Annotated in this window: 56 protein-coding genes and 1 pseudogene (2 of these 57 only partly in view); 34 read left to right on the forward strand and 23 right to left on the reverse strand. The window is 71.7% G+C overall.

Going from position 1 to position 55644, the window contains the following annotated elements; translation table 11 throughout:
• The 6 genes in view from AB0N03_RS35495 to AB0N03_RS35520 are tightly spaced (at most 1 nt apart) and all read left to right on the forward strand, a layout consistent with a single transcriptional unit that may run on beyond the window.
• Nucleotides 1–992 carry the 3' end of a hypothetical protein gene (locus AB0N03_RS35495; RefSeq protein WP_364381227.1) on the forward strand. Its footprint begins 1027 nt before the window's first position, so the window shows 992 of its 2019 coding nt (coding positions 1028–2019); the start codon falls outside the window, past its left edge; it ends in the stop codon at nucleotides 990–992.
• The gene (locus AB0N03_RS35500) at nucleotides 989–2122 is read left to right on the forward strand and encodes a hypothetical protein (RefSeq protein WP_364381230.1); all 1134 of its coding nucleotides are present in this window, start codon (nucleotides 989–991) and stop codon (nucleotides 2120–2122) included. Before AB0N03_RS35495 ends, AB0N03_RS35500 begins: the two co-directional genes overlap by 4 nt.
• Nucleotides 2119–2625: a hypothetical protein gene (locus AB0N03_RS35505; protein WP_364381233.1), complete on the forward strand. Its 507-nt coding sequence runs from the start codon at nucleotides 2119–2121 to the stop codon at nucleotides 2623–2625. Before AB0N03_RS35500 ends, AB0N03_RS35505 begins: the two co-directional genes overlap by 4 nt.
• Nucleotides 2622–4235: a hypothetical protein gene (locus tag AB0N03_RS35510; protein ID WP_364381236.1), complete on the forward strand. Its 1614-nt coding sequence runs from the start codon at nucleotides 2622–2624 to the stop codon at nucleotides 4233–4235. The genes AB0N03_RS35505 and AB0N03_RS35510 overlap by 4 nt, the downstream gene beginning before the upstream one ends.
• A gap of 1 nt (nucleotide 4236) precedes the next feature.
• Entirely contained in the window at nucleotides 4237–6321 is a 2085-nt protein-coding gene (locus AB0N03_RS35515; protein WP_364381239.1) for an AAA family ATPase, read from the forward strand.
• A complete protein-coding gene (locus AB0N03_RS35520) occupies nucleotides 6314–6610 on the forward strand; it encodes a hypothetical protein (protein WP_364381242.1) in 297 nt (98 codons plus the stop codon). The genes AB0N03_RS35515 and AB0N03_RS35520 overlap by 8 nt, the downstream gene beginning before the upstream one ends.
• A gap of 2 nt (nucleotides 6611–6612) precedes the next feature.
• On the opposite strand, the gene AB0N03_RS35525 is transcribed toward AB0N03_RS35520, so the two are convergent.
• Entirely contained in the window at nucleotides 6613–7287 is a 675-nt protein-coding gene (locus AB0N03_RS35525) for a HEAT repeat domain-containing protein (RefSeq protein WP_364381245.1), read from the reverse strand.
• Between the two features lie 76 nt (nucleotides 7288–7363).
• Complete coding sequence (locus AB0N03_RS35530) at nucleotides 7364–10885, reverse strand: hypothetical protein (RefSeq protein ID WP_364381247.1); 3522 nt, start codon at nucleotides 10883–10885, stop codon at nucleotides 7364–7366.
• 118 nt (nucleotides 10886–11003) lie between these two features.
• Here AB0N03_RS35530 and AB0N03_RS35535 point away from each other — a divergent pair, with 118 nt between their 5' ends.
• Complete coding sequence (locus AB0N03_RS35535) at nucleotides 11004–11180, forward strand: acyl carrier protein (RefSeq protein WP_364381250.1); 177 nt, start codon at nucleotides 11004–11006, stop codon at nucleotides 11178–11180.
• Here AB0N03_RS35535 and AB0N03_RS35540 read toward each other — a convergent pair.
• From AB0N03_RS35540 to AB0N03_RS35550, 3 genes are all read right to left on the reverse strand, one after another.
• Nucleotides 11177–11989: a SigB/SigF/SigG family RNA polymerase sigma factor gene (locus AB0N03_RS35540; protein ID WP_364381253.1), complete on the reverse strand. Its 813-nt coding sequence runs from the start codon at nucleotides 11987–11989 to the stop codon at nucleotides 11177–11179. The two genes, AB0N03_RS35535 and AB0N03_RS35540, sit on opposite strands and share 4 nt — an antisense overlap.
• Nucleotides 11990–12084: 95 nt before the next feature.
• Entirely contained in the window at nucleotides 12085–12693 is a 609-nt protein-coding gene (locus tag AB0N03_RS35545) for a hypothetical protein (protein WP_364381256.1), read from the reverse strand.
• Between the two features lie 408 nt (nucleotides 12694–13101).
• Nucleotides 13102–13227 carry a hypothetical protein gene (locus AB0N03_RS35550; RefSeq protein ID WP_364381258.1) on the reverse strand — a complete coding sequence of 42 codons (126 nt, stop codon included), beginning with the start codon at nucleotides 13225–13227 and terminating at the stop codon, nucleotides 13102–13104.
• A 164-nt stretch (nucleotides 13228–13391) separates the two neighbouring features.
• On the opposite strand from AB0N03_RS35550, the gene AB0N03_RS35555 reads away from it, so the two are divergent.
• The 5 genes from AB0N03_RS35555 (at nucleotide 13392) to AB0N03_RS35575 (ending at nucleotide 21741) form a co-directional block, all read left to right on the forward strand.
• Nucleotides 13392–15653, forward strand: coding sequence for a cellulase family glycosylhydrolase (locus AB0N03_RS35555; RefSeq protein ID WP_364381261.1), 2262 nt, complete (start codon nucleotides 13392–13394; stop codon nucleotides 15651–15653).
• A gap of 28 nt (nucleotides 15654–15681) precedes the next feature.
• A complete protein-coding gene (locus tag AB0N03_RS35560; RefSeq protein ID WP_364381264.1) occupies nucleotides 15682–17496 on the forward strand; it encodes a rhamnogalacturonan lyase in 1815 nt (604 codons plus the stop codon).
• A gap of 63 nt (nucleotides 17497–17559) precedes the next feature.
• Entirely contained in the window at nucleotides 17560–18771 is a 1212-nt protein-coding gene (locus AB0N03_RS35565; RefSeq protein WP_364381267.1) for a helix-turn-helix domain-containing protein, read from the forward strand.
• A gap of 204 nt (nucleotides 18772–18975) precedes the next feature.
• A complete protein-coding gene (locus tag AB0N03_RS35570) occupies nucleotides 18976–21255 on the forward strand; it encodes a molybdopterin cofactor-binding domain-containing protein (protein WP_364381270.1) in 2280 nt (759 codons plus the stop codon).
• A 9-nt stretch (nucleotides 21256–21264) separates the two neighbouring features.
• Entirely contained in the window at nucleotides 21265–21741 is a 477-nt protein-coding gene (locus AB0N03_RS35575; protein ID WP_364381273.1) for a (2Fe-2S)-binding protein, read from the forward strand.
• A gap of 84 nt (nucleotides 21742–21825) precedes the next feature.
• Here AB0N03_RS35575 and AB0N03_RS35580 read toward each other — a convergent pair whose 3' ends face one another.
• Both AB0N03_RS35580 and AB0N03_RS35585 read right to left on the reverse strand, forming a co-directional pair.
• Nucleotides 21826–22275, reverse strand: a complete 450-nt coding sequence (locus tag AB0N03_RS35580; RefSeq protein WP_364381275.1) for a hypothetical protein — start codon at nucleotides 22273–22275, stop codon at nucleotides 21826–21828.
• A 132-nt stretch (nucleotides 22276–22407) separates the two neighbouring features.
• Nucleotides 22408–23427 carry an ABC transporter substrate-binding protein gene (locus AB0N03_RS35585; protein WP_364381278.1) on the reverse strand — a complete coding sequence of 340 codons (1020 nt, stop codon included), beginning with the start codon at nucleotides 23425–23427 and terminating at the stop codon, nucleotides 22408–22410.
• Between the two features lie 995 nt (nucleotides 23428–24422).
• Between AB0N03_RS35585 and AB0N03_RS35590 the strand changes: the two genes are divergently transcribed.
• Nucleotides 24423–27254: an AAA family ATPase gene (locus AB0N03_RS35590; RefSeq protein ID WP_364381281.1), complete on the forward strand. Its 2832-nt coding sequence runs from the start codon at nucleotides 24423–24425 to the stop codon at nucleotides 27252–27254.
• 15 nt (nucleotides 27255–27269) lie between these two features.
• On the opposite strand, the gene AB0N03_RS35595 is transcribed toward AB0N03_RS35590, so the two are convergent.
• A complete protein-coding gene (locus AB0N03_RS35595; RefSeq protein WP_364381284.1) occupies nucleotides 27270–28418 on the reverse strand; it encodes an MFS transporter in 1149 nt (382 codons plus the stop codon).
• Nucleotides 28419–28713: 295 nt separating this feature from the next.
• On the opposite strand from AB0N03_RS35595, the gene AB0N03_RS35600 reads away from it, so the two are divergent.
• A complete protein-coding gene (locus AB0N03_RS35600; RefSeq protein WP_364381287.1) occupies nucleotides 28714–29010 on the forward strand; it encodes a hypothetical protein in 297 nt (98 codons plus the stop codon).
• 49 nt (nucleotides 29011–29059) lie between these two features.
• On the opposite strand, the gene AB0N03_RS35605 is transcribed toward AB0N03_RS35600, so the two are convergent.
• Nucleotides 29060–30082 (reverse strand): RNA polymerase subunit sigma-70, encoded by a 1023-nt coding sequence (locus AB0N03_RS35605; protein WP_364381289.1) that lies wholly within the window; start codon nucleotides 30080–30082, stop codon nucleotides 29060–29062.
• Nucleotides 30083–30123: 41 nt separating this feature from the next.
• On the opposite strand from AB0N03_RS35605, the gene AB0N03_RS35610 reads away from it, so the two are divergent.
• The 11 genes from AB0N03_RS35610 (at nucleotide 30124) to AB0N03_RS35660 (ending at nucleotide 39170) form a co-directional block, all read left to right on the forward strand.
• Nucleotides 30124–30597, forward strand: a complete 474-nt coding sequence (locus AB0N03_RS35610) for a DUF5134 domain-containing protein (protein ID WP_364381292.1) — start codon at nucleotides 30124–30126, stop codon at nucleotides 30595–30597.
• An 82-nt stretch (nucleotides 30598–30679) separates the two neighbouring features.
• A complete protein-coding gene (locus AB0N03_RS35615) occupies nucleotides 30680–31387 on the forward strand; it encodes a DUF899 domain-containing protein (protein WP_364381295.1) in 708 nt (235 codons plus the stop codon).
• A 295-nt stretch (nucleotides 31388–31682) separates the two neighbouring features.
• Nucleotides 31683–32549 (forward strand): amidohydrolase family protein, encoded by an 867-nt coding sequence (locus AB0N03_RS35620; RefSeq protein WP_364381298.1) that lies wholly within the window; start codon nucleotides 31683–31685, stop codon nucleotides 32547–32549.
• On the forward strand, nucleotides 32542–33429 hold the full coding sequence (locus AB0N03_RS35625) for a hypothetical protein (protein WP_364381301.1): 888 nt from the start codon (nucleotides 32542–32544) through the stop codon (nucleotides 33427–33429). The genes AB0N03_RS35620 and AB0N03_RS35625 overlap by 8 nt, the downstream gene beginning before the upstream one ends.
• 37 nt (nucleotides 33430–33466) lie before the next feature.
• Nucleotides 33467–34762: a C4-dicarboxylate transporter DctA gene (gene dctA, locus AB0N03_RS35630; RefSeq protein WP_364381303.1), complete on the forward strand. Its 1296-nt coding sequence runs from the start codon at nucleotides 33467–33469 to the stop codon at nucleotides 34760–34762.
• Between the two features lie 390 nt (nucleotides 34763–35152).
• Entirely contained in the window at nucleotides 35153–35521 is a 369-nt protein-coding gene (locus tag AB0N03_RS35635; protein ID WP_364381306.1) for a roadblock/LC7 domain-containing protein, read from the forward strand.
• A 34-nt stretch (nucleotides 35522–35555) separates the two neighbouring features.
• Nucleotides 35556–35921, forward strand: a complete 366-nt coding sequence (locus AB0N03_RS35640; protein WP_364381382.1) for a hypothetical protein — start codon at nucleotides 35556–35558, stop codon at nucleotides 35919–35921.
• 19 nt (nucleotides 35922–35940) lie between these two features.
• The gene (locus AB0N03_RS35645) at nucleotides 35941–36609 is read left to right on the forward strand and encodes a hypothetical protein (protein WP_364381309.1); all 669 of its coding nucleotides are present in this window, start codon (nucleotides 35941–35943) and stop codon (nucleotides 36607–36609) included.
• A gap of 629 nt (nucleotides 36610–37238) precedes the next feature.
• Nucleotides 37239–37673: a DinB family protein gene (locus AB0N03_RS35650; RefSeq protein WP_364381312.1), complete on the forward strand. Its 435-nt coding sequence runs from the start codon at nucleotides 37239–37241 to the stop codon at nucleotides 37671–37673.
• Between the two features lie 145 nt (nucleotides 37674–37818).
• A complete protein-coding gene (locus AB0N03_RS35655; protein WP_364381315.1) occupies nucleotides 37819–38178 on the forward strand; it encodes a hypothetical protein in 360 nt (119 codons plus the stop codon).
• The gene (locus tag AB0N03_RS35660) at nucleotides 38175–39170 is read left to right on the forward strand and encodes a sensor histidine kinase (protein WP_364381317.1); all 996 of its coding nucleotides are present in this window, start codon (nucleotides 38175–38177) and stop codon (nucleotides 39168–39170) included. Before AB0N03_RS35655 ends, AB0N03_RS35660 begins: the two co-directional genes overlap by 4 nt.
• Here AB0N03_RS35660 and AB0N03_RS35665 read toward each other — a convergent pair.
• Together AB0N03_RS35665 and AB0N03_RS35670 are read right to left on the reverse strand one after the other, a co-directional pair.
• Nucleotides 39154–40101 carry a GNAT family N-acetyltransferase gene (locus tag AB0N03_RS35665; protein ID WP_364381320.1) on the reverse strand — a complete coding sequence of 316 codons (948 nt, stop codon included), beginning with the start codon at nucleotides 40099–40101 and terminating at the stop codon, nucleotides 39154–39156. The two genes, AB0N03_RS35660 and AB0N03_RS35665, sit on opposite strands and share 17 nt — an antisense overlap.
• A 55-nt stretch (nucleotides 40102–40156) precedes the next feature.
• Nucleotides 40157–40624 carry a glycogen operon protein GlgX gene (locus AB0N03_RS35670; RefSeq protein ID WP_364381323.1) on the reverse strand — a complete coding sequence of 156 codons (468 nt, stop codon included), beginning with the start codon at nucleotides 40622–40624 and terminating at the stop codon, nucleotides 40157–40159.
• A gap of 86 nt (nucleotides 40625–40710) precedes the next feature.
• Here AB0N03_RS35670 and AB0N03_RS35675 point away from each other — a divergent pair, with 86 nt between their 5' ends.
• The gene (locus AB0N03_RS35675) at nucleotides 40711–41430 is read left to right on the forward strand and encodes a TetR family transcriptional regulator (RefSeq protein WP_364381326.1); all 720 of its coding nucleotides are present in this window, start codon (nucleotides 40711–40713) and stop codon (nucleotides 41428–41430) included.
• Nucleotides 41431–41784: 354 nt separating this feature from the next.
• Here the strand turns inward: AB0N03_RS35675 and AB0N03_RS35680 are convergent, their stop codons facing one another.
• Nucleotides 41785–42465, reverse strand: coding sequence for a TetR/AcrR family transcriptional regulator (locus AB0N03_RS35680; RefSeq protein ID WP_364381329.1), 681 nt, complete (start codon nucleotides 42463–42465; stop codon nucleotides 41785–41787).
• A 63-nt stretch (nucleotides 42466–42528) separates the two neighbouring features.
• Here AB0N03_RS35680 and AB0N03_RS35685 point away from each other — a divergent pair, with 63 nt between their 5' ends.
• Nucleotides 42529–43635: an NAD(P)/FAD-dependent oxidoreductase gene (locus AB0N03_RS35685; protein WP_364381332.1), complete on the forward strand. Its 1107-nt coding sequence runs from the start codon at nucleotides 42529–42531 to the stop codon at nucleotides 43633–43635.
• Nucleotides 43636–43645: 10 nt separating this feature from the next.
• Here AB0N03_RS35685 and AB0N03_RS35690 read toward each other — a convergent pair whose 3' ends face one another.
• From AB0N03_RS35690 to AB0N03_RS35705, 4 genes are read right to left on the reverse strand one after another with little or no spacing between them, the layout of a single operon-like run.
• Nucleotides 43646–44566, reverse strand: a complete 921-nt coding sequence (locus AB0N03_RS35690; RefSeq protein ID WP_364381335.1) for a VOC family protein — start codon at nucleotides 44564–44566, stop codon at nucleotides 43646–43648.
• Nucleotides 44567–44581: 15 nt separating this feature from the next.
• Complete coding sequence (locus AB0N03_RS35695; RefSeq protein ID WP_364381337.1) at nucleotides 44582–45769, reverse strand: acyl-CoA dehydrogenase family protein; 1188 nt, start codon at nucleotides 45767–45769, stop codon at nucleotides 44582–44584.
• A 25-nt stretch (nucleotides 45770–45794) separates the two neighbouring features.
• Complete coding sequence (locus AB0N03_RS35700) at nucleotides 45795–46328, reverse strand: flavin reductase family protein (RefSeq protein WP_364381340.1); 534 nt, start codon at nucleotides 46326–46328, stop codon at nucleotides 45795–45797.
• Nucleotides 46325–47167 (reverse strand): fumarylacetoacetate hydrolase family protein, encoded by an 843-nt coding sequence (locus tag AB0N03_RS35705; protein ID WP_364381343.1) that lies wholly within the window; start codon nucleotides 47165–47167, stop codon nucleotides 46325–46327. The genes AB0N03_RS35700 and AB0N03_RS35705 overlap by 4 nt, the downstream gene beginning before the upstream one ends.
• Before the next feature lie 167 nt (nucleotides 47168–47334).
• On the opposite strand from AB0N03_RS35705, the gene AB0N03_RS35710 reads away from it, so the two are divergent.
• The 4 genes and pseudogenes from AB0N03_RS35710 to AB0N03_RS35725 all read left to right on the forward strand — a co-directional run bounded on the left by AB0N03_RS35710 (nucleotide 47335) and on the right by AB0N03_RS35725 (nucleotide 50022).
• Nucleotides 47335–48024, forward strand: a complete 690-nt coding sequence (locus AB0N03_RS35710) for a GntR family transcriptional regulator (protein ID WP_364381346.1) — start codon at nucleotides 47335–47337, stop codon at nucleotides 48022–48024.
• Nucleotides 48021–49064: an amidohydrolase family protein gene (locus tag AB0N03_RS35715; RefSeq protein ID WP_364381349.1), complete on the forward strand. Its 1044-nt coding sequence runs from the start codon at nucleotides 48021–48023 to the stop codon at nucleotides 49062–49064. The genes AB0N03_RS35710 and AB0N03_RS35715 overlap by 4 nt, the downstream gene beginning before the upstream one ends.
• Nucleotides 49061–49206, forward strand: a pseudogene (locus AB0N03_RS35720) (amidohydrolase); the annotation flags it as partial. The gene AB0N03_RS35715 and the pseudogene AB0N03_RS35720, both read left to right, overlap by 4 nt.
• Nucleotides 49204–50022 (forward strand): amidohydrolase family protein, encoded by an 819-nt coding sequence (locus AB0N03_RS35725; RefSeq protein ID WP_364381385.1) that lies wholly within the window; start codon nucleotides 49204–49206, stop codon nucleotides 50020–50022. The pseudogene AB0N03_RS35720 and the gene AB0N03_RS35725, both read left to right, overlap by 3 nt.
• A gap of 82 nt (nucleotides 50023–50104) precedes the next feature.
• On the opposite strand, the gene AB0N03_RS35730 is transcribed toward AB0N03_RS35725, so the two are convergent.
• Nucleotides 50105–50245, reverse strand: coding sequence for a hypothetical protein (locus AB0N03_RS35730; RefSeq protein ID WP_364381352.1), 141 nt, complete (start codon nucleotides 50243–50245; stop codon nucleotides 50105–50107).
• Nucleotides 50246–50411: 166 nt separating this feature from the next.
• Nucleotides 50412–50837, reverse strand: a complete 426-nt coding sequence (locus tag AB0N03_RS35735; RefSeq protein ID WP_364381354.1) for a DUF6069 family protein — start codon at nucleotides 50835–50837, stop codon at nucleotides 50412–50414.
• Nucleotides 50838–50899: 62 nt separating this feature from the next.
• On the opposite strand from AB0N03_RS35735, the gene AB0N03_RS35740 reads away from it, so the two are divergent.
• On the forward strand, nucleotides 50900–51400 hold the full coding sequence (locus AB0N03_RS35740) for a MarR family transcriptional regulator (protein ID WP_364381357.1): 501 nt from the start codon (nucleotides 50900–50902) through the stop codon (nucleotides 51398–51400).
• A 34-nt stretch (nucleotides 51401–51434) separates the two neighbouring features.
• Nucleotides 51435–51686: a Rieske 2Fe-2S domain-containing protein gene (locus AB0N03_RS35745; RefSeq protein ID WP_364381359.1), complete on the forward strand. Its 252-nt coding sequence runs from the start codon at nucleotides 51435–51437 to the stop codon at nucleotides 51684–51686.
• 4 nt (nucleotides 51687–51690) lie between these two features.
• Here AB0N03_RS35745 and AB0N03_RS35750 read toward each other — a convergent pair whose 3' ends face one another.
• Nucleotides 51691–52458 carry an SDR family oxidoreductase gene (locus AB0N03_RS35750; RefSeq protein ID WP_364381362.1) on the reverse strand — a complete coding sequence of 256 codons (768 nt, stop codon included), beginning with the start codon at nucleotides 52456–52458 and terminating at the stop codon, nucleotides 51691–51693.
• The gene (locus tag AB0N03_RS35755; RefSeq protein ID WP_364381365.1) at nucleotides 52455–53024 is read right to left on the reverse strand and encodes a TetR family transcriptional regulator; all 570 of its coding nucleotides are present in this window, start codon (nucleotides 53022–53024) and stop codon (nucleotides 52455–52457) included. The genes AB0N03_RS35750 and AB0N03_RS35755 overlap by 4 nt, the downstream gene beginning before the upstream one ends.
• A gap of 122 nt (nucleotides 53025–53146) precedes the next feature.
• Between AB0N03_RS35755 and AB0N03_RS35760 the strand changes: the two genes are divergently transcribed.
• The gene (locus AB0N03_RS35760; protein WP_364381367.1) at nucleotides 53147–54031 is read left to right on the forward strand and encodes an SDR family oxidoreductase; all 885 of its coding nucleotides are present in this window, start codon (nucleotides 53147–53149) and stop codon (nucleotides 54029–54031) included.
• Here AB0N03_RS35760 and AB0N03_RS35765 read toward each other — a convergent pair.
• From AB0N03_RS35765 to AB0N03_RS35775, 3 genes are all read right to left on the reverse strand, one after another.
• A complete protein-coding gene (locus tag AB0N03_RS35765; RefSeq protein ID WP_364381370.1) occupies nucleotides 54028–54762 on the reverse strand; it encodes a cupin domain-containing protein in 735 nt (244 codons plus the stop codon). The two genes, AB0N03_RS35760 and AB0N03_RS35765, sit on opposite strands and share 4 nt — an antisense overlap.
• Nucleotides 54763–54772: 10 nt before the next feature.
• The gene (locus tag AB0N03_RS35770; protein WP_364381373.1) at nucleotides 54773–55336 is read right to left on the reverse strand and encodes a helix-turn-helix domain-containing protein; all 564 of its coding nucleotides are present in this window, start codon (nucleotides 55334–55336) and stop codon (nucleotides 54773–54775) included.
• A 70-nt stretch (nucleotides 55337–55406) separates the two neighbouring features.
• Nucleotides 55407–55644 carry the 3' end of a helix-turn-helix domain-containing protein gene (locus AB0N03_RS35775; RefSeq protein ID WP_364381376.1) on the reverse strand. Its footprint extends 281 nt past the window's final position, so 238 of the gene's 519 nt are visible here — the last part of the coding sequence; its start codon lies beyond the right edge, outside the window; it ends in the stop codon at nucleotides 55407–55409.

Below are 55644 nucleotides of genomic sequence, written 5' to 3' on the forward strand. Positions count from 1 at the left end.
TCCGCCTGCTGGCTCAGGGGACTCCGCTGGACAACGTGCTGGAGGCGGAGTTCCGGGCCGACCTCGTGCGGATCCGGGAGTGGCTGCTCGGCCGGCTGGACCGGGTGTCCGGCGTCGCGGACTGCGTGCTGCACGACGACGTGCGCCAGGTCGCCGTCCCCCAGCCGGTGCCCGTACCGGAGCCGGATCCTGCTCAGCGGCTGACGATCGCCGACCTGGGGCTGCTCGCGGACGCGGCCGGGAAGCTGACGACGTGCGTGCGCCGGTTCGTCACCGACGCGGCCTGCTCGACGCTGAACCCGCCGTGCGTGGACTGCGCCGACGACGACGTGCTGCTCGCGCACCTGGAGCTGGACGGTTGCGACGTCGTGCGCGTGTGCTCGGCGACGCGGGAGCAGGTCCTGCCGGGTGGCTCGGCGTACGGCGAGTGGCTGCCGAAGCTCTACCAGCTGCGGCACCTCGCCGAGCAGGTGTGCTGTCAGCCGACGCCGGTGTACCAGCCGCCCGGCGTACCGGAGTCGGGCCCGGTCGCGCGGCCGTACGTCTCCGGGCTGCTCGAACCGTGGCGGCAGCGAGGCCCGCTGGAGCACATGTGGGATCTCCTCGTGACCCCGGCGCCGGGCGAGACCGTGCCCAAGCCTGTGCGCGAGCAGGTGTACACCGTGCCGGCCGAGGTGACCGACAGCCTGCAGGAGATGAACGCGCTGCGGGGGCAGGTGAGCGACCTGATCGCGACCGTGGAGGCGTTGCGGGACCAGCTGGACACCGCTCGAGCACAGGTCTCGCAGGTGCGGGAGGAACTACCGGACCGGCTTTCCGACCGGCTGTCGGAGCTGGAGAGCGCGCCCGTCGCGGAACCGGAACCGGAACCGGAGCCGGAGCCGGAGGCCGAGTCCGAGCCCGAGCCGAAGCCGCCCGCCCGGCGGTCCCGGTCGTCGTCGAGCCGGAGCGGCGGGACCGCCCGCAAGCCGCGGTCGGGTGAGTCGTCGTGACCGGTCCGCTGCGCCCGGAGTTCCACGAAGGGCAGGTGCTCGCCGCCGCGGACCTGGCGGCGACCGTCTCCTACGCCCGCTCGGCGGCCGTCCGGCACGCGCGCCTGTCCCACGACTGGGGCATCGCCGACGGGCTCGCCCTGACGACCGAGAACCGGACCGACCCGGCGACGGGTGCCCGCTTCGCCGAGGTGAGCGTCCAGGCCGGGCTGGCGGTCGACGGGACCGGCCGGGAGATCGTGGTGCCGGCCCCGGTCGTGCTGTCGGAGGCCGACTTCGAGGCCGTCAACGGCGCCGACCGGCCGACGACCGAGCCGTACCCGGTGTTCCTGACCGCCGTGGACCGGGCCCAACCGGCGACCGGGCCCACGTCGTGCGCCGGCGCCGCCGGCCCGGCTCGCGTGGAGGAGTCCTACCAGATCCTCTTCCGGCGGCTGGGCGACGAGCGGCTGGTGGCCGACCAGCAGCCGCCCGCGGTGAACGCCGCGCCGGCCGCCCCACCCGTGCAGTGGCTGGTGCTGCTGGGTTTCGTCCAGTGGACCGATGGTCACTTCACGCGGGCCGTCCCGGCGGCCCGGGGCGTCGAACCTCGGTACGCCGGGGTGCGCGCGGACACCGTGTCGGCCCGGTCGGGTGAGCTGTCACTGCGGAGCCGGCCCGCGGCCGGCGAGGGCGAGCCGGCGCTGGTGCTGTCCGGTTCGGACGCACCGACGCTGGTCTACGGGCTGTACAAGGGCACCGGTGCGGTCGACCCGCTGATGACGGTGGAGTCCAACGGAAACCTCACCATCGCGGGGAGCTTCTCCGGCCGGATCTCCGCCGGCAGCGTGCTGGCGACGTCCGGCAGCGCGACGGACGGGATGCTGCTGCCGCTGCCGTCGGGGGTGACGCCGGAGGAGGTCGCCGACGGCCGGGTGTCGCTGCACGTCTACGTGACGCCGCGGATCCCCGCGTCCGGCTCCGGGCTCACCGTCGCGGCCGAGGCCAGGGTGGACGAGCGGCGGCGCGTCCGGTGCCGGCTGCGGTCCTACGACCCCGGCGCGGGCCCGGCGGTCACCGAACGCCCGGGCGCGGTCGACTTCCTGGTCCTGGCAACGGTTTCGGCGACGAGCGGGGGTGGCGGAGGATGAGCGTCTTCGCGGTGTACGAGTCGAGCACCGGAGTGGTGGTGGGCGGAGTCAAGGTGATCGGCACCGCCGCGCCGACGGTGGCCACGCTCGTCGGCGACGCGCTGCCCGTGCGCGTGTCGCTCGACGCGGGGGTGGCCACCTTGTCCTTGCCGGGCACGGAACTGGCCGTGCACGAAGCCGACGACCAGCCGGAGGTGTTCACCGACCCGCTGGCCTACGGGGTCACCCGGCCGCCCAAGCCCGCGCTGGCGAAGCTGCCGTCGATCGACGCGCCCACGTTCGACGGCACCGGGCTGGTCGTCACGCTGAAGGGGGACGCCGCTCAGGACACCGCCGTGTTCGCGTTGGTTTCCGAGGGCACGGAGACGCTGCCCGTCACCGGGACCGTCGCGAAAGGCGCGAACGACGTGACGATCCCGGTCACGGTGAGCGCGGGCGCGCACGCCGTGCTGCTGCTGGTGGCGGGCCGGGCGGGCCGGCTGGACGAGGTCGAGAAGCCGTGAGCGCGCCCACCGCCGGCGAGATCACCGTGCACCGCTGCGCGGTGCGCGTGGTCCGGCGCGGGGGGTGGAGCTGGGGGCCCGACCCCCGGGGCCTCGTCCAGCGGGTGCTCGACGCGCTGCCGGACCTGCTGGCCGCGGAGTTCGACGAGTACCTCACCGGCGACGGCCCGGACCTGGAGATCACCGAGCCGGTGCGCCTGTCCGTCCGGCTGTCCGCACGCGGGGGCGGCGGGCTGGTGCCGGCGGGTCTTCTCCTCGAACGAGCGGCGGCCGGCGACCCGCGGCCCGAACCGCTCCCGGTTCCGGCGCCCGCGGATCCGGCCGCGCCGGACGCCGGCGGCGAGTCGTCCGTCGTCGGGGACGTGCCGGAGACCACGGTGGCCGCGCTGTTCGAGGAGCTGGCGGCGCGGGACGAGCTGGCCGCGTTGCTCGCCCTGCTCCCCGAAGAGACGATGCGGGTGTACCTCTCCGCACTGCTCACCGGCGAACCGGCCGGCCAGCTCACCTCGGGACCGGTGGCCGAGCTGGCGGCGGAACTGGCCCGCCGGTCGTCTCGGCCGCGGCCGCCCACGACGCACGCCGGACTCGCCGAGCTGGTGGGTTCCGGGCCGGAGGAGCGGTCCGCGCCCGCCGCGAGGCCGGCGGGGGAGACACGGGTCGGCTCGGTGCTCCCGTTCCTGCTGGCCGGTCCGCTGGCGAGAACCGGCTACCTGGACGCGCTCGGCCCGGCACTGTCCGGAGTGGACCTGCTCGGCGACGCCCCGCTGTTCGCCGCCGCCCTGGCGTACAAGGTCCTGGGCGCGCCGCAGCGGGGCTGGCGGCGGACGCCGGAGGACGACGTGGCCGCCGTGACATTTGCCGGCCTGGATTCGGTGCCCGGCCTGGCCGCCTTCGCCCGGCGGGTCCGCCCCGCGCTGCCGGTGCTGGACGGGGTGCTGGCGCTTTCCCTGTGCCGCGGGCACGATCCCGCCGGCCCGCTGCTGGTCACGGGCGTGGACGACGGCCTGCTGCTGGTCGACCCCCAGGGCCTGTTCCCGGTCGCGTGGGCGGCCACGGCGGACGGTCTGGTGCCGCACTGGGCCGCCTGCGGCCGGCCACCGGTGCTGGTCCGCGCCGGCCGGCTCCCGCCGACGTGCCTGCGCGACCTCGCGGCGGCGGGCGTCCGGTTCATCACCGACGCGCGCCCGCTGCGCGACGATCCGCTGACCCGCCTGCGGTGGCGGACTCCACTGTGGACGACCGGCGGGGCGGAACCCCGGCTCGCGGCGCAGCTGCCCGCCGGGCACCTGGACGAGCTGGTGCGCACGTTGTTCGTCGAGCACCGGGCCGTGCCCCGGCCGGGGGATCGCGCGCTCGAGCACAGCGTCACGCTGGCGGCGTCCCTTGCGCTGGGCATGCTCGCCTGGCAGCTGTGGCAAGGACCCTCCCCGGTCCTGGCGCTGACGAGGTTCGCCGATCTCGAGGGCACGGTCCGGTTCACCCGCGACGCGGTGCGCGTCAAGATCCCCCTGGGCCGCCGGCACGCGGACCTGGGGCGGGCCGGCGCCCTGACCGACGTGCCGGACGTCGTCTGGCTGGGCGGCCGGACCCTGACCTTCTCCGGTGGCTGAGATGAGCGGACTGGCGGTCGAGCACCTCCGGGTGCGCCTGGCGGAGCTGCACCAGGCGCTGCGGATCGCCGTCGCCCGCCAGGCCGAGGCCGCGGCGCTGCTGACGCGCCCGGACCTGACCCCGTTCTGCGTGACGGACGAGCAGGTCGACGGGTTGCTGGACCGCGTGGACGCCTTCGCCGAGGCGATGACCGAGCCGGCGTCGCCGCCGTGCCGGGAGCCGGAGTCCGAGCAGCACCTCAGGCGCCTGGGCGCGGCCCGCGGGGAGACGCTACCGCTGGACGCCCTCGCGACCCGCTACGGCCTGACCCGGGTCGAGCAGGACGCGCTGCTGCTGGTGGCCGCGCCGGAGCTGGACCCGGGCTACGAGCGCGTCTACGCCTACGTGGTGGACAACCTGAACCGGCGCGCGCCCTGCGTGGAGCTGCTGGTCACCGTGGTCGCGGAGACCCCGGCGGACCGCCTGGCCGTCCGCCGCGCGCTGGGCTCCGCGGGCCGGCTGCGCCGCTACGGCCTGCTGCGGGCGTACGGCGAGGCGCCGAGCGAGCCGGCCCGCGAGCTGGCCCTCGGCGCCGGCGTGTTCGAGTACCTGATGGGCTGGGGCGGCGACGTCGGGAGCCTCGGCCACGACCCCGGTGAGGTGGTGCGGCCGGACCGGCCGGTGGCGTCGCCGTACGTCCGGGCGGAGCGGCTGAGCACGCTCGGCCGTGCGCTGGCCGCCGGTGACGTCGACGTGGTCGGCCTGTGGGGATGTCCCGCCGACAGCCAGGTCGACGTCGCGCAGGCGCTGGCGACCGCGGCCGGCCGGCCACTGCGCCGCGTGACCGCCGACGTGGCGCACGACCTGCGGACCGCGGCCGCGCTGGACGCGATCCTGTGGCTGCCGACGGTGGGCGGCGCGGCCCACGCCGACCTCGACGAGGTCCTGGTGAGATCGGGCGTGCCGCTGTGCTTGACCGGGACGAACCCGTGGCGTCCGCCCGGGTTGCTGGCCGCCCGCACGTACGCGGAGCTGACGATCCCGGTGCCGGGTTTCCCGGAGCGCCGGGAGATGTGGTCCTCGGCGTTCCCGGTGCTGGCCGACGACGTGCTGGCGGACCTGGCCGCCCGCTACCGCATGAGCGGCGGCGAGCTGCGCGCGGTGGCCGCGGTCGCCGACGCCGACGCGCGCCTGTCCGGCCACGGCCACCCGGGCACCGAGCACGTGGAGCCGGCGATCGCCACGGTGACCCGCGGGCGCGCGAGCGGCGTCGCGCAGTCGATCACCCCGCGCCGCACGCTGGACGACCTGGTGCTGCCGGAGGCCCAGCTGGGCCAGATCGGCGAGATCGCGTCGGCGTTCCGCGCGTGGCCCCGCATCGCGGAGTCCTGGGGTTTCGCCCGCAAGACGACGACCGGCGGGGTGAAGGCGCTGTTCACCGGCGAGCCGGGCACGGGCAAGACGATGTCGGCCGAGGTCGTCACCGGGATGCTGGGCCTGGAGCTGCTGAAGGTGGACCTGGCGCAGGTGGTGTCGAAGTGGGTGGGGGAGACGGAGAAGAACATGGAGGAGGTGTTCCGGCAGGCGGAGGACAGCCAGGCGGTGCTGTTGTTCGACGAGGCGGACGCGCTGTTCGGCAAGCGCGGCGAAGTCAAGCAGGGGACCGACCGGTACGCCAACCTGGAGGTCGGCTACCTGCTGCAGCGCCTGGAAGCGAGCGACGGCCTGATCATCCTGACGAGCAACCTGAAGGAGAACATCGACCCGGCGTTCACCCGGCGGTTCCACTTCGTGGTCCACTTCCCCCGCCCCGGGCCGGCCGAGCGCCGCCGCCTGTGGCAGCTGGCGTTCCCCCCGGAGGCGCCGCTGTCTCCGGACGTGGACTTGGACGTGTTGTGCCGCCTGGACATGACGGGAGCGGGCATCACCTCGGCGGCCCGCACGGCAGCATTGGCCGCGGCCGACGTTTCGAGCTCGTCGATCGCGATGCGCCACGTGGTGCGCGGTGTGTCGCGGCAGTTCCAGCGCGAGGCGCGGTTGTTCCGCCCGGCCGAGCTGGGCCGGTATGCTGGACTTCTGACCGAGAACGGGAGTGCGCATGCCTGAGCTGATGCCCCCTGCGACGAAGCCGGCCGTGCCGGTCACTGCCCACGAGCTCAGCACCGCGTCGGCCGCGGACAAGGGTAAGAAGAAGCTGGTTTTGGTGCCCGCTGTGGTCGGGAACGCCCAGGCGGCGAAGACGGCCATGGACGGGAGTTCGAAGACGGTGCCTTCGCATTTGGCTTCGACGTTCGCGGCGGGGCAGGACCGGGTGGGGAACGCCGCGATCGCCGGGGCGGCGATGCGGGTGGTCCCGATGGTGGTGCCGCACAAGGACGCCTGCTCCGGCTGTTGAGGTCAGGAGGGCGGTTCCTGGTGCAAGTCGGCGGCTGAGTTTTCGCCGAAGCCGTACGCGAGTGCGCGGCGGGCAGAGTTCCGGAGGGTCTCCGGCAGCGTCGGGTTTCCGGCCGTCTTCCGCAGAAAACGCTCGTCGGGAAACTTTTCCCAGCTGGTCAGGCTGTCGATCAACATTTCGGCGATCTGCGGTTCCTGCTCATGACGAAGCCGGTCGGCGAACAGCAGTCCGGCCTTCTCGCCGTCGTCGAAGTCGTAGAGGAACTCGATGGCAGTACCTCGCACGGCTCGCTCGGGGTGGTTCACATACTCGAGCAGGTGTGGTACCGCCTGCTCGTAGCGGAGTGAGTGCAACGCCCTGATCGTGACGGCGACGTCAGGACGGTGGGGATCTTCGGCACCATCGGCAAGAACCGCCAGCAGTCCCGCGGGTGCGTCCTCGGACCTGTCGATGTCCTCCAGCATCGAGACGTAGTCTTCCTTTTGCATGGTGTGCGGGCTCTTGAGCGCGTCGACGAGAAGGTCGCCCGCCGCTGGGTCTCGCCGTGTCGTCAATGCCTCGAGTACCGCCGTCACGGCTCCTTCGCCGCTGTGGGGAAGCTCCTTCAGTAGCCGGCGGGCCACCGTGCGCAACTCGGCAGCGCATTCGGCAGGAAGCTCGCCGAGTTCCCGGATCACCGTTTCGCGTGCTGCGCCGTGGGGGTTTTCCCGCGACTTCCGGGTGGCGACGAGACCTAGGATGCGGGTTTCGCAACTACTTGCCACTGGAACCTCCGAGCGCGCTGCGTACGAGGTCGGCCGTGACCTGTCCCTGCACGCCGCCGAGTACGGAGATTCTCCTGATCTTAGCGCTGACCTTCGTCGCGACATCCTCGGGATCATCGGGAAGCTTGGATATGATCAAGTAGTTCGCGACGGCGGGTACATCCTTCTGATGTGACCTCTCCAGCTTGAAGACCAACTTGTTCCGGCCGCCTTCGTAGACTTGGAGCTCCTTCGGGAGGTCGGAACGTTTCGTGTGGAAGACGAAGTACTTGCCCGCTCGTCCACGGTCGACGATGGCTCCTTCGTCTTCGCTCTCCAACTTGTTAGCCGTACCGCCGTCGATTGCGCCAAGGGGGCTGTGCATGATCTCGGAGAGCCCGCCGGGGGCGAACTCGATTTCCACGAGAACGGCGTAGTTGTATTTCGACACGTCCCGCTGTGGCTTCTGCTTGCGTTCGATGTAATGGGTGGCGTAAAGGGCGTCCTCGGAGATTCCAGGCTCGCCCTTTGCGGCGCCTTTGTCATCCTTCTTGATGCCGATGTTCTGGTTCTTCTGCATGCGGAGGAGCGCGCGCAAGCTCATCGCGCGGAAGGTGCCTTCAAGCTGACTGCTGTCGTCTCCTTCCTCGGTCTTGTCCACGACGGGGATCTTCTCGGCGAACTCTTCGAACGTCGGGTTGATCTCGCCGACTATTTTCGCTTTGGTCGGACCCTGGTCCTCGATGCGCAGTACCCGCAGGCCGTATCTGATCCTGATGCCGGTCAACAACGCGCGGAGGCGGATGCCCTTGATCCCCTTTTCCAGTGCGCCGTGGACTGCCTTGCGTGCTGCGGCGAGGCGTTTCCGCTGGCCTTCTGGGGTGTCGTCACCGCCCCGTAGTTTGTCCTTGACCTTCTTGCCGGCGGCCTTGAGCTTGTCCTTGACCTTCTTCGCCAAAGCCTTGACCTTGGCCCAAACCTTCTTCACTAACCCGACGATCTTGTCGATCACCCAGTCGATGGCCTTGTTCACCGGCCGAGCGAGCTTCTGGAAAACCTCCTTGACCTTCCCCGCGATCCCACCGATCCCGAGCAGTGCCGCCAACGCCCCGATCAACACCGGGATCGACCGCGCCAAAGCCTTCTCCACCAGGTCGGCCACCCCGCCGGTGCCGCCCTTCGCGATCGCGATCACCGCGTCCAGGACCGTGTTGACGAACTCGAGGATCTGCCTGCCGTTCGTCACGATGAACTTGATGATGTCGATGATCATCTTGCACGCGCGGATGAACGCCGACGCGGGATTGAACAGTGAGATGATCCACGTGACGCCGGCCATGATGATCGTCGGCAGCAGGTAGGACACCAGGTTGTCGATCAGGTTCTTCTTCAAGTCGCCGACGCGAGCCTTGAGGTCGTCCCACAGCGCCCGCACCCCGCGCGTCCGGACCTCCATGATGATCGGGAGCGCGGCCTTGCCGGCGTCGATGGCGGCCATGGCCTCCTTGGGGACCTTCCGCGCGACACGGGCGAGGAGGTTGGCCCCGGACAGCCCCAGCAGGCTGGCGATCAGCACCAGGATGCTCACGATGTCGAAGCTCTTCGGCAGCTCGATGCCGGCCGTCGCCGCCGTGCCCAGCAGCCAGGACAGGACGCCCTGCTGGAGGTGGGCCTTGGCGTGGTTCTTGAACTGCTTCAACCCGCCACCGACGGCCGACACCAGGTTGCCCAGGAAGCCGATCGGGTCCTTGAGGATGGCCAGCACGGCCTGCGCCGCCTTCGCGAGCACCCCCAGCAGGATGTCCTTCAGCTCGAGGATCGTCTTGATGACGCCCTTGACCGCGTCCAGGGCCTTGTCGACCAGCCCCTTGTTCTTCTCCTTCTCCGCGGCGATCTCGGCGTCGACCGACTTGACCGCGTCGGTGTACTTCGTGGCCAGCGTGTCGACCAGCTCGGTGCTCTTGTCGTCGACGGACTGGGTCAGCTCGTCGAACTGGTCGGCGAAACCGGCGGCCGCCTCCTTGCCCAGCGCCTTGAGGTCCTTCGGCAGGCCGTCGACGGCCTTCTGCAGCTCCGAACGACCCGTGGCGATCCGCTGCTTCGCCCTGGTCAGCTCGCGGCCGATGGTGTCCGCCACGGCCCGGATGACCCCGCGCATCCCCTTGACGTAGTGGTCCCGGGCCTCGACGAAGATCTGGTTCGCTTCCTCCGGCAGCCCGAACAGCTTGTCGTGGCCCCACTTGACCAGGCCCCAGCCGCCGCTGTAGCGACGGTCCTTGTATTCGTCCATCTTCTGCCGGTGTTCGGCGGTGAACGCGTCGCGGGCTTCCTTCTCGCCCTTCGTGAACTGGTCGTCGACGAGCTTGTCCAGCCCGGTGAGGATGCCTTCGACGTCGGTCTTCATGGTGTCGAAGACCTTCTGCAGAACGGCCGTCACCTGGGTGCGCTTGTCCTCGTCGCTGGTCTTCGTGTTCTTCTTCCCGCCGCCGACCTGCCGGCCGGTGCGCACGCGGTCGTTGGCGATCGCGCCCATGGCGGCGGCGCCGAAGTGCTTCGCCTGCGCGGTCGTCTGGCGCAGCTGCTGCGCCTCGCTCTTGCGGAGCTCGGGCGGCGTCGCCTGCGAGTGGTTCTCCGCGGTCTGCTTGTCCTTGAGGGCCCCGCCGAACGCCGGCTCGTTCGACTTCTTCAGCTGCTGCTCGGTGACCTGGTTGTCGGCCATCTCCTGGTTGACGTTCGCCGGTCCGGCGGACAGGTCGGTCGCCGACGGCGGCAGCTGGTTCGGCGTGGCCTTCGCCGGGTCGGGCGTGCCCGGGGTGCCCGGCGGGCGGTCGGCCGCCATGGGCGTGACCTGCTTGAGCTCGGCGGCCGAGGTGTCCGGGGGCGCCGCGGTCGTGTCGGCGATCTGCTCGGCCGACTCCGATTTGCCCTCGCCGACTTTGCCGGCCACCTCGGCCTTGACCTCGGCCGGCTTGCCGGAGCCGGCGAACTCGTCGGCCTCCTCCAGGTTCTTCGGCGCCTTCTCGGCGATCGCCTTCTCGACAGCCTTGATGAACGCTTCCTTGTCGAACTCCTTCGGCTTGGCCTCGTTCATCTTCTCGGCGTTGGCCGTCTTGCCCTGCGCCACCTCGTCGTCCTTGGGCGGCACCGAGGCGTTCTGCGCCGACGTCGCTTCCTTGTTCGCCGGGGGATGGGACTTCGCGACCGTGCGCTTCTTCTGTGCGACGTCCTTCTTCAGCACCGCGAACTTCGGGTCCGCTCCCGGGCTCCTGGCCAGGCCCGCCGCCACCGCGCCGTTGCCGACCTTGTCCTGCGACTCCTTGCGCGACGGGTCGGCGAGCGGCTTCTTGTCGCCCGCCCGCAATGCCGCCAGCGCCGCGGCGTTCGACGGCGGCAGCGGGGCGGGCTTCCGCTGCGGCGGGCGGTCCTTCAGCGCCGCCGGTGCCGTGGTCGGTGCGGTCGCCGGTGCCGTGGTCGTCGCCGAGTCCACCGTCAGCGCGGGAAGCTTCGCGCGAGCCCTCGGTGGCGGCGGCATGGGACAGCTCTCCTCCCGCTACGGCAACCCTGGACAGCGTCGCAGCCGGCCGTCACCAGGGCGTCGCGGAAACGTCCCGCACGAGCGGGGAGGCGGAACCTGCGGTATACCCGGAGCAGTGGAAGGCACCCGGGCCGCGCTCGACGTCGAGCGGGGTGACCGGGTGCTCGTCCACGTCGGCAGCCGGGTCGAGTTCGCCGAGTACCTTCCGGCCGTCCTGCCCGCCACGGTCGTCTTCGACCAGCCCACGGTCGCCGAACTGGCTCGATACCTCGGGAAGGAGCCGCGTGGCTAGTCGGCGACGATGCGGTGGCGCAGCTGCTCGAGGGTCTTGTTCAGCAGCCGGGACACCTGCATCTGCGAGACGCCGACCCGCTCCGCGATCTGGCTCTGCGTCAGCTCTTCGACGAACCGCATCTCGATGATCGCGCGTTCCCGGGGTGGGAGGCCCGCCATCGCGGCCTGCAGCGTCAGGTGGTCGTCGGCCTTGCTGTACGGGGATTCGCGGTCGGCCAGCTGGTCGGCGACCGTCACGTTGTCGCCGCCGCGGGCGGGCGCGTCGAGCGAGGCGGGTTTGTAGGCCTCCGCCGCGAGAAGTCCTTCTCGGACGGTCTCGACGTCGATGTCGAGGTGCGCCGCGAGCTCGCTCGGGGTGGGAGAGCGGCCCAGGTCGTGGGCCAGTTCGCCGGCCGCGCGGGCGAGGTTCTGCTGCAGCTCCTTGAGCCCCCGGGGCACGCGCATCGACCAGGCGCTGTCGCGGAAGTGCCGCCGGACCTCGCCCATGATCGTCGGTACCGCGAAGGACAGGAAGTCGCGGCCCTTTCCAGGGTCGTAGCGGTCGACGGCGTGGATCAGACCGGTGCGCGCGACCTGCACGAGGTCGTCGAAGGACTCGCCGCGACCGCCGAAGCGCTTGGCGATGTTCTCGGCGAGTTCGAGGTGCTCGGTGATCAGCCGGTCACGCAGATCGGACCGCCGGGGGTCCTCCGCGGCCAGCCGGCTGTGCTCGTCGAACAGCGGAACGCAGTGGGCGAACTGGTTGGACCGCCGCGGCGTGGACACGACTGGTGCCGCGGCGGGTCTTTCCGGTGCTGTGACAGCCATGGTGCCCACATACCCAAAGCTGTCCGGAATCACACGAACCGGTGATCAGGAAGGTGGGTATTGCTGCACTCGGAGTAACGAAGGTAAACGGGAGGCTAAGTGCGGTTTCCCCCGCAGGGCAGCGTTCCCGCGCGCAGGGCGTGGCCGCCGTCGGCGGAGTCGTCCGCCCAGACCACCGCCTTGCGTCCGCCGGCACACGTCGACGGCGGGGCGATCGCGAACCCCTCGTTGTTGTAGTCGGACATCTGCGACGGCCGCGCGTACGTCGCGGACACCGTGAACTTGCCGTCGACGATCTTCAGTGTCGCCGACTTGCCGTCGCACGTGTCGTCGCAGACCGACCAGAGGCTGCCCGTCTCCGGGTCGAACTCCAGCTCCATGACCTTCGGGAACCCGGACGCGATGGTCGCCACGCGGGTGAACCCGCCGGTGCCGTGGCCGGCGTAGGTCGCCGGGTCGTAGGGCGCCTTCGTGTGGTCGTCGCGGAAGCCGCCGGCGGTCAGGAACGCGTCCGGGACCCAGGTGATGCCCTCGAAACCGCCGTTGTCGTCGACGTCGGGCAGGTCGCCGGTGAGATCCCACTCCGCGACCGCACTGAGCGATGCCGAGGACGAACCGGTGTCGAACCGCAGCATTTTCAGCAGGCTGCCGTCCTCGTCGGTGTCGCGCTCGGTCGCGGCGAACACACCGTCCGGCGTGGCCACCACGCCCTCGGCGTCCGGGTCACCGCTGCCGCCGCGGTAGTGCAGCTTCTTCCCCGACGGCCAGCCGCTCGCCGGGGCCCAGGTGCTGCCGGTGCGGGTGAGCCGGTACAGGGTGCCGGGGCCGTTCTTGACCGCCCACAGGACGTCGGCACCTTCGAAGGAGAGTCCACTGAGGTTCTCGCCGAAGAAGCCGGCGGAGTCGGCGACCGCGACGGCCGGGTCACCGGGCCACTTCGCCGTCGCGGCCTGCGCGGTGCCGGAGGACGCGGCGAGCAGCGCCGAGAGAAGTAGTGCGGGCGCGGGCAGCGCGGCGTCGTCAAATGATCTTGACCCGACGGACTGTACCCATCGAGGGGAACGCGCACATCCTCCGAACGGACTGGGCCATTCGGGGCGCCCTGAGCGCGCTTATGCACCGGTGTCCGCCGGCGTCACCCGCGGCCGCCCGTCGACGTAGCGGCAGCGCAGGATGCCGTTCGTGAGGTTCATCGCGAAGCCCTGCGGATGGTCCGCGCTCGGAGTCGACGTGCTCACCACGATCGTGCGCTGACGTCTTCGTCCACTGTGGACTGATTCGAGTTCGACGACGTGGTCGAATCCGCCGATGCTTTCGCTCGGGGTGGCCGAGCCGTTACACTCCCGTGCTGGGAGCGCTCCCAGGTCGACTGTCCCTGTCGTATTTTCTCCAGGAGGTCGGTATGACCCGGCGTTTTCTCCGGGCGCTCGTGGTCGGCTTGCTCTTCGCCGCCTGCGTCGTCGCCCTGCCGCACACGAGAAGCACAGCAGCCGCCGCGCCCACGCGGATCATGGCGCTCGGCGACTCCATCACCGGTTCGCCCGGCTGCTGGCGGGCGCTGCTGTGGAAGCACCTGCAGGACACCGGCCACACCGACGTCGACTTCGTCGGGACGCTCCCCGCCCAGGGCTGTGGCTTCACCTACGACGGCGAGAACGAAGGCCACGGCGGGTTCCTCGCCACCGGGATCGTGCGGGACAACCAGCTGCCCGGCTGGCTGTCGGCCACCCGGCCGGACATCGTCCTGATGCACTTCGGCACCAACGACGTCTGGAACGCCGTCTCCGCGAGCACGATTCTGGACGCCTACACGACGCTGCTCGGCCAGATGCGGGCGAGCAACCCGGCGACGAAGCTCGTCGTCGCCAAGATCATCCCGATGAACCCGGCCAGCTGCGCCGCCTGCGCGCAACGGGTGGTCGACCTGAACAGCGCCATTCCCGCCTGGGCGCAGGCGCACAGCACGGCCACCTCGCCGATCACCGTCGTCGACCAGTGGACCGGGTTCGACACCGCCGCCGACACCACCGACGGCGTGCACCCGAACGGCACCACCGGCATCCAGAAGATGGAAAGCCGCTGGTACCCGGCTCTGCTCGCGGCGCTGCCGACCAGCACGGCGGCGGCCGGGCTGCACGTCAGCGGCACCCAGGTCGTCGAGGCGAGCGGCGCGGCGTTCGTGATGCGCGGCGTGAACCACCCGTACGCCTGGTATCCCACCCAAACCGGGGCCTTCGCGGACATCAAGTCCTTCGGCGCCAACACCGTGCGCGTGGTGCTCGGCAGCGGCCAGCGGTGGGGCCCGACGTCGGCGGCCGAGGTCGCGAACGTCGTCTCGCTGTGCAAGCAGTCCCGGCTGATCTGCGTGCTGGAAGCGCACGACACCACCGGCTACGGCGAAGAGGGCGCGGCCGCGAGCCTCGACCAGGCGGCGAGCTACTGGATCAGCGTGGCCAGTGCCCTGCAGGGCCAGGAGAACTACGTCGTGCTCAACCTGGGCAACGAGCCGTTCGGCAACAACCAGCAGGTGAGCGCCACCTGGGCGAGCGCGACGAGCAACGCGATCACCCGGCTGCGCGGCGCCGGCCTCCAGCACCTGCTCATGGCCGACGCGCCGATGTGGGGTCAGGACTGGCAGAACATCATGCGCGACAACGCCGCTTCGGTGCTGGCCGCCGACCCGCGGCACAACACGGTGTTCTCCCTCCACATGTACGGCGTCTACGACACCGCGGCCGAGATCACCGGGTACTTCGACGCCTTCCGCACCGCCGGCCTGCCGCTGGTGGTGGGGGAGTTCGGGAACATGCACACCGACGGCAACCCCGACGAGGACACGATCATGGCCCAGGCGCAGGCCCGCGGCCTCGGTTATCTCGGCTGGTCGTGGAGCGGCAACAGCAGTGACGTCGCCTATCTGGACCTGGTCAACTCGTTCAACCCGGCGAGCCTGACGGCGTGGGGAGAGCGCTTTCTCAACGGCGCGAACGGCGTCCGCCAGACCTCGAAGGAGGCCACGATCTACGGTGGCGGTACCGCCGACACCGTCGCGCCGACCACCCCCGGCACGCCGTCCGCATCGGCCGTGACGGCCACCGGCGCCACACTGAGTTGGAGCGCCTCGACCGACAACGTCGGAGTCACCGGCTATGACGTCTTCCGGGCCACCGGCAGCGGCACGTCCGCCCTGGTCGCGTCGGCCGCGACGACCACCTTCACCGACTCCGGCCTGACCGCCTCGACGGCCTACCGCTACCAGGTGCGCGCCCGCGACGCCGCGGGGAACGTCTCGGCGAACTCCGCGGCCGCCACGGTGACGACCAGCGCAGGCGGTTCGGGGACGTGCAAGATCGGCTACTCCGCCCCCGCCTGGGGTGGCGGCACCGGATTCACGGCGAGCGTGACCATCACCAACACCGGCTCGGGCACCCTCACCGGCTGGACCCTCGCCTTCACCTACACCGCCGGTCAGCGCGTGACCCTGCCCGGCTGGGGCGCCGACTTCACCCAGAACGGCGGCGCGGTCACCGCGACCAACCTGTCCTGGAACGGCGCCTTGGCCCCGAACGCGTCGACCGGCATCGGCTTCAACGGCACGTTCACCGGGGCCAACCCGGCGCCGGCTTCGTTCACCCTCAACGGAAGCACCTGCACGACCGGCTGATCCGTCCACACCAGACAAGGAGATGAGTATGTTCACGCTGAGTCGCAGGCTGGTCGTGGCCGCCGTGGGCGTCCTGGTGGTGGGACTGACACCAGGCGTCGCGACGGGGGAGACCACACCGACGTTCGACAAGCTGAACCGCGGGGTGGTCAGCGTCCACACCGCGAAGGGAAACCAGGTCGGCTGGCGGTTGCTCGCCGACGACCCCGCGGGCGTGACGTTCGCTGTCTACCGCGATGGCGCCAGGGTCACGCAGACGCTCGTCGGCGGGCCGACCGGTTACCTCGACGCCGGCGCTCCGGCCGGGGCCGGGTACACCGTTCGCGCCGTCGTCGGCGGCGTCGAGCGGATGTCGGCGTTCGCCGCCGAGGATTCGCTGACGCTCGACAGCACGGCCGCGGCGAGCACCCGGGACGTGCCGATCCAGACCCCGCCGGGCGGCACGACGCAGTCCGGGGAGAGCTACACCTACGCCGCGAACGACGCGAGCGTCGGCGACCTGGACGGCGACGGCCAGTACGAGCTCGTCCTGAAGTGGGATCCGAGCAACGCCAAGGACAATTCGCAGTCCGGCTACACCGGGGACGTCTACGTCGACGCCTACCGGCTCGACGGCACCCGGCTGTGGCGGATCGACCTGGGCCGCAACATCCGCGCCGGCGCGCACTACACGCAGTTCCAGGTGTTCGACTACGACGGCGACGGCCGGGCCGAAGTCGCCATGAAGACCGCCGACGGCACGCGGTCCGGCACCGGGCAGGTGATCGGCAGCGCGAGCGCGGACTACCGCAACTCGAGCGGCTACATCCTGTCCGGCCCGGAGTTCCTGACGATGTTCAACGGCCAGACCGGCGCCGCGATGGCCACGGTGAACTACGACCCGCCGCGCGGCACGGTGTCCTCGTGGGGCGACAGCTACGGCAACCGGGTGGATCGGTTCCTCGCCGGCACGGCGTACCTGGACGGCTCGCACCCGAGCCTGATCATGTCGCGCGGCTACTACACCCGGACCGTCATCGCGGCCTGGGACTTCCGGGGCGGCGCGCTGACCGAGCGGTGGAAGTTCGACTCCACCTCGGCCGGCTCGCAGTACACGGGTCAGGGCGACCACCAGCTGGCCATCGCCGACGCGGACGGCGACGGCCGCGACGAGATCGTCTTCGGCGCCATGGCCATCGACGACAACGGCGCTCCACTGTGGAACACCCGGCTCGGCCACGGCGACGCCATGCACGTCGGCGACCTGATCCCGAGCCGGGCCGGCCTGGAAGAGTTCAAAGTGGACGAAGACACCTCGAAACCGGCTGCCTGGATGGCCGACGCGAAGACCGGGCAGATCATCTGGCAGAACGCGTCGTGCTCCTGCGACAACGGCCGCGGTGTCTCGGACGACGTCTACGCGGGCAGCCCCGGCGCCGAGTCGTGGTCGTCCGCGGTGTCCGGCCTGCTGAACACCGGCGGGCAGAACATCGGCCGCAAGCCGTCCTCGACGAACTTCGTCATCTGGTGGGACGGCGACGCCCAGCGCGAACTGCTGGACGGCACCCACATCGACAAGTACGGCACCGGCGGCGACACCCGGCTGCTCACCGCGTCCGGCGTCCACTCGAACAACGGCACCAAGAGCACGCCGTCGCTGCAGGCGGACCTGTTCGGCGACTGGCGGGAGGAGGTCGTCTGGCCGACGTCGGACAACCGGGCGCTGCGGATCTACTCGACCACCGACACGACGAGCATCTCCCACGTCTCGCTGATGCAGGACCGCCAGTACCGGGAAGCCGTGGCGTGGCAGAACACCGCCTACAACCAGCCGCCGCACCCGAGTTTCGCGCTGGCGAGGTGAGCGGGAATCCGGGCCGCGACGTAGGCTGACGCGCCGGCGAGAGGCGCGACGGTGGTGGTGCGGATGGGCGAGGCACGGGCGGACGCCCGGGACACCGCGTGGTCGCTCGCGGCCAGGGTGCTGGACGAGCTCGACGAGCTCACCGGCGCCCTGGTCGCCGTCATCGTCGAGCAGAACCCCGGCTACCGGACGGTCGACGTCGTGCCCGACGACGACCTGTGGCGCTCCTGCCACGACAACCTCCGCCGGGTCCTGCAGCTGATCGGCCGGGACCCCGAGACCGCCGAGGACCTCTACGACGCGGCCAAGGCGACCGGCCGGCGCCGGGCCGAACAGCAGCTCCCGCTCGACGACGTCCTGCGCTCGTTCCGGATCGGCGGCCGGCTGGTCTGGCAGGCCCTGACCGAGAAGGCCCGGGCGACCGGGTACGTCAACAACGAGGCCATGCTGGACCTCGCGACCCGCGTGTGGGAGGTCGTCGACGCCACTTCGGCCCAGGTGGCGCTGGCCTACCACGTGGCCGAGCGCAGTTTCGTCCGCGCGGACGAGCAGCGGCGGGCCTCGCTCTGGGAAGGGCTGCTGCAGGGCCGGGCGGCCGACGCGGGGTTCGCCTACGAGGCGGGCCGTGCGCTGCGCCTGCCGATTTCGGGGCCCTACGTCGTCGTCGCGGCCGCCGGTCCCGGCGACGCCGCTTTCGCCGAGCCGCTCGGGTCGGCGTTGGAGGACCTCGGGTCGGCGTCGGCCTGGCAATCGCGCGCGGACGTGCTCGTCGGCCTGGTTTCGCTGCCGGGTCGCGAGGTCGCGGACGCCGTCGACGCGATCGGGTCCGTGCTGACCGTGCCGGCCGGCGTGTCGCTGGTCGTCGACGGGCTGGCGGCCGTGCACACGGCCTACCGCCAGGCGGTGCTGGCGATGCGGACGGTGCCGCCGGGCCGGGCCGACGTGGTGTGCCTGGCCGAGCGGCTTCCCGAAGCACTGCTGCTCAGCTCGCCCGAACTGACCGAGTCGCTGCAGCAGAATTGGCTGGGCGGGCTGCTGGACCTGCGGGCGGTCGAGCGCGGCCCGCTGCTGGAGACCCTCGCGACGTGGGTGCGCACCGGTGGCTCGGCGACCCGCTCGGCGCAGGCGCTGCACTGCCACCGCAACACCGTGCTCAACCGGATCCACCGGATCGAAGAGCTGACCGGCCGGTCGCTGACCGGCGGTGACCTGGCCCTGGAGCTGGCCCTGGTCGTCCGCGCGCTGCCCTTCCTCCCGCCACCGCGCGTGCCTTGACTCGCACCCCCTGTGCACTGTGCACAACGACACTAGGCCAAATGTAGGCACTCAGCTCCTTCATTCGGCGGCGTGATGTGTGTAACACTCCGGCCCGGCGGTGCTCCGGCCCGCGCTTCTCCCACACCGTCGTTCGAGAGGTCCCAGCCGCTCATGCCCGAAAACGACCCTTCCGTCCCACCACCCGGGTCCGAGCCGCGCTCCATGGCCCGCCGCCGCTTCCTCGGCTTCGTGCTCGCCGCGCCGACGCTCGCCGTCGCCGCGCAGGTCGGGGGCGCGGAGCTGGCGCCGAGCAAGGCCGACGCCGCGATCCCGTCGCTGCCCCAGCCCGAGGACCTCTTCGACCTCGGCGACCTGCAGAACCTCGCCGCGCTGCCGACGTCCGGCCTGATCAGCGTGCAGATCGGCGCGGACGGCCGGGCCGCGTTCGCCGTACCCCGCGCCGAGGTCGGCCAGGGGATGACCACCGCCGTGGCGATGATGATCGCCGAGGAGCTCGACCTCCCGCTGGACAAGATCGACGTCACGCTCGCCGACGCCCGCCCCGAGCTGCTGATGAACCAGCTGACCGGCGGCTCCAACTCGATGCGCAGCATCTACACGCCGGTCCGGACCGCCTCGGCGATCGCCCGGCAGCGGCTGATCGCCGCGGCCGCCGCGAAGTGGGGTGTGCCGGCGTCGCAGCTGACGACGTCCGGCGGGGTCGTGCGCGGCTCCGGCGGCCGCACGGCGAGCTACGGCTCCCTCGCGAAGGCCGCCGCGTCCGCCACCACGATCAGCGTGGCCGCGACGCTGAAGCCGCGGTCGGAGTTCAAGGTGCTCGGCACGCCGCAGAACCGCCTCGACGCCCACGCGGCGGTCACCGGCACCAAGCAGTTCACCCTCGACCTGGACGTGCCGGACGCGCTTCCGACGATGGTCGCCCGGCCGCCCACGATCAACGGCACGCCGCGCGCGATCCTCAACGCCGCCGAGGTCAAGGCGATGTCCGGGATCACCGACGTCGCCGCGATCTCGCACGGCGTCGCGGTGCGCGGCCGCACCTTCGGCCAGTGCATCGACGCGATCCGGGCGCTGAAGGTGACCTGGGGCGCGGGCACGGTCGACGGCGAGTCCGACGCGACCGTGCTCAAGAAGCTCAAGGCCGCGCAGCTGCCGATGGCCGTTCCCGGGCTGCTCAACCAGTACATCGACGCCGAATTCACCTTCGCCGCCGCCAGCAACAGCCCGCTGGAGACCGGCGCCGCGATCGCCGACGTCCGCCCGGACCGCGCGGAGATCTGGTCGTGCCTCAAGGTGCCGATCGTCGCTCAGGAGGAGATCGCCAAGCTGCTGGGGCTGCCGCAGGACGCGGTGAAGGTGCACGTCACCCAGGGCGGCGGTTCGTTCGGGCGGCACCTGTTCCACGACGCGGCCGCCGAAGCGGCGGAGGCGTCGCAGAAAATGGGCAAGCCGGTCAAGCTGATGTGGTCGCGCACCGACGACTTCCGCCAGGGCCGCATCCACCCGATGTGCGTCTCGCGCGTGCGGGCGACCTACCTGCTCGGCAACGTCGTCAGCTTCGAACAGCGGCACACGAGCGTGCAGACGGAGTTCAGCCACGGGCTCGGTGAGATGATCACCGCGACCGCCGCGAAGCTCCCGATCGCCGGCAACCTCAGCTTCGCCGAGTCGATCTTCCTGCTGAGCCAGTCCTCGCCGTACAACTTCGGCGTCACGACCCAGCTGCTCAACGAGATCCCGCTGAAGTTCAACACCGGCAGCATGCGCAACATCTACTCGCCCAACGTGGTCACCGCCGAGGAGCTGGTCGTCGACCAGCTGGCGAAGAAGTTCGGCAAGGACCCCGTCGCGTTCCGCCGCGAGTTCCTCAAGGACGCCCGGCTGCGCGCGGTGCTGGACAAGGCCGTCCAGGTCGGCAACTGGGGCCGTTCGCTGCCCGCCGGTGTGGCGCAAGGGATCGCGCTGCACTCGGAGTACCGCGGCGCGGTCGCGGTGCTGGTGGAGATCGACTGCCGGCCGGAGACGGTCAACCGCCCGATTCGCGACGGCGTCACGGGCCCGCGGGTGACGAAGGCGCTCGTGGTCGTCGACCCGGGTTTCGCGATCAACCCGCGCGGCCTCGAGGCGCAGATGATCGGCGGGCTCAACGACGGCATCGCGATGTGCCTGACGTCCAGCCTGCACATCAAGGACGGGATCCCGCTGGAAGGCAGCTGGGACAACTACTTCTACACCCGGGAGTGGAACACCCCGCCCGAGACGCAGGTCGTCGTCATGCCGAACACGTCGTCGAGCCCCAGCGGTGCCGGTGAACTCGCGGTGGCGCCGTCGTTCGCCGCCGTCGCCTGCGCGTACGCCCGTGCGGTCGGGAAGATGCCGACCTCGTTCCCGATCAACCACGGCACGCTCGGCTTCGAGCCGCTGCCGCTGCAGCCGTCCACGCCGCCGTCGCCCACCGACGGCCTCGACCACGCCTACTAGGAGCACGCCGTGCCGCAACACACCCTGAAGGTCAACGGCCGCGTGGTCACCGTCGACGCCGACGACGACCTCCGGCTGCTGTGGGTCCTGCGCGACCTGCTGGGCATCAAAGGCCCGAAGTACGGCTGCGGGCTGGACGTCTGCAAGGCGTGCACCAGCCACATCAACGGCAAGGCGTTCAACCCCTGCTCGGTGCGCGTGGCCGACATCAAGGAGAGCGACGAGATCACGACGATCGAAGGCCTGCCCGCGACGGTGGGCAAGGACCTCCACCCGATGCAGGAGGCGTGGCTGGAGCTGGACGTCGCCCAGTGCGGCTACTGCCAGCCGGGCCAGATCATGGCGGCGGTGGCCAAGGTCCGCCAGGCCACGGCGGCGGGCCGGGAGATCACGGACGCGGACCTGGACGAGATCCGCAACATCTGCCGCTGCGGCACGTACGCCCGGATCCGCGAGGCGGTGAAGGCGGGCGCGGAGAACATGTGACCCAGGCCGGTCGTGAGTGGGAAACGGGGTTGGAACACTGTTTCCCGCTCACGACCGCCCGCCGCGTCGCCCGGCTGGTCGAGGTCACCGCGGCCCTCGGCTACTGACCTTGGTCTCGCACCGGACGCGCGGCGCGGCCTCGGTACCGGACGCGACGCAGTCGACGCCCCGGCCCGGCCCGGGGACCGGGTAGGCGAACACGATCGGCGCGTCGCTGTCCCGGCCGACGGAGAACTTGACGACGGTCGGCGTCCAGGATCCGTTGCCGTGCAGGACCTTCGAGTAGTACGCGGTGTGCGGGCCGATGGTCGTGCCCATGCCTTCGCCGTCGTCGTTCAGTTCGTGCACGTTCAGCACGTAGTCCCCGGCGGTGTACTTGCCCTGGTTCTCGTGCCCGGCCTCGGCCGCCGTCGCGCTGATGACTTCCGGCGCGACGGGGTCGGCGGCCGTGGCGATCACGGTGGCCCCGACCGCCACCACCGCGGCCCCGGCCGCGACCGCGACGACGCCGAACCGTTTGGTGCGCGACTTCATGGTGCCTCCCTCGCTCCCGGTCGATGATCAAGCTAGGGGAGCGGGGGTGGCCGGCGCCTCGGCCGAAGGTACCGGGGACCTCGTCCTTTCGGCCGAGGTCCCCGCGGGGTCACCGGGAGATCCGGCGCCGGGTCATCTGCCCGCCTGCGGTCCGATCATCGAGTTCACGTCGATCGGAGACGGGATGGCGCCGAGCTGCAGCAACAGGTCCGGCACGCGTTGCAGGCGCCGCGAGTCCAGCGTCGAGCCGTAGCCCGGCAAGGTGAGCAGCTTGGCCGTGTCCTCGTCGATCTTGGCGAAGCGCACCAGCAGCGGCTCGACCTTGGCGCGGTCGTTCAAGGCCTCGTGGGTGGCCTTCTGCATCGCGCGCTGGAACGCGGCCAGCGTCTTCGGGTTGTCCCGCACCCATTTCTTCGTCGCGCCGTAACCGGTCAGCGGGAAGTCCTGGGTCGCCCCGGTGTTGATGTCGATCACGGGAATCGCGCCGGCCGTCTTGGCGGCCTGCGTGATGTACGGCTCCGGCAGGTACGCGGCGTCCGCCTCACCCTGCTGCAGCGCCGCGGCGATGTTCGGCAGCGGGATCAGCACCCATTTCACCTTGCTGAAACCCACGCCGTGATCTTGCATCACCGAACGGGTGAGAAGATCCGACGCGGTGTTCTTCGCCGTGATGGCGATCTTCTTGCCGTCCAGATCGAAGATTGTTTTCACCGGCGAATTCGGAACCGTGACGATCGCATTGGACTTCGCGTTGACCGACGTCGCGTCGGCGATCAGCTGCATGTCGGCGGCGCCGGTGCTCTTCGCGGTGAAGAACGGGGGATAAGTCGAAAACGCGATGTCGGCTTCGCCCGAGATCGACTTCGTCAGCGAAGCCTGGCCGCTGGCGGCGACGACGGACTCGACGGTGAGGCCCTCGGCCTGGAAGTAGCCGCCGTCCTGGGCCAGCCAGAACGGCCCGAGGTCCGTGGTGGGCAGGATCGAGACCTTCAGCGTCGGCTTTTCCAGGCCGCCGCCGCTCGATGAGGCGGCCGGATCGTTCAAACCGAGTGCGCCGCAGCTGGTGACGACCGTGACGGCCGTGACAGCCGCGAGGGCCAGCGCGGCGTGGCGAGCACGAACACCGCCACTGCTCCTGGCGATTCCAAACAAGACCTGCTCCTAGACGGAGATGTTGGTTGATGTACCGAATCCAGGGAAGGCGCGTAAATAATTCCCCGGCGTCAGGCAGGCCACTGTAGGCACCCTCACATCGCTTGACAATGTGTGGTCCGGGCCGAAAGTGGGATTTCACCGTAATGGCGGCGTGAATACTTGATCGACGATCTTGTCGTTGACCACCGGGCCGCGAAGGGTGCTACGAATCGGCGCGGTCGAAAGGGGGTGCGGCACCGATTTCCCGGGGAGGGGAAGATCAGGATCGCGAATTCGAGGGCGCTGCGCCCGGGTCGGAGACGTGCCACCGCGGCCCGGCCCGCGCCGCGGTGAGTGCGGAGAGTCACGAGCTCGGCGCTCACTCAGAGTGACGAACTGCCGCTGTTGCCGGGTCGCCGACGCCCGTCCGGCGACCGGGCGGAGAAGTGCGGAAAACGTGGCCCCGAGGGCGTCGGCGAAGCGGAAAACAACGGCGAGCACCGCAAATTCTCTCTGTCGAAACCGGCCGTCTACCGGCAGCCGCGGTTTCGTCGCCGCTACGGGCGTTCGGGGATCTCGGAGGTATTCGCGAAGGTCATCCGTGCGGCGGTGGGCAAGAGGGTGGCCACCCCGTGTCGAAATCCTCGAATGGCCTATCCCGCGGTCTCGGAACGGTCACGGCCGGGAAGCCGTCCGGGCGACGGCTGCGAGGATGAAGTCCGTGTCCACCAGCGGTTTCATCGGCGGGTTGGGGGTTCCGCCCGGTTCTTTCCGGGCGGGCCGCGCCGACGGGATCCGGCGTCGCACTCGCCACCGGCGATGCGCCCGCACCGTTCCTCCGGCGGCCGGAGATCCACCGGCGCGGGGCGGGGGAATCACGGTGGGATCACGAATCGGAAAATTGTCGAAATGGAGGTTTACCGGCCGGGAATCCCAGCCGGCGCGCGGTCGACGATCCGGTTGGCTCCACCATACCTCTTGTTGGGAAACCGAATTCATTCTACTATCTCTGTGTGCGACCGCTCACGGACGGTACCGAGCTCCTGGTCGGCCGAGACGGTGAGCTGTCCCGGCTGGCTACCTGGATCCGTGACGTGGCCACGGGTCGCGGTCGCGCCGTGCTGGTGGACGGCGAGCCGGGCATCGGCAAGTCCGCGCTGGTCCGGGCCGGCTGCGCCGCCGCCGCCGACGCGGGCTGCCAGGTGTACTGGGGTGCCGGTGACGAGCTCGGGCAGGCGCTGCCGCTGCTCCCGCTCCTGGATGCCCTGGAGATCACGCCGGCCACGCGGGATCCCCGTCGTGACGCCATCTCCGAGCTGCTGGGGGGCGGAGCGGTCACCGGCATGGGTGCCGACCTCGCCGCCGCGGCCGCCGAGCAGCTGATCGCGCTGGTGGACCAGCTCAGCCAGGACGGGCCGGTGGTGCTGGTCGTCGACGAGCTGCAGTGGGCCGATCGCACGACGGTGGCGGTGTGGAGCCGGCTCGCCCGCTCGGTCCGGCAGCTCCCGCTGCTCCTGATCGGCGTGCTGCGCCCGGTGCCGCGCCGCGACGACCTGCGGTCGCTCTTCCGGATCGTCAAGCCCGCCGAGCGGCTGCGGCTGGGCCGGCTGGGGGAACCGGCGGTGGCCGAGCTGGTGGCCGCGCTGGCCGGCGGCAGACCGGGCGCCAAACTGGCGCGGCTGGCCGACGGCGCCGCCGGGAACCCGTTGTACCTCACCGAACTCCTCGACGCGCTGACCAGGAGCTCCTGCCTGGAGGTCGACACCGCGGGCGTCGCGGAGCTGACCGGCGCGGCCACGCCGGACTCCCTGCCGGAGGCGATCGCGGACCGGCTGGGCTTCCTCACGGAGCCGGCGCTGGGCGTGCTGCGGTCCGCGGCGCTGCTCGGGGTCGGCTTCTCGGTCGCGGACCTCGTGACCGTGACGAACACCCCGCTCGCCGACCTGCTGCCCGCCCTCGACGAGGCCTGCACCGCCGGGGTGCTGATGTCGGCCGGTGACGACCTGGCGTTCCGGCACCCGCTGATCCGCGAGGCGTTGTACGACGAGATGCCGACGTCGGTCCGGATCGCCTGGCACCAGGGCGCCGCGTGGGCGCTGGCCGAGGCGAGCGCCCCGGTGGAGCGGGTCGCGCGGCAGCTGCTGCCCATGGTGTCCACAACGGACACCCGGGTGCCGGTGCCCGCCTGGGCCGTGCGGTGGTTGCTCGACGTGGCCGCGCCGTTGACCGGCCAGGCACCCGTGGTCGCCGTCGCGCTCCTGCGGCGGGCGGTGCGGGACGCGCCGCTCGACGACGCCGTGACGGGCGCGCTGGCCTGCCGGCTGGCCGACGCGTACTACCGGGTGGGCAACGTGGCGCAGGCCGAGCGGATCGCCTGCCGCGCCCTGGATCGCGTCCGCGATCCCGACGTGCACGTCGCCCTGCACACGACGGTCGTGCAGTGCCGCGGAGCGACCGGCCGCTCCGCCGAGTCCCTCGCCGCGCTGAACGACGCCTTGGTCCGGCCGGGTCTGCAGGCCCGGCACCGGGCGCGGATGCTGGTGCTCATCGCGCGTACGCACCTCGACCTCGGCGAGGTCGACACCGCGGGCCGGGTCGCCGCCAAGGCGCTGGTGGAGCTCGGCCCGGCCGAAGATCGCTGGGCGACCGGGTGGGCGCTGCACGTGTCGAGCCTGGTCTTGATGATGCGGGGTGAGTGGGACGGCGCGCTGCCGCTGTTCGAGCGCGCGCTGGCCATCGTGCGGGGCGACCCCGAGCTGATCGACCTCACCCTGCTGCTGCGCATCAACCAGTCGGTCACCTACGGCGCGATCGACCGCCACACCGACGCGCTCGCCGCCGCCGGGCGGGCACGTGAACTGGCCGACCGCACCGGCAGCGTGATGCGGCTGAGCCAGGCTCAGAGCGCGCTCGGGCGGGTGATGCTGCGCGCGGGCCGGTGGGACGACGCCCTGGCCGAGGTCGACGTCGTCCCGGACGAGCGCAAGGACCCGAGCGTGGTGTGCTGCGACCACGGCGTCGCTGCGATCATCCACTTCCACCGCGGTGAGGCGGCCGCGGCCCGCCGGCACCTCGACGTCGCGGCGCCGTACTCGGAACGCATCGGCGACCGGATCGTGGATCCGATGATCCGGGCCCGCAGTCTCGCCCTCGAGCACGCCGGCGCGCCGGACCGGGCGCTCGCCGTGCTGACCGACGTGCTGGCCGGCGAAGACGCGGCGGAGGACCTGCTGGGGGACGCGGCCCGGCTCGCCGCGATGATCGGCGACGCGCGGACCGTGGTGGAGATCGAGGCCCGGGTGCGCGCGCTCGCCGCCGAGTCCACCGTTCCGCACCACCAGGCGCTGGCCCTGTTCTGCCGCGGCCTGCTCGAGCAGGACGCCACGATGTTGTTGCGTGCGGCCGAAGGCTACTGCGACGCGGGCCGGCCGCTCGCCCAGGCCAAAGCGCTGGAAGCGGCCGCGGTCATGTTCGCCGAAGCCCGGGCCGAAGACCGCGGTTCGGCGCGGGCCGCCTTCACCCACGCCATCGACCTCTACGCGAAGCTGGACGCGCAGTGGGACGTGGCGAGGCTGCGCGCCATGTTCCGGGCGTTCGGCATCCGGCGCGGCCCGTCGGTGAAGCACCGCCAGGCCACGCACGGCTGGGACAGCCTCACCCCGACCGAGGGCCGGATCGCCGCGCTCGTCGTCGAAGGCCTGTCGAACCCGCAGATCGCGGCCCGCCTCTACTTGTCCCCGCGCACGGTCAGCACGCACGTTTCGCACATCCTGACCAAGCTCGGCGTGCATTCGCGGATCGACATCGCCCGGGAAGCCGCCCGCCACCAGTCGGCGCTGGGCTGAGCTTCCCGGGTTCCGTCAGACCCCGACCTCCGGAGCGTTCCTCGGGCGGCGCAGGGTGAACGCCCGCGAGACCGGCAGCATCGATGTCCCGCGCGACACCGCGGCGTGCCCGCTGAGGATCTGGCCGGCCAGGATCGCGAGCACCAGCAGCAGCGGGGTTCGCCACGTACCGGACTGCGTGTGCAGCCAGCCGCAGGCCAGCACGCCGAAGCCGGCGATGACGTACCCCACGCCCTGGACCACGGCGGACAGCGAGAGCGAGCTGTCCCGGCTGCGCAACGAGATCGTCGTCAGGACGAACGCGAGCGACCCCATGCCGAGGCCGGTGGCCCCGGCCCACAGCCAGGGCGCGGCCGCCGGCGCGACGAGCAGGCCGGTCACGCCGATGAGGTTGGGGGCGGCCAGGACGACGACCAGCAGGGTCTGGTTGCTCCACCGGCGCGTCCAGCCCGGCACCAGCCACATCATGGGCAGCCCCATGGCCATCGACAACGCCAGGCACGCGCCCGCGGTCGTCGGCGGGACCCCCGCGTCGCGCAGGATGCCGGGGAGCCAGCCCATGACCAGGAACGTCACCGTCGAGATGAGTCCGAAGTGGATGGTCAAGGCCGACGCCGACGTCGACCCGGAGGCGGCCGGTGGCGCCCCGAACTCGCCGGGGGTGCGCCGCCACACCTGGTGGGCCAGCAGCGCCACGATCGCCCACAGGCCGAGGGCGAGCCGCCACGACGACGACATGACGGCGGTGGGCGTGACCAGCGCGCCGGCCGTGCTGCCGAGCCCGAGCCCGAGGGTGAAGGCGGCGGACCCCTTGGCCAGCATCGGCAGCATGGTGCCGAGCACGGCGATGGACAGGCACGCGAGCGCCGTCCCGATCAGCAGCGGCACCGAGCCCCCGACGACCCGCCCGGCCAGCGACAGCACCAGCCCGCCGAGGGCCACGGTCACGGTCCGGTGCGTCCCCACCCGGGCACACAGCCACGGCGTCCCCCAGCCACCGAGCCCGATCGCCCACAGGGGCAACGCGACGAGCACCGCGGCGATGAGGTCCCGGGCGACCGGGATGTCCGGGAGGGCCGCGCCCAGGCTGGTGACGGCCGGGCGGAGGTTGATGGCCAAGACGAAGATCACAGCGGTGGAAACGCTCGTGGTAGCACGCGTCATCGCTCCTCCTCGGCGTCGAGGTCCGGAGCGTGGGGCCCCGTAGAACAATGCTTCGTGACGCGGCTGTCTCAGACATCCGTCAGCTGACGTATGTTCGAAGTCTTGTTGTCTTTCAACGGATGCGAGGCGTCCGGAGGCCCGCGAACGGGCGTGCATCGGCACGGCCGGACGGGGCTCCAGTCGGCTCTTGCAGCTGGTCCGGGGCGAATGCGCCGGCAGCCGGGACGACACCGGTGCAGCCGGGGCCGCCGGGTTGTCCACCTCCCTGAACTGCCCGCAGAACAGGGAGAACCCGATGAGCGCCATGATCATCCAGTACCGGACCCGCCCGGAAGCGGCCGCGGAGAACCGCCGCCTCGTCGAAGCCGTGCTCCGGGACGCCGCCCGGGAGGAGGGCATCCAGTACGCGGCCTTCCAGCACGAAGACGGGGTGACCTTCGTGCACGTCGTCGCCGAGAACGCGGGCGGGAAGCTGGACCGGCTCCCCGCGTTCGCCGAGTTCCGGCGAGGGCTGGAGCCCCGGACCGAGCCGGGCAGCCGCACCGCCACCCGGGTGGACGTCCTCGGCCTGGCCGTGCGGAGCGTCGCCTAGGCGCCGGACCGGGGCGCCGCCGCACCCAGGCGGCGCCCCGGCTCGGGGGTCAGCCCGGCAACGTCTCCGGCAGCCCGAACGCCGGGAAGAGCTTCTCGTCCAGGAACACCACCATCCGGCTGATGACGCCGTCTTCGGCCTCCAGGACGTGGATCCCGTGGCCGGCGAACGAACCGTCCGCCCGCCGGCTGTAGCTGCCCACCGCCGGAAAACCGTTGGCGCCGGTCGGCAGGGCCCGCCGTGGTGACGCGAAGATCCGGCGGGTGTGGTGCTCCAGGACCGCGTCCCGGCCGCGGAACCACACCGCGATCGGCGGCATCTGGTACTCGACGTCCGAGCGCAGCAGCGCCGCCAGGCCCGCGGTGTCCGCGTCCTCGAACGCCTTCAGGTAACGGCGCAGGACTTCGTCGTCGAGTCCCGGGTCCGGGGCGACCTCGTCCTGGACCGGCTGGTCGGCGGCCAGCGTCGCCCGGGCGCGCTGCAACGCGCTGCGCGCCGCCGTGGTCGTCATGCCCAGCGTCTCGGCCGCCTCCGACACGCGGAACGCGGCGACGTCGACGAGCATGAGCACCGCCCGCTGCCGCGCCGGCAGCCGCTGGAACGCCGCGACGACGGCCAAGCGCGTGCTGTCGCGCAGCGCGGCCAGGTCAGCGGGGTCGTCCCCGGCCGTCGGCAGCGGCTCCAGCCACGACACCGTGTCGATCCGGGGCAGCGGCCCGGCCGTCTCCGTCCCCTCTCCGAGCCCGGACGGCAGCACCCGCCGCCGGGCGCTCTTGAGCACGTTCAGGCAGGAGTTGGTGGCGATCCGGTACAGCCAGGTGCGCAGGGACGCGCGCCCTTCGAAGCCGTCGTAGGCCTGCCACGCGCGCAGCAGCGTGTCCTGCACCAGGTCTTCGGCGTCCTGGAACGAGCCCAGCAGGCGGTAGCAGTGGGCGAGCAGCTCGCGGCGGTACGGATCCGCCAGCCGCCAGAAGTCTTCGTCAGCCATCAGGTCCTCTCCTGTCCGTACCTGGTTCGGACAACCGGGCGGCGCCGGATTCACCGGTTCGTTCGCCGTCGGTGCCTTGTCCACCCGGTCATGACACTCGGAAGCGCAACCAGGAAGGACCCGGCGTGATTCCCGAACCGGCCCTGCGCTGGATCTTCACCGTCGCCTTCGCCGCCGCCGGCGCCTTCTGCCTCTACCGCGGCTTCCGCGCGGGCACGGCCGTCCAGCGCGTCAGCGGCGTCCTGCACCTGGCCTTGTGCGGCGGCATGATCGCGATGGCCTGGCCGGCGACGATGGACCTCGCGCCGGCGCCGCAGGTCCTGCTCTTCGGCTTCGCCGCGGTGTGGTTCACGGGCCTGCTCGTGTCCGGTGCGCGGGGCCACGACGGCTACCACGCCGTGATGGCGGCCGCGATGGTCTGGATGGTGCTGGTCATGTCCGCGGGTGCGTCACCGGCTCCGGCGGCGGTCCTGGCCGTGGTCTTCGCGGCGGCCGGGACGGTCCGGCTCGGGCAGGCCGCCCGCGTCCGCGCCGCGGGGCCGGCCGCCGACGCGGTCATGGGCTGGGGGATGGCCCTGCTGTGCGCGCTGCTGGCCTGAGCCGATGCATTCCGGCCCCGCGCCTTGTCGGTCCGGGGAGGCACGCACCCGGCGTGCCCGAACCGGATCCGGAGAACAACCGATGGTGAACCTGCCCCGCGTCGTATCGCGGGAAGAGTGGCTGACGGCCCGCAAGGAACTCCTCGCGCAGGAGAAGGAGGTGACCCTGCGGCGGGACGCGCTCAGCGCGCGCCGTCGCGAGCTGCCCATGGTCAAGGTGGACGAGGACTACGTCTTCGAAGGGCCCGGTGGAAAGGTGCGGCTCCTCGATCTGTTCGAGGGCCGCCGCCAGCTCGTCGTCTACCACTTCATGTTCGGCCCGGACGACACCGAAGGCCACAACAGCTGCTCGCTCCTGGTGGACAACATCGCCCACGAAGAGCACCTGCACGCGCTCGACACCACGGTCGCGCTCGTGTCCCGCGCGCCGATCGGGAAGCTGACGGCGTTCCGGGAGCGCATGGGCTGGAGCGTCCCGTGGTATTCGTCCCTCGGCAGCGACTTCAACTACGACTACCACGTCACCACCGACGAGTCCGTCGCGCCGGTCGAGTACAACTACAAGGACAAGGCCACGCTGATCGACAAGGGCACGCCCTGGTACGCCGAGGGCGAGTGGCAGGGCCTGAGCGTCTTCTTCCGCGACGGCGACGACGTCCACCACACGTACTCGACCTACGAACGCGGTCTCGACCCGCTCGTCACCACCTACAGCTACCTCGACCTCACGCCCCTCGGCCGGCAAGCCCACATCACGAAGTTCCGCCTCCACGACGGCTACGCGTCCTAGCGGGCCTCGGGCCGGGACGGCGGACGCGACCATCGCGGACGTCGTCCCGGCCGCTCGGTTTTTGCACCACCGCGGGGTTTTCGCCGGATTTGGCCGAGTCGGCGTCGCGACGTGGTCGAGTGACTTGGACCACAACCGCTGCGCGAAAAGTGGCGCTGACATCGGGGCGCAAATCATCGCCACGACCGCACCCCAGATTGTGCTGACTATCGAGAACAAAATTGTTAACGATCGCTGTAGGCTTCCCCGCGTTCCGCCGGCGTCTTCCGCCCGGTTCGCGAGCCCAGGAGAGCCCATGGACGTCATCGACACGCACACCCACGTCATCTCGCCGGACACCGGCCGCTACCCGCCGGACCCGATCGGTGGCCGCCGGTCCGAGTGGTCGCTCGCCCACCCGGTCGACATCGACGGCCTGGTACGGGCGCTCGACCAGGCCGGCATCGCCAAGGCCGTCGTCGTGCAGGCGTCCACTGTGTACGGACACGACAACCGTTACGTGGCCGAGGCGGTGCGCGCGCACCCCGACCGGTTCGCCGGCGTGTACTCGATCGACGCGCTCGCCCCTGACGCCGTGGCGCGCATCCGGCACTGGCAGGGCGAGGGCCTGTCCGGCTTTCGCCTGTTCACGACCGGGACGACGATGCCCGGCCAGGGCGACTGGCTCGGGCACGAGGACTCCTTCCCCGCCTGGGCCCACGCCGAAGAGCAGGACATCCCGGTGTGCCTGCAGATGACGATCCAGGGCCTGCCCGCGCTGCGGCGGCTGCTCGAACGCTTCCCGGGGGTGCGGGTACTGCTGGACCACTGCGCGCGCCCCGACCTGTCCGACGGCAAGCCCTTCCGGGCCGCGCGGGCCTTGTTCGAGATGGCCGGGTTCCCCGGCGTCCACCTCAAGCTCACGCACCGCGCGCTGGCCGCGTCGGCGGCCGGGGCGTCGACCCCGGCGGACTTCCTCGCCGAGCTGGTCGGCGCGTACGGCGCCGGCCGCATCGCCTGGGGCTCCAACTTCCCGGCCGCGGAAGGGACTCCGGCGAATATCCTGGCGGAGGCACGGGAAGCGGTGGCCAGTCTGTCCGAAGTGGACCAGGAGCAGGTCTTCGGCGGCACGGCCGCGAAGTTCTACCCGGCCGTCGCCGTCGCGGGCGGCCGCCGTGCCTGACCTGCGCACCGTCCTCGCCGACTACCCGCACACCGCGCCGCTGAAGAACGGCGACGTCGTCAGCTCTTCGGTGCGGCTGGACTTCCAGACCGTCAAGCCGGTGCACAAGGCCTTCGCGCCGATGGTGCGCGACGAGGCCTACGACCTGTCCGAGCTGGCCGTCGTCACGGCGCTGCAGGCGATCGCCCACGGCCGCCCGGTGGTCCTGCTGCCGGTCGTGGTCGCCGCACGCTTCCAGCGCGCCTGCCTGATCGCGCACGCTTCGCGGCCGGTGGCGCCGCAAGAGCTGGCCGGCCGGCGCGTCGGGGTGCGCGCCTACGCGCAGACCACCGGCATGTGGGTCCGCGCCCACCTCGCGGAGGACTTCGGGCTCGCGCCCCAGGACATCCACTGGATCACCCGCGACGGCGCGCACGTGCGCGAATACCAGGACCCGCCCTTCGTCGAGCACGGCATCGGCGACACGGCGCTGGTCGATCTGCTGCGCGAGGGCCGGATCGACGCGACGATCCTCGGCAACGACCTGCCCGAGGGTGACGAGTTCGTCCCGGTCGTCCCCGACGCCGTCGCCCGCGACACGCAATGGTGGCAGCGCAGCGGATTCATGCCGGTCAACCACATGGTCGTCGCCGGGGCGTCGGTCGCCCGCCGCGATCCCGGCGCCGTCCGCGAGGCCTACGACCTGCTGCGCCGCGCGGACGCCACGGTGGCCCGGCCGGCGGGAACCCCGAGCCCGACGCTGTTCGGCTTCGAACGGCTGCGCCGCCCGCTGGAGATCATCATCGACGCCTGCCTGGAGCAGGACCTGCTGCCGCGAAGGCTCGACGTGGACGAGGTGTTCGCGCCCGCCCGGGACGTGCTGGGCGTCGAAGCGGGCTGAACCGAGCCGGACATTCAACGGAGAAACCGGAAAGACGATGAGCGAAACCCTCTCCACGGGCGCCCCCGCGCGCGCCCGCAAGCCCTTCTACCGCGACCTGGCGTTCCAGGTCCTCGTCGGGGTCGCCGCGGGGGTGCTGGTCGGGGCGCTCGCGCCCTCGGTCGGCCACCACTTCCAGTTCCTCGGCACCATCTTCATCCACCTGATCCAGATGGTGGTCGGCCTGATCATCTTCTGCACGGTCACCCACGGCATCACCAGCGTGCGGGACCTCGGCAAGGTCGGCCGCATCGCGGTCAAGGCGCTCGTGTACTTCGAGGTGATCACCACGATCGCGCTGGTGATCGGCCTGGTCGTGGTCAACGTGCTCAAGCCCGGCGCCGGCATGCACATCGACCCGGCCACGCTGCACGCGAGCGGTACCGCCACCGCGCCGGCCAAGTCGGAGGGGTTCGACGACTTCCTGGTCAGCCTCGTGCCGACGTCGGCGGTGCAGGCCTTCGCCGAGGGCGAGATCCTGCAGGTACTGGTGTTCTCGGTGCTGTTCGCGTGCGGGCTGGCGTCGCTGGGCGAGAAGGCCCAGCCGGTGCTGGACTTCGTCGGCCACGTCCAGCAGGCGCTGTTCTGGATCATCCGCAAGGTCATGCGGATCGCGCCGATTGCGGCCTTCGGGGCGATCGCCTACACGGTGTCGCGCTACGGCCTGGGCACGCTCCTGCCACTCGGCAAGCTGATCGGCGTGTTCTACCTGATCGTCGTGCTGTTCTTCGTGCTGGTCCTGTGGCCGGTCTCGCGCTACGGCGGCTTCAGCCTCCTGAAGATGATGCGCTACTTCCGCGCCGAGCTGATCCTGGTGCTGGGCACCAGTTCGTCGGAGAGCGTCTTCCCGCAGCTGACGGCGAAGCTGAAGAAGCTCGGCGTCGACGAGCCGGTCGTCGGGCTGGTGCTGCCCACGGCGTACAGCTTCAACCACGACGGCACGTGCCTGTACTTCGCAGCGGTGAGCGTGTTCCTGGCGCAGGCCACCGGCACCGACCTGGGCTGGCAGGCGCAGCTGGGCCTGCTGCTGGTGCTGCTGCTGACCTCGAAGGGCGGCGCGGGCGTGTCCGGCTCCGCGATCGCGGTCCTGGCGCTGACCCTGACCGCGACCCACACGATCCCGGTGAGCAGCATCGCGCTGGTGCTGGGCGTGCACAGCGTCCTGTCGGCGGCGTTCGTGTTCACCAACATCGCGGGCAACTGCGTCGCGACGCTGGTGGTGGGCAAGTGGGAGAACGCGATCGACCGCGAGCGCCTGCACGCGGAACTGGACGCCGGTCACCAAGCGGCTTGAGGTGGCCGGCCGCCCCGCGCGGCGAATGGGCGAAAGTGAACTCCCGGTCACGCAGAGATACAACCGTGATCGGGCACTTCCGGCGGCATAAGCGCATTTCAGACGCCCCGCCGAAAATTCGGAACACCGACGCCGCCTTCGGCGTGATCAATGGACATCGCTCCCGTCGGTGAATTCTCTCTTTGGTTACAGCAAACTGCGCGCTTCACCCGATCGTGTAAAGGCGAAGGGTGGCCATCCGGCGTGAAGTGATGGTGGCTGTAGGGTCCCCCGCGGCAGGGCAACCCGAACGGCTGATCATCTTTTCGGCCACCGGTTTGCTCATGACTTCGTCCGGAGTGACCGAGCCCGTCCGGGCCGATCAGTCATTCCGAAAGAAAGAACAGGGAATTGGACTTCGACGCACTGGCCGCCGAGCTGCGAAAGCTCCGGGAAAACGTGGCGGGGGTGACCGGCACGGTGCTCGCCGCGGTCGACGGGATACCGATCATCGCCGACGCGGCCGACTACATCGACCCGGCGAAGATCTCCGCGCTCGCCGCGGCCGATCTCGGGATCGCGCGCCAGGCCGCCGAGATGACGGGCAAGGGCACGCTCAGCCAGACCGTCGTGTTCGGCAGCGACGGCTACATGGCCGTCTACGCCGTGGGCCGGCTGGCGCTGATGGTCGTCCTGGGGGACAAGGGCCTGAACGTCGGGCGCCTCCTCTTCGAGTCCCGGCCCGTCATCGAGCGGATCGGCACGATCCTGGCCGCGTAGCAAGGCAGTTCAACGGAAAGGTTGCAGGATGATGATGAACATCGACACCGCGCTCAAGGAAGCCATGTCCATCGCCGGCGCTGTCGGCGTCGCGCTGGTCGACTACGAAAGCGGGATGTCACTCGGCACCAGCGGGGGCGGGGAGTGGCTCGACCTGGAGGTCGCCGCGGCCGGCAACACGGAGGTCGTGCGGGCGAAGCTGCGGGTGATGTCCTCGCTCGCGCTCAACGACACCATCGAGGACATCCTGATCACGTTGCACCGCCAGTACCACCTGATCCGGTTGATCAACACCTCCCGGAACTCGCTGTTCCTGTACCTGGTGCTGGACCGGGAGCGGGCGAACCTCGCCTTGGCCCGCCACTACCTCAAGCGCATCGAAGCCGACCTGCAGGTGTAGCTCGGGGGAGGAGAGGGCGATGACCGGAGGCGGCTCCCGCGCCGCACTCGTCATCGGCACGGCGTTGATGCACGACCTCGGCTCGTTGTTCCCGGTGGCGATGAACCTCGCCGGCGACGAGCTCGCGTTCACCTTCGTGTCGTCCTGCCCTTCGCCCGACGCCGTCGAGGAGTGGGTGCGGCGGCGGTCGGGTGCCGTCGTGGCCGACCGGGTGCTCCGCTTCTCCGTCGACGCGGACGGCAGGCGGATCCGCGTCGAGCTCGCCGGGACGCCGGTCCGGGCCCTGGTCGTGCTCGCGGCCGACGTCACGGCGGCGGCGGTGAACGCCCCGCGTCTCGGCCGCTGGCAGGACCAGATGCCCTGCACCCTGCACGTCGCGCTGGACGAGCTCGCCCGGGTGCTTTCGCGCTGCCACCACCGCGCCGGCGGCGCCGAGCCGCTGATCGACCTGGACCTCGCGTACCGGCCCGACGGCGACTACGAGATCCGGCTGGCCGGGGCGCACGAGCGGGTGCGCCCGTTCATCGCACCGGTCCGCCCGGTGCTCGCGATGCGCTGGCGGTCGACGACCTCGGCGCAGCGCAAGGCTTTTCTCGACGAGTTCCCGGACGGCGCACCCGCCCGAGGCTGGCTTCGCCGCCGGCGTACCGTCCGGATCATGGGATTGGAGATGGAAGTCTCGTCCTGACCGGGCCGATGTGCGGGGCGGCCGAATGTGCCCACGGGGCCATTCGGCCGCCCCTTTCGCTTGTGCGCCCGCCCGGAGAGCGGATGACCCCGCCACCAGGGCCGAACGGCACCTTCCGGCGGCGGCCGCGAAATCCGTACGGTCGAGCCGGCCGCCGCGCCCGCTCCGGACCTTCCCGTTCCGCGCGGGTCGAAACAATTCCGCCTACCGTGCGGAAACGGTGGTAATTTGTTCTTCGAACACCTGGACGCAATCGTTTCTCCGGTCTTTTCGCCGCCCTCGTGGACAGTAGTGTCCGGCACCGGCGCCGGGGAGACACATCTGGCCGCGACCTGCTGTGTCGCAGCGGGTTGGCACCCGACGGCGGCTCGGACAGCTTCATCGAATGGTGGCACCGCGCGGCCCGCGGGGAGCTCGACCCGTTCATCCTGATCGTCGAGGGCTCCATCGCCGACGAGACGAACAAGGCCGAAGGCTTCTTCGTTCGGAGAGGACCACCATGCCTCCGATCCTGGGCCGCGCGACCGCGCCACGGCGAGCGGCGGGCGCGTTTCTCAAGCCGATCCACAGCCACGCCGGGGCGGCGACGTAGGGTCGGCGGCACCGGCTTCGACGCATGAGGGAGCACGATGCGGATCAGCGACGAGGACTACCTGTGGTTCACCGGCCGGGCCCTGGACGGGATGGCGGCGATCCTCGCGGAGCTGGGCGACGAGCGCGCCAACCGGCGGCCGCCGCTGCCGGGGGCGAACACGCCCTACGCGATCGTGACGCACTGCCTCGGCGTGCTCGAGTTCTGGGCCGGCTCGCTGGTCGCCGGCCGCGCGGTGGAGCGCGACCGGGACGCCGAGTTCACGGCGTCGGGTCCGGTGGCCGGACTGATCGAGCGCGTCGCCGCCGCGAAAGAACAGCTGCGCGCCGACCTGACGGTGGCCGAGCCCACCGAGCCGCTGCGTGCGCCGGCGCCGGCCAAGTACGCCGGCACCCCGGCGGGCCGCTCGCAAGGTGGTGCACTGCAGCACGTGTACGAGGAGCTGGCCAACACCACGGCCACCTCGAGCTGACCCGCGACGTCCTGGGGTAGCGCGGTGCGAACCTCGGTGCCGCTTCAGCCGAGCCACCGCCGCGCCCGCCCGGGTCGGCCGGCGCCGCCTCGATCAGCCCGAAGCACAGGCCGGCCCGAGTGCTCGTGTCGCGTACCCTCGGAGCGTGCAGATGCCGACACAGCCGGACAGCGAGCCGTCTTCGCCGGTGCGCAGCCACGTGTGCCGCGGCTTCCGGCGGCGGGCCGGGTTCACCGTCCCCGCGCGGGATTCCCTGGCCGCGGGGGAGCGGGTGCGCTACGTGGCCCCGGGTGACGAGGCTTCGCTGACCGCGCGGCTGGGGGCCGACGGCCGGTTCGCCGACGGTTTCCGCCGCGGTGCCGTGCGCCACCGCAGCCTGTGCGACGGCGCCGACTACGGCGAGCGTCACGCCACGACGGTAGTCCTGCGGACGCGGCTGAGCACGCCGGGCCGCCTCCTCGAGCTGTTCGGCCTGACCGGGGTCCGCGTGGAGCGTGCGGCATGACCGCCGACTCGCGGCTCGCCCCGAGGGGCTACGACCACGCCGCCGTCCACTACCGCTCCGACGCCGAACTGCTCGCCGTCGCCGTGCCGTTCCTCGAGGCCGGCCTGACCGCGGGCGAACCGACCTTCGTGTCCTTGGAACCGGACCGCGCCGAGCTGGTGCGCCGGGCGCTCGCCCCCGCCGCGGACGCGCGGTACCTGGCGACGGACGACCTCTACGCGCGGCCCGCCGTCGCGATCAAGTCCTACCGCGAGATGATGGCCGGGCTCGTCGCCGACGGCGCCGCCGGCATCCGCATCTTCGGGGAGATCCCGCGCGCGGCGATCGACACGTCGTGGGACGGGTGGGCCCGCTACGAGGCCACCGTCAACCACGCCTACGACGAGTTCCCGTTGCGCAGCATGTGCGCCTACGACACGCGGACCACCCCGCGCCACGTGCTCGAAGACGTCGCCCGGACGCACCCGTTCGTCGCCACGCCCGGCGGCGGGCACCGCAGCAACGCCGGCTACGTCGACCCGCCGGCCTTCCTGGCCGGCCCGCGGCCGATGACGCCGTACCCGATCCAGCACACCGCCCCGCTCGTGGAGCTCACCGACCCGCAGCCTTCGGCCGCCCGCCGGGCCGTGCTCGAGGTCAACCGGACCGGCCTGCCCGCGGCGGAGATCGACGACCTCGTCCTGGCGGTCAGCGAGATCGTGGACAACTCGGTGCGCCACGGCCGCCCGCCGATCGCGATGCGGGTCTGGGCGGACACCGACCACCTGGTCGTGACGGTGCACGACACCGGCGAGGGCCCGAGCGACCCGTTCGCCGGCCTGCTGCCCGCCGACCGCCACATCGGCGGCCGCGGGCTGTGGATCGCGCACCAGATCTGCAGCGAGGTGGCCCTGCACCGCGACGAGACGGGCTTCACCGCCCGGCTCACCGCGGGCAACCCGTGGCTCCACCGCACCGCGGACCGAGCGGCGGAGCTCAGCTCGGGGTCTTGATCAGCGGCGCGTCCCGCGAAATCTCCCGGAAGCCGACGCCGTAGTACAGCCCGCGCGCCTTGGGGTGGCCCGGCGCGCCGAGGCAGGCGACGGTCGCGTGCCGCGCGCCCGCCGCCCGGGCGCGGTGCATCCCGTGCAGCAGCATCGCCCGCCCCAGCCCGAGGCGCCGGTGGCCCGGGTGCGTTCCGACCGGCTCGAACTCGACGGTCTCGTTCACCTCGTCGAGCCACAGGATCGCCGACGCCGCCATCGTCGCGTCCGGTGCCTCCACCAGCACGTGCAGGTCGCCGCGATACGCCGGCGTCCGCCGGACTCCTTCGTAACTCGAAGCCGTGTACGAAGAGGGAGCCCAGGCGTCCACATGGGCCTGGACCGCGGCCGCCGGTCCCGCCTCGTCCGCGGTGCGGAACCGGAATCCCTTAGGCAGCACCGGCTCTTCGATCTCAATGAGGTCGCGCTCGTTGAGCTGGGTCCAGGACCCGGTGTCGCCGAGGGCGGCCGGGTCGGTCTCGTAGCCGTGCGCGGCCCAGCGCTTCGACGCGAACTCGTCGGCGGCGCCCGGCAGCACCGTGCGCTCGATGTTCCCGGCCGTGGCGTCGAACCAGGTGATCACGTCGTCCACCAGTCGCGCGTGCTCCGGGTGGACTTGGCAGGCCAGGTACGCGCCGGTGACGTCCTTCACCGACCCGTCGTTGCGCCGCACCCGGCGCGGGAGCTGGGCCCAGCCCCACGCCACCAGTTCGCCGCCGGAGAACCACAGCCGGCGCGGCCAGTGCGCGCCGTCGGCGGCGTGCCCCCGGCCCCAGTTCCAGGCCAGCTCGCCGTACGACGCGTCGCTGTTCACCAGGTCCGGGTGGGTGGCGGTGACCCGCTGCGCCAAGCCCTGCATGAGCTCGACGTCCGCGGCGGTCAGGAGCTCGACGTTCCCCATGGTCCGCACTGTGTCACCGACCCCGCGAAGCCGTCGAACCGTTTTCCCGTCCGGGCTACCGGCGCTCGGGGAGGCCCGCGAGGACCGCACCCAGGCTCGGCAACCATCGCTGCTGCGGATCCGGCGGCGAAAGCCACTCCGTCGCGACGTCCACGCGGCGGGCGCCGACGGGCAAGGGGAGCAGCGTTCCCCACGCGAGCACCTCGACGTTCCGGGGCAACGCCGAGCGCGGGGGGATCAGGCCGTCGGTCTCCGCGAGGAGCGCGACCCGCGGGCCGTGCTGGGTCGGGAGGTGCATGGCCGGCCCTTGGCAGCCCGTCGCCGCCAGCCGGGTCAGGACCGGGCCGGCGCTGAGCTTGGGCAGGGTCACCGCGCAGATCCCGTTCTCCAGCGCCAGGAACGGGTGGACGCCGCGCCATTTCACCGGCCAGCCGAAGAGGCGGCCGTAGAAGGCGTCGACCCGGTCGCCCGCCGGGTCCCGGGGCGCGGCGGTGCTCGCCGGCACCTGCTGGTCGAGCGACATCGTCGACGCCTTTCCACGGGGTGGGTGATGCTGTCAGCCTAACGGCACTCAGTGCCGCTAGCAAGCATGGCTGCTACCGTCCGGCCATGACGGATTCGCCGCGCCGCGCGCCGGCCACCCGGGTCGGGGCGACCCCCGCCGGCCGGCGGCAGCTGCGCCGCGCCCTCGCCTCCGCGGCCGTGGACCTGTTCGCGGCCAACGGTTACGAGGCCACGACGGTGGACGACATCGCGGCCGCCGCCGGTGTCGGGCGCCGCACGTTCTTCCGCTACTTCGACGCCAAGGACGACGTGCTCTTCGCCAACCACGACGAGATCGTCGCGGAGATGGAGGAGGAGTTCGCCGCCGCCGACCCCGCGCGCGACCCGGTCGAGGTGGCGTGCGCCGCGGTCGGCCTGGTGCTCGACTCCTACGCCGACGATCTCGACGTGTCGCTCAAGCGGTTCGCCTTGACCCGCACGGTCCCTTCGGTGCGGGACAAGGAGGTCGCGACCGTCGACCGCTACCAGCGGGTGCTCGCGCGCTACCTGCAGGGCCGGTTCGAGGAACAGGGCGACGAGACGGCGAGCCTGCGCGCGGCCGTCGCCGCGGCGGCCATCGCGGCCGCCAACAACCACGTCCTCCGGCGCTGGCTGCGCGCCGGCGGAACCGGCGACATCAAGGCCGCCGCGGCCGAGGCGTTCGCGCTGGTGGCCGACGCGTTCCGGGCCCCGGGCCGCGACGAGGCCACGGTGGTCGCGGTCCTCACCACGGCGACCCCCCTGCACGAGGTCGTCGCCCAGGTGGGCGCGGTCCTGCGCGGCTGACCGGCGCTGGTGGTACTGGCACCGAGTGCCACTCCGGTCGCTCCGGGGGCGCCAAACGTCTTGAATGAGTCATTCAGGACCTCTGCCACCAGGGCTCCGGCAAGTCGCGTTGGCCGGGCGGGACGTCATGAAAGAGTCGTTCATGACGCTGGACGGCAGGAAAGAGTCGTTCATGACGTCGCCAACCCGCGCCGAACGTCGCGAATGAGTCATTCGGGACCTCCGACGCCCCCAATGACTCATTCGCGACACCCGACTCCGCGCGCGGCCGTGACTTTGCCGGGACCCTGACCTCCCACGACCGGAATGAGTCATTCAAGACATGCGGCACCGTCCGCACCACCGGAAAGGGTCCTAGCCCGGTCCGGCGGGCAGGTGGACGGCCGTGATGCCGGCGAGGACGAGGTCGACCCCGGCGAGGAACTGCTCGCGGTCGTCGTGCCCGCGCAGCTCCGCCGCGACCGCCCGGGTGAACGGGTACTCCGCCGGATCCAATTCCTCCCAAGCGCTCGACACCGCGTCGAGGAACTCGTCCCGGTTCGTGTGCGGCCCCGCGCTCCGGGCGTTCGTGGCGTTCTGGCCGGCGGCGCCGAGGAGGTAGCTGACCAGCGCCGAGGTCGTGGTGAACCAGTGGCCTTGCGGCACGCCGAGCGCGCGGACCTGCCGGCCGATGGTTTCGAAGATCCGGGGCGGCACCGTGCCCCGCGAGAGCTGCAACGCCAGCTGCGTCGCCAGCCACGGGTGCCCTTCGATCGCGTCGAACAGGCCGAGCGCCACCGCGCGCACCCGGTCGCGGGGCGGGCCGGGGGCGTCCGCCGCCAGCGCGGTGGCCAGGACGCCGTCGGTGGCCGCGGCCAGGAGCTCGTCCTTGTTCGCCACGTGCCAGTAGATCGCCCCCGCTCCGGTGGCGAGGCGTTCGGTCAGCGTCCGGAACGTCAGCCCGGCCTCGCCGGACGTGTCGAGCAGCTCGACCGCCGCCTCGACGATCCGGTCCCGGCTGAGGGCCTCGGCGCGCCGGCGGGTGCGTGGTGTCATGCCTCATCTTGACATGCCTGGAACGCTGTTCCAAACTGGAATGACATTCCATAAGGAGGCATCATGAACGTCACGATCATCGGCGCGGGGCTCGGCGGCCTCGTCCTCGCTCGCGTCCTGCACGTCCACGGCATCGGAGTCACGGTCTACGAGGCCGAGCCGTCCCCGACCGCCCGCGGGCAGGGCGGGATGCTCGACATCCACGACCACAACGGCCAGGTCGCCCTCGAAGCGGCCGGCCTGACGGACGGGTTCCGCGCGCTCGTCCTGGACGGGCACCAGGCCACCCGGATCCTCGACCGCGACGGCTCGATCCGCTACGACGAGCCCGACGACGGCACCGGAGGACGCCCGGAAGTGCAACGCGGCGAGCTGCGGCAGCTCCTGCTCGACTCGCTGCCCGACGGCACCGTCCACTGGGGACACAAGGTCGGCGGCGTCCGCGCGCTGGGCGGCGGTCGGCACGAAGTGACCTTCGCCGACGGCACCACCGTCACCACGACCCTGCTGGTCGGCGCGGACGGCGCGTGGTCGAAGGTCCGGCCGCTGCTTTCGGCGGCGACCCCCGAGTACACCGGCCGGTCGTACGTCGAGACCTTCCTGTACGACGCCGACACCCGGCACCCGGCCGCCGCGAAGGCGGTCGGCGGCGGCGCCCTGTTCGCGCTCGCCCCCGGCAAGGGGATCCAGGCCCACCGCGAAAAGGGCGACACGCTGCACGCCTACGTGGCGCTGACCGAGCCGGTGCAGTGGTTCGGCGACTTCACCGACGCGGCCGCCGCGACCGAGCGGACCGCGCGGGAGTTCGAGGGCTGGGCCCCGGAGCTGACCGCACTGATCACCGACAGCGACACCGCGCCGGTCCTGCGCCCGCTGCACACCCTGCCGGTCGAGCACCGGTGGGACCGCGTGCCGAGCGTGACGCTCGTCGGCGACGCCGCCCACCTCGCCGCCCCGAACGGCGAAGGCGCGAACCTGGCCATGCTCGACGGCGCCGAGCTCGGCCGGGCGCTGGCCGCACACGACGACGTCGAGGCCGCCCTCGCCGGGTTCGAGCAGGCCATGTTCGTCCGCAGCGCCGAGGCGGCCGCCGACGGCGACGAGCTCCACGAGTTGCTCTACGGCGATGACACCCCGCGCGGCCTGGTCGCCATGTTCCAGGGGAAGTGAATCCGCTCGCTCACGCGCCGTCGTGGGCGTCGGTCATCAGGTCCGCCAGGTCCTCCGGCGCCAGGAACGACGGCGGGGGCGGCGGGCCCCACGCGTAGAGGCTCTTCTCGCCGGCGACGACGCGGGGCTCCCAGAGCTGGTCTTCGAGGATGCAGTCGATGTCGGAGTAGTACTCGGAGAAGTTGCCGGCGGGATCGCGCAGGTACCAGAAGAAGTTCGAGCCGATGTAGTGCCGGCCCAGGCCCCAGGTGTGGCGTTCCGGGTGGCCCTCGAGCATCGCGGTGGCGCCGCGGCCGACCTCGTCGACGTCGTCGACCTCCCAGGACGTGTGGTGCAGGAAGCTCACCGGCGCCTGCTGCACCAGCACGTTGTGGTGGTCGGTCGAACAGCGCATGAACGAGGCGAAACCAGGTGCCTCGTCGCTGATCTTGAACCCGAGGCCCTCGGTGAAGAACCGCTGCGTCGCGGCCTGGTCGGTCGAGCCGAACACGACGTGCCCGAGCTTGCGCGGCCGCACCGCGGACTCGCGGTCGATGCCCGGCGCCCGGGTGTTCGCCCGCCGGGTCGAACCGGGCCCGTTGTAGGCCACCGGTTCCGGCGGTTCCTGGCGAAGTCGCGAGGCGACCGACACGACGACGTCGAGCCCGGTGCTCGGGTCCTTTGTGTACAGAGACTCGCCTTCGCTGCGGCTCTCGACGTCGAGACGGGCCAGCGACGCGGTGATGCGGCCGAGGTCGTCCGGGTCGTCGGCCCCGATGCCGAGGGTGAGCAGCCGGCGCTGCGGGGTTTGCCGGAGTTCGAGCTGTTCGCCACCGTCGGCGGTGGCGAACCCGGACGCGGTCGGCGTCAGGCCGAACTCCGTGTAGTACTTGGCGGTCTCGTCGACGTCCGGGACGCCGATGGCGATCTTGGTGAGGCGGTGCAGGCTCATGACGGGTCCCTCCGGTCAGACGAGCGGGGTGATCTGGTCTTCGCGCCCGAGCAGCGCCTTGCCGTAGACCTCGTAGTTGACCGCCGGCGCCGCGATCGCGTGCCGGGCGGCCACGGCGGAGTCGCGCCAGATCCGCTGCAACGGGTTGACGTCGGCGAAACTTCCCGCGCCGTGCGCCGAAAGCAGGATGTCGACCGCGCGGGTGATGTTCTCGACGGCCCAGCCGGTGTCGGCGCGGGTCCGCGCGCGGGCTTCGACGCCGGGGTACGTGCCCGCCGACGCCGCGTCGATGTCGTCGGCCGCACGGTAGGCGTGCAGGTGGGCGGTGTCGATCCGCATCGCCGCTTCGGCCAGCTGGAGCTGGAAGGCGACGGAGTCCGCTTGGGTCGCGTAGGTCGTGTAGGAGACCGGCTTGCGGCCGGCCTTCTCCTTGACCAGCTTCAGCGCCTTGCGGCCGAGGCCCAGCTGCGGCCCGGCCAGCACCAGCGTCAGCACCGGGACGAGCGCGGCCCGGAACAGGTCCTCCTCGGGCTCGCCGTTCGGGTACTGCCCGCCGATCGCCGGCGGCACCGACATCACCCGGTGCCCGGGCACGAAGACGTCGTCGGCGATCAGGCAGTTGGAGCCCGACGAACGCATCCCGGCGACGAACCAGGTGTCCTCGAAGCCGAGGTCGGTGCGGGGGAGCAGGGCCATGCCCTGGTCGACGACCTCGCCGCGCTCGTCGGTCAGCGGGATGCCGAGGCCCGCCCAGTCGGCGTGCCACGAGCCGGAGTTGTAGTACCAGCGCCCGGTCACGCGCCAGCCACCGTCCACTTTGGTCGTCTCGGCGGTCGGGGCGAGCACGCCGGACACCTTCGCGTCGGGGTTCGCGCCCCAGATGTCGTCCTGGGCCTGGACGCTGAAGAGCCCGGCGAGCCACGCGCAGACGTTGCTCAGCGCGACGACCCACGCGGTGCCGCCGTCGGCTTCGGCGACCGCGGACGAGACGTCGAGCATCGCGCGCACCGGCAGTCCGTAACCGCCGTAGCGGCGCGGCTGGGCGATCTTGAACGCGCCGGCGTCGGTCAGTGCCGTGATGCTCTCTTCGACGACCCGCCGGTCGGCTTCGCCCTGGGCGGCGTTCTTTTCCAGCAGTGGCTGGAGTTCGGCGATGCGGGCGAGAACCTGGTCGGCCGTGGGCCGTTCGGTCGCGAGGGTCATGACGGCGGTGTCCTTTCCGGGCGGGTCAGCGGGCGCAGGCGGCGATCTGGTCGGTGATGAGCGGGCGGGGCCGCTCGGCGAAGCGGGAGTGGGTGCCGAACGTGCGGTGGGCGTAGACGAGCGGCGGCAGGTCGGTGCGGCCGAAGTCGGTGACCAGGCCGAACAGCAGGAGGTGGTCGCCGGCCTCGACGACGCGGTCCAGCTCGCAGGCCACCCAGCCTGCGGCGTCGCGCAGCCGGGGCAGCCCGCGGTCGGCGAACCACGCCGTCTCGCCGCCGAACCGGTCGGCGCCGCGGGTGGCGAACCGGACGGCGAGGTCGTCCTGGCCCTGGCCGAGCAGGTTCACGCCGAACCGGCCCGCGCCGAGGACCTCGGTCAACAGCGCCGAGCGCCGGTCGAAGGCGACGCTCACCAGTGGCGGCTCGAGCGAGAGCGAGGTGAACGAGCTGACCGTCGCGCCGTGCGGACGGCCGTCGGCGTCGCTCGTGGTGACCACCGTGACCGGTGCGCAGACCGCGGCCATCACCGCGCGGAACCGGTGTCCGTCCACAATGGTCATGACGGCTCCGCGAACCGGTGGCGCATCGTGCCGATGCCCTCGATCGTGGTCACCAGCTCGTCGCCGGCAGCCAGGAACCGCTGGGGTGAGCGGGCCATGCCGACGCCCGACGGAGTGCCGGTGAAGATGACGTCGCCGGGCCGCAGCGGCAGGATCGCCGACAGCCGCGCGACGATCTCGGGCACCGAGAAGATCAGGTCGCTGGTGCGGCCCTTCTGCACGGACTCGCCGTTGACCGCGCAGCTCAGCTCCAGGTTGTCGCGGTCGGCGAACTCGTCCGGCGTGACCAGCCACGGCCCGGTCGGCCCGAAGCCGGGCGCGGACTTCCCGAGGCTGAACTGCGGGGCGGGCCCGGCCAGCTGCACCGTGCGGTCCGAAAGGTCCTGGCCGGCGGTCAGCCCGGCGACGTGGTCCCAGCCGTGCTCGGCGGAGACGTTCCGCGCCTCACGGCCGATGACGGCGACCAGCTCGACCTCCCAGTCCACAGTGGACCCGGTGAGCGCGATCTCGCCCTGCGGGCCGGTCAGGCAGCTGGGGAACTTCGTGAACACGGCGGGCGAGTCGGGCAGGCCGAGGCCGGACTCGGCGGCGTGGTCGCGGTAGTTCAGCCCGACGCCGAAGACCTGGGCCGGGGTGGGGGAGGGAGCCCGGAGGTCGGCCTCGTCGAACGCCTCGGCGTCGTCGGTCGGGGCGTCGGCCGCCCAGGCCGTGAACTCGTCCCAGCGGGCGTAGACGGCGTGGGGGTCGGCGGAGAAGCGCTGCCCGCCGGCGCGCTCGACGTCGACGGCGCCGGCTCCGGTGAGGAGGACGAGCCGGCCGGCGAGGTTGGCGATCCGCATCAAGATGCCTTTCGGTCGAGGAGCTCCGACGCCGTGATCCCACTCGGTCGCCTCCCGGAACGGTGCCGGGGCGACGAGGTGCGTCGGTCCGCTCATACTCTGCTCGCGCTATCCGACTGTCAAGAGAAGAATCGATTCTTGGGCGGAGAGTGTGTTACCGTCTCGGCATGGTGAAGAGAGCGGGTGGCGAGAGCCTGGCCGTGTCCGTGTACCACCGGCTGCGGTCGGCGATCCTCAACGGCGAACTGGCCCCGGGCGAGCGCGTCAAGCCCGCCGAGCTGAGCACGGAGTTCGAGGTCAGCCTCAGCGTGGTGCGCGAGGCGCTGGGCCTGCTCGCCGCCAAGGACCTCGTGCGGGTCGACCGCAACCGCGGGTTCCGGGTCACGCCGCTGTCGCTGCAGGCGCTCACGGACCTGACCGAGGCGCGCGCGATCAACGAGGGCTCGGCCCTGCGGCTGTCGGTGGCGCGCGGCGGCGTCACGTGGGAGTCGGAAGTCCTGGCCGCGCACCACCGGCTCGCCGGGCAGCCGATGATCCTGCCCGGGTCGCCGATGCGCCGCAACGAGGAGTGGGCCCGCGCGCACCTGGAGTTCCACCACACGCTGATCAAGGCGTGCGGCAACGTCGTGCTGCTCGACATCTGCACCCGGCTGTCCGACGCGGCCGAGCTGTACCGCGCCTGGTCCGGCCCCGGTGGCGAGGAACGCCACCGCGACGTCGCGGGCGAGCACCAGGGCCTGGTGGACGCCGCGCTGGCGCACGACGCCGACCTGGCCGTCGCCCGGTTCGAGGCGCACATCAACCGCACCAAGGAGATCCTGATGGAGTCGAGCTTTTCGGCCGAGGCGGCATCATGACCAAGACCGTCCTGACCGGCGTCCGCGTCTTCGACGGCGCCGCGCTGACCGAACCCACCACCGTCGTCATCGACGGGCCGCTGATCGGCGTCGACGCGACCGGCGCGGAGGTCGTCGACGGTGCCGGCGCCACCCTGCTGCCGGGGCTCTTCGACGCCCACGTGCACCTGCTCACCCCGGACGACCTGCGGGCGCTCGCCGCCCACGGCGTCACCACCGCGCTCGACATGGCGTGCTGGCCGCGCGACCGCGTCGACTCCTTCCGCGGCCGGGTGCCGGACATCCGCAGCGCGGGCCTGCCGGCGATCGGGCCCGGCGGCAACCACGCGAAGATGCCCGGCATGCCCGAGGAGGCGATCCTCACCGCGCCCGCCCAGGCCGCGGAGTTCGTCGCCCGCCGCGTGGCGGACGGGTCCGACTACCTCAAGGTCGTCATCGAAGGCGACTTGCTCGACCAGGCCACGATCGACGCCGTCGTCGACGAGGGCAAGGCGCACGGCAAGCTCACGGTGGCCCATGCGTCGTCCGTCGATGCCTACCAACGCGCGGTCCGGGCCGGGGCGGACGTGATCACCCACGTCCCGCGCGACGGCGTCCTCGACGCCGAGACCACGGCGAAGATGGCCGCACAGGGCCAGGTTGCCGTGCCGACGCTGACGATGATGGACGCGCTCACCACCAAACTCGGTGCCGACGGCTACGCGTTCAGCCGGGACTCGGTCACGGCGCTGCACGCGGCCGGCGTGCCGATCCTCGCGGGCACCGACGCGTTTTCCGCACCGATGCTGCCCGTGCCCGTCGTGCAAGGAGCGAGCCTGCACCAGGAACTGGCGCTGCTGGTCGAGGCGGGACTGTCCGAAACGGACGCTCTGCGGGCGGCGACCGACCTGCCCGCCCGGTACTTCGGCTTCCCCGACCGCGGCGCGGTGCGCGAAGGACTGCGGGCGGATCTGGTCCTCGTCGATGGCGACCCGACCCGGGACATCACCACGACCGGCAAGATCCGCCGCGTTTGGGCCGCCGGGGAAGTGGTCGTTTGAGCGGGCTCGTCGACGTCCACGCGCACTTCCTCACCCCGGAGTACGTCGAGGCCGCGATCGCGGGTGGGCACGGCTCGCCGGACGGCATGCCCGGCTGGCCGTCCTGGGACCAATCGAAGCATCTGGCGCTGATGGACCGCTGGGGCGTCGAGGTCTCGTTGCTGTCGATTTCCTCGCCCGGTGTCCACTTCGGCGACGACGCTGCCGCGCGACGCCTCGCGCGGCTCGTAAACGACACCGGCGCCGAAGCCCGCCGGGCGCACCCGGACCGGTTCGGGCACTTCGCGTCGCTGCCGCTGCCCGATGTGGACGGTGCGCTCGCCGAACTGGCGTACGCGGTCGACGAACTGGCCTGCGACGGCGTCACGATCGAGACCAACGCCGGCGGCCGTTACCTGGGCGATCCGGCGTTCGCTCCACTGTGGACGGAACTGGAACGCCGCCGGACGCCCGTGTTCGTCCACCCGACGTCCCGCCGCACGCCGAAGCGATCGCGCTCGGCCAGCCGCGGCCGATGCTGGAATTCCTCTTCGACACCGGCCGGGCGGTGAGCGACCTGGTCTTCATCGGGACTCTGCGGCGGTACCCGGGCATCCCCTGGATCTTCACCCACGGCGGGGGAGTGCTGCCGCTGCTGGCCGACCGCCTGGAGCTGTTCCGCACCGCGTTCGCCGGAGCTGCCGACGGACCGACGGTTCCCGAGCAGATCGGCGGCCTGTGGTTCGACATCGCGGGAACGCCGTTCCCGCAGCAGGTCCCGGCGTTCGAGCGCGCGTTCGGCACCGATCGGCTGCTGTACGGCAGCGACTTCTGCTGGACCCCGCCGGCCGCGGTCGACGCGCAACTGGCGAGCATCGACGCGGCCGCGCAACCGGCGGGCACCACCTGGCGGGAGCTCACCACCGGCAACTGCGCCCGGCTCTTTCCCCGGCTCTTTCCCCGGCTGCCTACGGTCTGAGCCGCTCGCGGCCGTCGCGGAAGAACGCCGTCACCTCACCGGCCAGGTCGCTCAGCGGGCGGGCGGCTCCGAACGGGGCGTTTCAGAACTCGCCCTCCCGCTTCTCGAACGGGCGCACGTAGGCGTAGGGCTCGCCCAGGTAGCCGTCGCCGGGGGAGACGCCGTAGTTGACCTCGTCGAGGGTGATCGCGACGTCGAAGTGCTCGGGCCACAGCACCGGCATGACGTCGGGGGCGAACTCGCGCAGGGCGCGGTCCCCGTCGGCGGTGTCTTGAATGAGTCATTCAGGACCTCCGAAGACCTGAATGACTCATTCAAGACATCAGCGGAGCCGTCGCGACTTTACCGGAGCCCTGCGTGGCAAGCGGCGTCCCGAAACCCCGGAGACGTTACCCGGCGACCCGGCCCGCAGCCGCGGTCACCGCGGCCGGCTCCCGCAAGGTCGGGCGCAGCGCGAGGACGACCGCCGTCGTGACCACCAGGTGCATCAGCATCAGCCCGACGACGTTGGCGGCGGTCGCGCCGGCGGTCAGGAGCAGCAGGTCCGGGACCCAGGTCAGGACGAGGACCGCGGGCACGACCATTCGCAGCGCCTTCGGGGCCCGGCGGGCGATCAGGATCCAGCCGGCGGTGCCGACGAGCAGCCCGAGCACGGTCGCCGGCAGGTAGGAGGCCGCGTTAAGGCCCATGCCGATCCCGCCGTCGTCGAGCGAGGACGCCGTCAGTGCGATGACGGCGTTCACGGCGGCGGCCGCCACGACGGCGACCCCCAGGCGGAGGGCCGTGGCGGACGTCCGGGTGGCGGTGGGGGTCATCGCTCCTCCTTGGGTTGCGTGTTAAACCCAAAGGTAGATTGAGTTGCGTGTTAAAGTCAAGCGTGGGCGAGCAAGAGGAAGAGCCGTTCGACCGGCTCGGAAAAGAAGAGCGGCGGGTGTGGATCAACCTGGCGAAGGTGCTGCTCACCCTGCCGGGAGCGCTGGAGAGCCAGCTGCTGCGGGACGCCGACCTGACGTTGCTGGGCTACATGATCCTGGCGCGGCTTTCCGTCGTGCCGGGGGAAAGCCTGCGGATGAGCGAGATCGCGGAGATGGCCAACGGGTCGCTGCCGCGGATCTCGCACGCGGTGGCCCGGCTGGAGGATCGCGGGTGGGTGACGCGGAAGGTGTGCACTGGTCAGGGCCGCCGGTTCACGACCGCGACCCTGACCGACGCCGGGCGAGCGCACCTGGCGGCCGCGTCGCCCGCGCACGTGGCGAACGTGCGGCGCCTGGTGGTCGACCCGCTCGGGGACGACTTCGTGCGGCTCGGGGACGCGGTCGAGCGGATCGTCGAGAACCTCGGGCTGCCGACGGAAGTCCTCAAGCGGCCGGAAGCCTGACCGGCGCCGTCTCTACGACCGGAGGACGGACGCGGTGGCGGGGTTCGTCCAGCGCTCGGGCGGGGAGGTCCGGGCGGTCTCGGCGACCTGCACGCACCTGGGCTGCCGGCTGAACCTGGACGCCCCGGCGCGGCGGCTGAACTGCCCGTGCCACCGGACGTCCTTCGCGGTGGACGGCGTGGTCCTGACCCACCAGCTGCCGGTGACGCCGCCGCCGCTGCCGCACCTGGTGGTGCACGAAGCCGGGGGAGTGGTCGAGGTGCTGGTCCCGCCGGCGGGGGCATGACCGGTCAGCGCAGGTGCGACGCGCCGTTGACGTCGAGGATCGCGCCCGAACTCCACGCCGCCTCCGGGGAGGCGAGGTGGACGATCGCCGCGGCGACGTCCTCGGCGGTGCCCACCCGGCCGAACGGGCTCTGCTCCCGGAGGCCTTCGCCGCCCGGGCCGGCGAGCTTGGCCTCCTGGCGCTCGGTCGCCACGAACCCGGGCGCCACCGACGTCACCGAAATCCCGTGCGGGGCCAAGGCGATCGCCATCGACTGGCCGAAGGCGTGCAGCGCGGCTTTGCTCGCGCCGTACGCGGGGTGCTCGGGTTCGCCGCGGAACGCGCCGCGCGAGCCGACGTTGACGACGCTGCCCGGGCGGGCGTGCTCGATCAGGTGGCGGGCCACCGCCCACGTGACGTTCGCGGCGCCGAGGAGGTTGACCTCGACCGTGCGCCGCCACACCGCCACCCACTGGTCGTAGCCGACCTCGGCGACGGCGTGCCGGCTCTGCTCGGTCGGGGCCTGGGCGGCGTTGTTGACCAGGACGTCGACCCGGCCGAGCGTCGCGACCGCCTCGTCGACGACCTGGCGGGCCACCGCCGGGTCAGCCAGGTCGCCCGCGATGCACGTGTGTCCGGAGCCCGTCAGTTCGCTTAACGTCGTCTCGGCGTCTTCGCGGCGAGTCGCGTAGTGGACGGCCACGCGGTAGCCCCGGGCCGCGAACGCCACGGCGGTGGCCCGGCCGATGCCGCGCGACCCGCCCGTCACGAGCACGCCTTTTGCCTCGGTCATCGTTCGCCTCCCGCGGACAGGGCCCGCAGTTCGTCGAAAGCCTGCGAGAGGTGGACGTCCAGGCTCTGCGCCGGGTCGTCGATCCAGGCCTGGGCCGCGTGGTGGAAGGTCGCCCAGCCGGTCTGCGCGGCCAGGGCCGCCGGCCCGCCGGGGACGCCACGCCGGCGCAGCGCCTCCGCCAGCGCGTCGGAGAGCGACGCGTGCTTGGCCAGCTCGCGCTCGCGCAGCGCCGGGGTCGCGGCGATGATCGCCAGCCGCGGCTCGGAGAACGGGCGGTTGGTTTCGAGGATCCGCGCGGCCTTCCGGAACGCGCGCAGCAGGACTTCGAACGGCGTGAGGCCGTCGGGCGCCTCGGCGACCTCTTGCGTCATCGTGTCGCGCAGGTCGGCTTCGCCGTCGAAGAGGACCTCGCGCTTGTCCGGGAAGTGCCGGAAGTACGTGCGCTCGTTGACGCCGGCCCGCGCGGCGATCTCCGCCGTGGTGGTCCGGTCGAACCCGTGTTCCCCGTACAGCTCGAGAGCCGCCTGCTGGAGACGGCGGCGCGCTTCCGCTCCGCTTCGTGGCACGGGCCGAGGCTACCCCATTCCGCCAGTGACTGGCGTCACCTTGCGCCTCCGGCCGGTGCGGAGCGTAAGGTCAGTGACTGGCGCTAAGTAGCGCCAGTCACTGGCGTTAACGGGAGAATTCCATGCATGTCTTCGTCACCGGCGGTTCCGGCCAGACCGGCCCCACCGTCGTCGCCGAACTGCTCGCGGCCGGCCACGCCGTCACCGGCCTCGCGCGGTCGGACACCGCCGCCGCCCGGCTGAAGTCGTTGGGCGCCAACGCTCTCCGCGGCTCGTTGGAAGACCTCGGCAGCCTGCGCGGCGGCGCCGAAGCCGCCGACGGCGTCCTGCACATGGCCTTCGGCGGCGACTTCGCCGACCCGGACGACCTGACCCGGCGCGACACGGCCGCGATCGAGGCGCTGGGCCAGGCGGCGGCGGGAAAGCCGTTCGTCAGCACGTCGGGCACGCTGGTGCTGCCGGGCGGGCGCGAAACCACCGAGCGGGACGATCCCGACGCGCACGGCATCGCCGGCTTCCGCATCCCGGGCGAACAGGCGTGCCTGGGGTTCGGCGGCAGCGTGGTGCGGCTGGCGCCGACCGTCCACGGACCCGAGGACCACGGCTTCATCCCGATGCTCATCGCCACCGCCCGCAAGTCCGGCGTGTCGGCCTACGTCGGCGACGGCGCCAACCGCTGGCCCGCGGTGCACCGGCGCGACGCGGCGACCCTGTTCCGGTCGGCCTTGGAAGAGGCTCCCGCCGGCAGCGTCCTGCACGGCGTGGCCGAAAACGTGCCGTTCGAGAGCATCGCGGAGACGATCGCCCGCCGGCTCGGTGTGCCCACCGCGTCCTTGACTCCGGAAAAGGCCGCGACGCATTTCCCGAGTCCGTTCATGGCCCGGGTCTTCGGCTTCGACGGGCCGGTTTCCAGCACCGGAACGCGGCAGCTGCTCGACTGGGCGCCCACCCGGCCGGGCCTGCTGGAAGACCTGGAAACCGGCGACTACTTCGCCGCGGCGGCCTAGCTTTCCAGGGGGTCGAGGCGCGGGGTTTCCCCCGGTCCCGCGGGGAAGTGGGCGACGAAGGTGACGCCGTCCTCCTGCGCGTCGAAGCGGGCGATCCGCGCGGCTTCCGGCTCGTAGAAGACGTCGCCGGGCCGCAGCAGCGTCTCGGGTTCGCCCTCGATCTGGTAGATCGCCGACCCGGCCTCGATGCTGCCGAACACCGGTCCATTGTGGACGTGCAGGCCGGTGCCGTGGTCCGGTGCGATGGTGATGCGCCGGATCTCGACGTGGTCGACCACGCGCGGTGCCGGAAGCTGCTGCTCCAGCACCATGGTCCGGGAGACGGGCTCAGCGGGAGCGGGCGCGGGTTCGGCGCCGGCGACCGGGTCGCCGAACTCCGTCGCGGCGCCGTCGCCGGGGATCTCCTCGATCGCCAGGTGCGTCATCGCGCTGGTGTCGGTGGCGCCGTGCCAGTGCCATTCGCCGGCGGCGACGCGGACCGTGTCGCCGGGCCGGACCAGCTGGGCGGGGCCGCCGCGCCGTCGCACGTACCCGGTGCCCTCGGTGACGACCAGGACCTGGCCGAGCGGGTGCCGGTGCCAGCGGGTACGGGCGCCCGGCGCGAACTGCACCCGGTCCACTTGAGTCCGCGACGGGCCTTCGGGAACGGCGAGCGCCGTGACCCACGCGTTGCCGGTGATCGCGTCGGCGGGTGCGGCGGTGCTGGTCGGCGGAACGGGACGGACGTGCACGGAGAGCTCCTCAGCGGGTATGGGCGGTGAGCAGGGCCAGGACGCCGGAAATGGCCTGGTCGAACGGTTCTGGTGAGTTCGCGGCGCGAGCCAGGACGTAGCCGCCCTGCAGGACGGCGACGACGGTCGCGGCCAGGGCGGCGGCGTCCAGCTCGGCGGGCAGCTCGCCCGCCGCCCGGCCTTCGTCGAGGACCTCGGCCAGCCGGGCCCGCAGCCGGGTGAGCGTCTCGTCGACCGGCGCGCGCAGCTCCGGATCCGCGACGATCTCGGGGTCCTGGGTGAGCCGGCCGATGGGACAGCCCCGCAGTACTTCGCGCTCACGACGCAGGTATGCGGTGATTCGCTCGACGGCGGTCCCGGGCTTGCGCAGCTGTGCCTCGGCGGCGGCCAGCAGCTCGTCCGCACTGCGCCGCACGGCTTCCAGTGCCAGCTCCCGTTTACCGGAGAAGTGGTGGTACATGCTGCCCTGCCCCGCGCCGGCGTGCTGCTGGATGGCCTTGGGGCTGGTGCCCACGTAGCCGCGTTCCCACAACAGCTCCCGGGTGCTGTCGATGAGCTGGTTCCTGGTGTCCACGTCGAACACTGTACATACTAGTAGGTACAAAACGCCAGAGATTCCCTCGCCGAAGGAAGGCGCAGGCGACTCAGTGCACGGGCTGGAGGAGGGGGCGCGGCCGCGAGAGGATCGCGCTGACCTGGCCGTCTTCCGGGGACGGCGGGGTCAGGCCCGGGCCCGGTGTCATCACGGTCCGGGCGAGCGTCACGTCTTCGCCGCAACGCAGGCAGGCGCCTGACTGCGCCACCTCGCCCTCGCAGCCCGCGTGGACGAACACCCGCCGCCGGCCGTCCGGCGCGTAGTGCTCGTCGCCCCAGGCCGACAGG

The organism is Amycolatopsis sp. NPDC051061, from assembly GCF_040682935.1.
Classification (GTDB): domain Bacteria; phylum Actinomycetota; class Actinomycetes; order Mycobacteriales; family Pseudonocardiaceae; genus Amycolatopsis.

Excerpts from the sequence above, each read along its gene's own strand:
- AB0N03_RS35505 (WP_364381233.1), top strand. The coding sequence starts at position 2,119 with ATGAGCGTCTTCGCGGTGTACGAGTCGAGCACCGGAGTGGTGGTGGGC.
- AB0N03_RS35515 (WP_364381239.1), top strand. The coding sequence starts at position 4,237 with ATGAGCGGACTGGCGGTCGAGCACCTCCGGGTGCGCCTGGCGGAGCTG.
- AB0N03_RS35520 (WP_364381242.1), top strand. The coding sequence starts at position 6,314 with ATGCCTGAGCTGATGCCCCCTGCGACGAAGCCGGCCGTGCCGGTCACT.
- AB0N03_RS35530 (WP_364381247.1), bottom strand. The coding sequence starts at position 10,885 with ATGCCGCCGCCACCGAGGGCTCGCGCGAAGCTTCCCGCGCTGACGGTG.
- AB0N03_RS35540 (WP_364381253.1), bottom strand. The coding sequence starts at position 11,989 with ATGGCTGTCACAGCACCGGAAAGACCCGCCGCGGCACCAGTCGTGTCC.
- AB0N03_RS35555 (WP_364381261.1), top strand. The coding sequence starts at position 13,392 with ATGACCCGGCGTTTTCTCCGGGCGCTCGTGGTCGGCTTGCTCTTCGCC.
- AB0N03_RS35560 (WP_364381264.1), top strand. The coding sequence starts at position 15,682 with ATGTTCACGCTGAGTCGCAGGCTGGTCGTGGCCGCCGTGGGCGTCCTG.
- AB0N03_RS35565 (WP_364381267.1), top strand. The coding sequence starts at position 17,560 with ATGGGCGAGGCACGGGCGGACGCCCGGGACACCGCGTGGTCGCTCGCG.
- AB0N03_RS35570 (WP_364381270.1), top strand. The coding sequence starts at position 18,976 with ATGGCCCGCCGCCGCTTCCTCGGCTTCGTGCTCGCCGCGCCGACGCTC.
- AB0N03_RS35580 (WP_364381275.1), bottom strand. The coding sequence starts at position 22,275 with ATGAAGTCGCGCACCAAACGGTTCGGCGTCGTCGCGGTCGCGGCCGGG.
- AB0N03_RS35595 (WP_364381284.1), bottom strand. The coding sequence starts at position 28,418 with ATGACGCGTGCTACCACGAGCGTTTCCACCGCTGTGATCTTCGTCTTG.
- AB0N03_RS35600 (WP_364381287.1), top strand. The coding sequence starts at position 28,714 with ATGAGCGCCATGATCATCCAGTACCGGACCCGCCCGGAAGCGGCCGCG.
- AB0N03_RS35615 (WP_364381295.1), top strand. The coding sequence starts at position 30,680 with ATGGTGAACCTGCCCCGCGTCGTATCGCGGGAAGAGTGGCTGACGGCC.
- AB0N03_RS35620 (WP_364381298.1), top strand. The coding sequence starts at position 31,683 with ATGGACGTCATCGACACGCACACCCACGTCATCTCGCCGGACACCGGC.
- dctA (WP_364381303.1), top strand. The coding sequence starts at position 33,467 with ATGAGCGAAACCCTCTCCACGGGCGCCCCCGCGCGCGCCCGCAAGCCC.
- AB0N03_RS35640 (WP_364381382.1), top strand. The coding sequence starts at position 35,556 with ATGAACATCGACACCGCGCTCAAGGAAGCCATGTCCATCGCCGGCGCT.
- AB0N03_RS35645 (WP_364381309.1), top strand. The coding sequence starts at position 35,941 with ATGACCGGAGGCGGCTCCCGCGCCGCACTCGTCATCGGCACGGCGTTG.
- AB0N03_RS35650 (WP_364381312.1), top strand. The coding sequence starts at position 37,239 with ATGCGGATCAGCGACGAGGACTACCTGTGGTTCACCGGCCGGGCCCTG.
- AB0N03_RS35660 (WP_364381317.1), top strand. The coding sequence starts at position 38,175 with ATGACCGCCGACTCGCGGCTCGCCCCGAGGGGCTACGACCACGCCGCC.
- AB0N03_RS35665 (WP_364381320.1), bottom strand. The coding sequence starts at position 40,101 with ATGGGGAACGTCGAGCTCCTGACCGCCGCGGACGTCGAGCTCATGCAG.
- AB0N03_RS35670 (WP_364381323.1), bottom strand. The coding sequence starts at position 40,624 with ATGTCGCTCGACCAGCAGGTGCCGGCGAGCACCGCCGCGCCCCGGGAC.
- AB0N03_RS35675 (WP_364381326.1), top strand. The coding sequence starts at position 40,711 with ATGACGGATTCGCCGCGCCGCGCGCCGGCCACCCGGGTCGGGGCGACC.
- AB0N03_RS35680 (WP_364381329.1), bottom strand. The coding sequence starts at position 42,465 with ATGACACCACGCACCCGCCGGCGCGCCGAGGCCCTCAGCCGGGACCGG.
- AB0N03_RS35685 (WP_364381332.1), top strand. The coding sequence starts at position 42,529 with ATGAACGTCACGATCATCGGCGCGGGGCTCGGCGGCCTCGTCCTCGCT.
- AB0N03_RS35690 (WP_364381335.1), bottom strand. The coding sequence starts at position 44,566 with ATGAGCCTGCACCGCCTCACCAAGATCGCCATCGGCGTCCCGGACGTC.
- AB0N03_RS35695 (WP_364381337.1), bottom strand. The coding sequence starts at position 45,769 with ATGACCCTCGCGACCGAACGGCCCACGGCCGACCAGGTTCTCGCCCGC.
- AB0N03_RS35700 (WP_364381340.1), bottom strand. The coding sequence starts at position 46,328 with ATGACCATTGTGGACGGACACCGGTTCCGCGCGGTGATGGCCGCGGTC.
- AB0N03_RS35705 (WP_364381343.1), bottom strand. The coding sequence starts at position 47,167 with ATGCGGATCGCCAACCTCGCCGGCCGGCTCGTCCTCCTCACCGGAGCC.
- AB0N03_RS35710 (WP_364381346.1), top strand. The coding sequence starts at position 47,335 with ATGGTGAAGAGAGCGGGTGGCGAGAGCCTGGCCGTGTCCGTGTACCAC.
- AB0N03_RS35715 (WP_364381349.1), top strand. The coding sequence starts at position 48,021 with ATGACCAAGACCGTCCTGACCGGCGTCCGCGTCTTCGACGGCGCCGCG.
- AB0N03_RS35730 (WP_364381352.1), bottom strand. The coding sequence starts at position 50,245 with ATGCCGGTGCTGTGGCCCGAGCACTTCGACGTCGCGATCACCCTCGAC.
- AB0N03_RS35735 (WP_364381354.1), bottom strand. The coding sequence starts at position 50,837 with ATGACCCCCACCGCCACCCGGACGTCCGCCACGGCCCTCCGCCTGGGG.
- AB0N03_RS35750 (WP_364381362.1), bottom strand. The coding sequence starts at position 52,458 with ATGACCGAGGCAAAAGGCGTGCTCGTGACGGGCGGGTCGCGCGGCATC.
- AB0N03_RS35760 (WP_364381367.1), top strand. The coding sequence starts at position 53,147 with ATGCATGTCTTCGTCACCGGCGGTTCCGGCCAGACCGGCCCCACCGTC.